The 56,556-nt window shown below is 70.8% G+C and carries 49 protein-coding genes (2 of these 49 only partly in view); 33 read left to right on the top strand and 16 right to left on the bottom strand.

What is annotated here, in order from left to right:
- Window positions 1–672 carry the 5' end (the start) of a vWA domain-containing protein gene (locus ACX9TP_RS27155; RefSeq protein WP_482973526.1) on the bottom strand. The gene continues 789 nt to the left of window position 1, outside the view, so the window shows 672 of its 1,461 coding nt (coding positions 1–672); the start codon lies at window positions 670–672; the stop codon falls past the left edge of the window.
- 724 nt (window positions 673–1,396) lie between these two features.
- Here ACX9TP_RS27155 and ACX9TP_RS27150 point away from each other — a divergent pair.
- Window positions 1,397–2,443 (top strand): hypothetical protein, encoded by a 1,047-nt coding sequence (locus tag ACX9TP_RS27150; RefSeq protein WP_482973525.1) that lies wholly within the window; start codon window positions 1,397–1,399, stop codon window positions 2,441–2,443.
- A gap of 154 nt (window positions 2,444–2,597) precedes the next feature.
- Entirely contained in the window at window positions 2,598–3,701 is a 1,104-nt protein-coding gene (locus ACX9TP_RS27145; RefSeq protein ID WP_482973524.1) for a hypothetical protein, read from the top strand.
- 229 nt (window positions 3,702–3,930) lie between these two features.
- Here ACX9TP_RS27145 and ACX9TP_RS27140 read toward each other — a convergent pair whose 3' ends face one another.
- A complete protein-coding gene (locus ACX9TP_RS27140; protein WP_482973523.1) occupies window positions 3,931–4,134 on the bottom strand; it encodes a hypothetical protein in 204 nt (67 codons plus the stop codon).
- Between the two features lie 264 nt (window positions 4,135–4,398).
- On the opposite strand from ACX9TP_RS27140, the gene ACX9TP_RS27135 reads away from it, so the two are divergent.
- The 3 genes from ACX9TP_RS27135 (at window position 4,399) to udk (ending at window position 7,667) form a co-directional block, all read left to right on the top strand.
- The gene (locus ACX9TP_RS27135) at window positions 4,399–5,058 is read left to right on the top strand and encodes a LysE family translocator (protein WP_482973522.1); all 660 of its coding nucleotides are present in this window, start codon (window positions 4,399–4,401) and stop codon (window positions 5,056–5,058) included.
- Between the two features lie 262 nt (window positions 5,059–5,320).
- Window positions 5,321–6,970: an MbnB/TglH/ChrH family RiPP precursor modification enzyme gene (locus tag ACX9TP_RS27130; protein WP_482982228.1), complete on the top strand. Its 1,650-nt coding sequence runs from the start codon at window positions 5,321–5,323 to the stop codon at window positions 6,968–6,970.
- A 61-nt stretch (window positions 6,971–7,031) separates the two neighbouring features.
- On the top strand, window positions 7,032–7,667 hold the full coding sequence (gene udk / locus ACX9TP_RS27125) for a uridine kinase (protein ID WP_482973521.1): 636 nt from the start codon (window positions 7,032–7,034) through the stop codon (window positions 7,665–7,667).
- Between the two features lie 84 nt (window positions 7,668–7,751).
- Here udk and ACX9TP_RS27120 read toward each other — a convergent pair whose 3' ends face one another.
- Entirely contained in the window at window positions 7,752–8,783 is a 1,032-nt protein-coding gene (locus ACX9TP_RS27120; RefSeq protein WP_482973520.1) for an alpha/beta fold hydrolase, read from the bottom strand.
- A gap of 51 nt (window positions 8,784–8,834) precedes the next feature.
- Here ACX9TP_RS27120 and ACX9TP_RS27115 point away from each other — a divergent pair, with 51 nt between their 5' ends.
- Window positions 8,835–9,749: a hypothetical protein gene (locus ACX9TP_RS27115; RefSeq protein ID WP_482973519.1), complete on the top strand. Its 915-nt coding sequence runs from the start codon at window positions 8,835–8,837 to the stop codon at window positions 9,747–9,749.
- A 37-nt stretch (window positions 9,750–9,786) separates the two neighbouring features.
- Here the strand turns inward: ACX9TP_RS27115 and ACX9TP_RS27110 are convergent, their stop codons facing one another.
- The gene (locus ACX9TP_RS27110; protein ID WP_482973518.1) at window positions 9,787–11,982 is read right to left on the bottom strand and encodes an outer membrane protein assembly factor BamB family protein; all 2,196 of its coding nucleotides are present in this window, start codon (window positions 11,980–11,982) and stop codon (window positions 9,787–9,789) included.
- Window positions 11,983–12,094: 112 nt separating this feature from the next.
- Here ACX9TP_RS27110 and ACX9TP_RS27105 point away from each other — a divergent pair, with 112 nt between their 5' ends.
- The 6 genes from ACX9TP_RS27105 (at window position 12,095) to ACX9TP_RS27080 (ending at window position 18,997) form a co-directional block, all read left to right on the top strand.
- Complete coding sequence (locus ACX9TP_RS27105) at window positions 12,095–14,305, top strand: HTH domain-containing protein (protein ID WP_482973517.1); 2,211 nt, start codon at window positions 12,095–12,097, stop codon at window positions 14,303–14,305.
- Between the two features lie 67 nt (window positions 14,306–14,372).
- Window positions 14,373–15,287, top strand: a complete 915-nt coding sequence (locus ACX9TP_RS27100; RefSeq protein WP_482973516.1) for a HEAT repeat domain-containing protein — start codon at window positions 14,373–14,375, stop codon at window positions 15,285–15,287.
- Window positions 15,265–15,924, top strand: coding sequence for a hypothetical protein (locus ACX9TP_RS27095; protein WP_482973515.1), 660 nt, complete (start codon window positions 15,265–15,267; stop codon window positions 15,922–15,924). Before ACX9TP_RS27100 ends, ACX9TP_RS27095 begins: the two co-directional genes overlap by 23 nt.
- A 100-nt stretch (window positions 15,925–16,024) precedes the next feature.
- Window positions 16,025–17,044 carry a biotin--[acetyl-CoA-carboxylase] ligase gene (locus tag ACX9TP_RS27090; protein ID WP_482973514.1) on the top strand — a complete coding sequence of 340 codons (1,020 nt, stop codon included), beginning with the start codon at window positions 16,025–16,027 and terminating at the stop codon, window positions 17,042–17,044.
- A 52-nt stretch (window positions 17,045–17,096) separates the two neighbouring features.
- Window positions 17,097–17,867 carry a type III pantothenate kinase gene (locus ACX9TP_RS27085; protein WP_482982227.1) on the top strand — a complete coding sequence of 257 codons (771 nt, stop codon included), beginning with the start codon at window positions 17,097–17,099 and terminating at the stop codon, window positions 17,865–17,867.
- The gene (locus ACX9TP_RS27080) at window positions 17,864–18,997 is read left to right on the top strand and encodes a hypothetical protein (RefSeq protein WP_482973513.1); all 1,134 of its coding nucleotides are present in this window, start codon (window positions 17,864–17,866) and stop codon (window positions 18,995–18,997) included. Before ACX9TP_RS27085 ends, ACX9TP_RS27080 begins: the two co-directional genes overlap by 4 nt.
- A gap of 61 nt (window positions 18,998–19,058) precedes the next feature.
- Here ACX9TP_RS27080 and ACX9TP_RS27075 read toward each other — a convergent pair whose 3' ends face one another.
- The 4 genes from ACX9TP_RS27075 to ald all read right to left on the bottom strand — a co-directional run bounded on the left by ACX9TP_RS27075 (window position 19,059) and on the right by ald (window position 23,935).
- Window positions 19,059–20,819 (bottom strand): response regulator transcription factor, encoded by a 1,761-nt coding sequence (locus ACX9TP_RS27075; RefSeq protein ID WP_482973512.1) that lies wholly within the window; start codon window positions 20,817–20,819, stop codon window positions 19,059–19,061.
- Window positions 20,820–21,016: 197 nt separating this feature from the next.
- The gene (locus ACX9TP_RS27070) at window positions 21,017–21,901 is read right to left on the bottom strand and encodes an anti-sigma factor family protein (RefSeq protein ID WP_482973511.1); all 885 of its coding nucleotides are present in this window, start codon (window positions 21,899–21,901) and stop codon (window positions 21,017–21,019) included.
- A gap of 23 nt (window positions 21,902–21,924) precedes the next feature.
- Complete coding sequence (locus tag ACX9TP_RS27065) at window positions 21,925–22,566, bottom strand: sigma-70 family RNA polymerase sigma factor (RefSeq protein ID WP_482973510.1); 642 nt, start codon at window positions 22,564–22,566, stop codon at window positions 21,925–21,927.
- Window positions 22,567–22,807: 241 nt separating this feature from the next.
- A complete protein-coding gene (gene ald, locus ACX9TP_RS27060; RefSeq protein WP_482973509.1) occupies window positions 22,808–23,935 on the bottom strand; it encodes an alanine dehydrogenase in 1,128 nt (375 codons plus the stop codon).
- Window positions 23,936–24,134: 199 nt separating this feature from the next.
- On the opposite strand from ald, the gene ACX9TP_RS27055 reads away from it, so the two are divergent.
- A complete protein-coding gene (locus ACX9TP_RS27055) occupies window positions 24,135–25,439 on the top strand; it encodes a radical SAM family protein (RefSeq protein WP_482973508.1) in 1,305 nt (434 codons plus the stop codon).
- Window positions 25,440–25,478: 39 nt separating this feature from the next.
- Here the strand turns inward: ACX9TP_RS27055 and ACX9TP_RS27050 are convergent, their stop codons facing one another.
- Window positions 25,479–26,339, bottom strand: coding sequence for a response regulator (locus tag ACX9TP_RS27050; RefSeq protein WP_482973507.1), 861 nt, complete (start codon window positions 26,337–26,339; stop codon window positions 25,479–25,481).
- 168 nt (window positions 26,340–26,507) lie between these two features.
- On the opposite strand from ACX9TP_RS27050, the gene ACX9TP_RS27045 reads away from it, so the two are divergent.
- Genes ACX9TP_RS27045 through ACX9TP_RS27020 form a run of 6 tightly spaced genes read left to right on the top strand, consistent with a single transcriptional unit; the run spans window position 26,508 to window position 33,750 of the window.
- Window positions 26,508–26,990: a chemotaxis protein CheW gene (locus tag ACX9TP_RS27045; RefSeq protein WP_482973506.1), complete on the top strand. Its 483-nt coding sequence runs from the start codon at window positions 26,508–26,510 to the stop codon at window positions 26,988–26,990.
- Entirely contained in the window at window positions 26,987–27,367 is a 381-nt protein-coding gene (locus tag ACX9TP_RS27040; protein WP_482973505.1) for a Frizzy aggregation protein FrzB, read from the top strand. The genes ACX9TP_RS27045 and ACX9TP_RS27040 overlap by 4 nt, the downstream gene beginning before the upstream one ends.
- Before the next feature lie 5 nt (window positions 27,368–27,372).
- Window positions 27,373–28,644, top strand: a complete 1,272-nt coding sequence (locus ACX9TP_RS27035; RefSeq protein WP_482973504.1) for a methyl-accepting chemotaxis protein — start codon at window positions 27,373–27,375, stop codon at window positions 28,642–28,644.
- 33 nt (window positions 28,645–28,677) lie between these two features.
- Window positions 28,678–30,969 carry a response regulator gene (locus ACX9TP_RS27030; protein ID WP_482973503.1) on the top strand — a complete coding sequence of 764 codons (2,292 nt, stop codon included), beginning with the start codon at window positions 28,678–28,680 and terminating at the stop codon, window positions 30,967–30,969.
- Between the two features lie 34 nt (window positions 30,970–31,003).
- Window positions 31,004–31,999 carry a chemotaxis protein CheB gene (locus ACX9TP_RS27025; RefSeq protein WP_482973502.1) on the top strand — a complete coding sequence of 332 codons (996 nt, stop codon included), beginning with the start codon at window positions 31,004–31,006 and terminating at the stop codon, window positions 31,997–31,999.
- Window positions 31,993–33,750, top strand: a complete 1,758-nt coding sequence (locus tag ACX9TP_RS27020) for a CheR family methyltransferase (protein WP_482973501.1) — start codon at window positions 31,993–31,995, stop codon at window positions 33,748–33,750. The genes ACX9TP_RS27025 and ACX9TP_RS27020 overlap by 7 nt, the downstream gene beginning before the upstream one ends.
- Before the next feature lie 43 nt (window positions 33,751–33,793).
- On the opposite strand, the gene ACX9TP_RS27015 is transcribed toward ACX9TP_RS27020, so the two are convergent.
- Both ACX9TP_RS27015 and ACX9TP_RS27010 read right to left on the bottom strand, forming a co-directional pair.
- Entirely contained in the window at window positions 33,794–34,114 is a 321-nt protein-coding gene (locus ACX9TP_RS27015) for a polyhydroxyalkanoic acid system family protein (protein WP_482973500.1), read from the bottom strand.
- 104 nt (window positions 34,115–34,218) lie between these two features.
- Window positions 34,219–35,682 carry a deoxyribodipyrimidine photo-lyase gene (locus ACX9TP_RS27010; protein ID WP_482973499.1) on the bottom strand — a complete coding sequence of 488 codons (1,464 nt, stop codon included), beginning with the start codon at window positions 35,680–35,682 and terminating at the stop codon, window positions 34,219–34,221.
- A 307-nt stretch (window positions 35,683–35,989) separates the two neighbouring features.
- Between ACX9TP_RS27010 and ACX9TP_RS27005 the strand changes: the two genes are divergently transcribed.
- The 3 genes from ACX9TP_RS27005 to ACX9TP_RS26995 all read left to right on the top strand — a co-directional run bounded on the left by ACX9TP_RS27005 (window position 35,990) and on the right by ACX9TP_RS26995 (window position 39,507).
- Window positions 35,990–37,489, top strand: coding sequence for a hypothetical protein (locus ACX9TP_RS27005; RefSeq protein WP_482973498.1), 1,500 nt, complete (start codon window positions 35,990–35,992; stop codon window positions 37,487–37,489).
- A 68-nt stretch (window positions 37,490–37,557) separates the two neighbouring features.
- Window positions 37,558–38,703, top strand: coding sequence for a DUF1015 family protein (locus ACX9TP_RS27000; protein WP_482973497.1), 1,146 nt, complete (start codon window positions 37,558–37,560; stop codon window positions 38,701–38,703).
- Between the two features lie 51 nt (window positions 38,704–38,754).
- Entirely contained in the window at window positions 38,755–39,507 is a 753-nt protein-coding gene (locus tag ACX9TP_RS26995; RefSeq protein WP_482973496.1) for a tRNA1(Val) (adenine(37)-N6)-methyltransferase, read from the top strand.
- A 14-nt stretch (window positions 39,508–39,521) separates the two neighbouring features.
- On the opposite strand, the gene ACX9TP_RS26990 is transcribed toward ACX9TP_RS26995, so the two are convergent.
- The gene (locus ACX9TP_RS26990; protein ID WP_482973495.1) at window positions 39,522–40,292 is read right to left on the bottom strand and encodes a hypothetical protein; all 771 of its coding nucleotides are present in this window, start codon (window positions 40,290–40,292) and stop codon (window positions 39,522–39,524) included.
- 220 nt (window positions 40,293–40,512) lie between these two features.
- On the opposite strand from ACX9TP_RS26990, the gene ACX9TP_RS26985 reads away from it, so the two are divergent.
- Both ACX9TP_RS26985 and ACX9TP_RS26980 read left to right on the top strand, forming a co-directional pair.
- Entirely contained in the window at window positions 40,513–41,862 is a 1,350-nt protein-coding gene (locus ACX9TP_RS26985) for a hypothetical protein (protein WP_482973494.1), read from the top strand.
- A 39-nt stretch (window positions 41,863–41,901) separates the two neighbouring features.
- Complete coding sequence (locus ACX9TP_RS26980) at window positions 41,902–43,221, top strand: glycoside hydrolase family 19 protein (RefSeq protein WP_482973493.1); 1,320 nt, start codon at window positions 41,902–41,904, stop codon at window positions 43,219–43,221.
- A 101-nt stretch (window positions 43,222–43,322) separates the two neighbouring features.
- Here ACX9TP_RS26980 and ACX9TP_RS26975 read toward each other — a convergent pair whose 3' ends face one another.
- Genes ACX9TP_RS26975 through ACX9TP_RS26965 form a run of 3 tightly spaced genes read right to left on the bottom strand, consistent with a single transcriptional unit; the run spans window position 43,323 to window position 46,187 of the window.
- Window positions 43,323–44,447, bottom strand: a complete 1,125-nt coding sequence (locus ACX9TP_RS26975; RefSeq protein ID WP_482973492.1) for a hypothetical protein — start codon at window positions 44,445–44,447, stop codon at window positions 43,323–43,325.
- 1 nt (window position 44,448) lies between these two features.
- The gene (locus tag ACX9TP_RS26970) at window positions 44,449–45,285 is read right to left on the bottom strand and encodes an ABC-2 transporter permease (protein WP_482973491.1); all 837 of its coding nucleotides are present in this window, start codon (window positions 45,283–45,285) and stop codon (window positions 44,449–44,451) included.
- Window positions 45,282–46,187 (bottom strand): ABC transporter ATP-binding protein, encoded by a 906-nt coding sequence (locus ACX9TP_RS26965; protein WP_482982226.1) that lies wholly within the window; start codon window positions 46,185–46,187, stop codon window positions 45,282–45,284. Before ACX9TP_RS26965 ends, ACX9TP_RS26970 begins: the two co-directional genes overlap by 4 nt.
- A gap of 290 nt (window positions 46,188–46,477) precedes the next feature.
- On the opposite strand from ACX9TP_RS26965, the gene ACX9TP_RS26960 reads away from it, so the two are divergent.
- The 7 genes from ACX9TP_RS26960 to ACX9TP_RS26930 all read left to right on the top strand — a co-directional run bounded on the left by ACX9TP_RS26960 (window position 46,478) and on the right by ACX9TP_RS26930 (window position 52,835).
- Window positions 46,478–46,678, top strand: a complete 201-nt coding sequence (locus ACX9TP_RS26960) for a hypothetical protein (protein ID WP_482973490.1) — start codon at window positions 46,478–46,480, stop codon at window positions 46,676–46,678.
- A 25-nt stretch (window positions 46,679–46,703) separates the two neighbouring features.
- Window positions 46,704–47,711, top strand: a complete 1,008-nt coding sequence (gene hemB / locus ACX9TP_RS26955; RefSeq protein WP_482973489.1) for a porphobilinogen synthase — start codon at window positions 46,704–46,706, stop codon at window positions 47,709–47,711.
- Window positions 47,712–47,918: 207 nt separating this feature from the next.
- Window positions 47,919–48,296, top strand: a complete 378-nt coding sequence (locus tag ACX9TP_RS26950; RefSeq protein WP_482973488.1) for a hypothetical protein — start codon at window positions 47,919–47,921, stop codon at window positions 48,294–48,296.
- Window positions 48,293–48,937, top strand: coding sequence for an RDD family protein (locus tag ACX9TP_RS26945; RefSeq protein WP_482973487.1), 645 nt, complete (start codon window positions 48,293–48,295; stop codon window positions 48,935–48,937). The genes ACX9TP_RS26950 and ACX9TP_RS26945 overlap by 4 nt, the downstream gene beginning before the upstream one ends.
- On the top strand, window positions 48,922–51,120 hold the full coding sequence (locus tag ACX9TP_RS26940; protein WP_482973486.1) for a D-alanine--D-alanine ligase family protein: 2,199 nt from the start codon (window positions 48,922–48,924) through the stop codon (window positions 51,118–51,120). Before ACX9TP_RS26945 ends, ACX9TP_RS26940 begins: the two co-directional genes overlap by 16 nt.
- A 181-nt stretch (window positions 51,121–51,301) precedes the next feature.
- Entirely contained in the window at window positions 51,302–52,675 is a 1,374-nt protein-coding gene (locus ACX9TP_RS26935) for a DmpA family aminopeptidase (RefSeq protein WP_482973485.1), read from the top strand.
- A 43-nt stretch (window positions 52,676–52,718) separates the two neighbouring features.
- On the top strand, window positions 52,719–52,835 hold the full coding sequence (locus ACX9TP_RS26930) for a hypothetical protein (RefSeq protein ID WP_015349395.1): 117 nt from the start codon (window positions 52,719–52,721) through the stop codon (window positions 52,833–52,835).
- A gap of 30 nt (window positions 52,836–52,865) precedes the next feature.
- On the opposite strand, the gene ACX9TP_RS26925 is transcribed toward ACX9TP_RS26930, so the two are convergent.
- Window positions 52,866–53,345, bottom strand: coding sequence for a hypothetical protein (locus ACX9TP_RS26925; RefSeq protein WP_482973484.1), 480 nt, complete (start codon window positions 53,343–53,345; stop codon window positions 52,866–52,868).
- Between the two features lie 106 nt (window positions 53,346–53,451).
- Here ACX9TP_RS26925 and ACX9TP_RS26920 point away from each other — a divergent pair, with 106 nt between their 5' ends.
- Both ACX9TP_RS26920 and ACX9TP_RS26915 read left to right on the top strand, forming a co-directional pair.
- Complete coding sequence (locus ACX9TP_RS26920; RefSeq protein WP_482973483.1) at window positions 53,452–54,615, top strand: AI-2E family transporter; 1,164 nt, start codon at window positions 53,452–53,454, stop codon at window positions 54,613–54,615.
- Window positions 54,616–54,696: 81 nt separating this feature from the next.
- Window positions 54,697–56,556: the 5' portion of a DNA polymerase III subunit gamma/tau domain-containing protein gene (locus tag ACX9TP_RS26915; RefSeq protein ID WP_482973482.1), read on the top strand. The gene runs 33 nt beyond the window's last position; only the first 1,860 of its 1,893 coding nucleotides appear in the window; the start codon lies at window positions 54,697–54,699; its stop codon lies off the right edge, out of view.

Below are 56,556 nucleotides of genomic sequence, written 5' to 3'. Positions count from 1 at the left end.
GTAGGCCAGCTCGATGCCGGACGCCATCGCGGTGGAGCCCCCCGCGGACAGGTCCTCGATGGCGGCGTGGATGAGGGCCTTCTTCTCCATGCCCGTCGGAGGCAGCACGCGGCGCACGTTGCCGGCGTACGTCACCAGCGCCACCGTGTCGCCGTCGCGCAGGTTGTCCACGAGCATCCGCAGCGCGCGCTTCGCCAGCGGTAGACGGTCTGGTGACTGCATCGAGCCGGACACGTCCACGAGGAAGGTGAGGTGCGCGGGCTTGCGCTCGGACACGCTCACGCGGCGGCCCTGCACGCCCACGCGCAGCAGGTGGCGTCCCGGCGTGTACGGCGACGGCGCGGCGTCCATGCGCACGGCGAGCGGGCCGTCATCCGCGGCGGGCTCCGGGTATGAGTAGCGGAAGTAGTTGAGGAACTCCTCCACGCGCACGGCTTCCTTCGGAGGCAGGGTGCCGTCCAGCAGCTTGCGCCGCGCGAGCGTGTACGAGGCCGTGTCCACGTCCACGGCGAAGGTGGACAGCCGGTCCTCGGACGCCGTCACGAAGGGATTCACCCCGTAGTCCTTGTAGCCCTCGCCGGAGGAGGCGGTGTCGGAGGGAGCCGACTTGCTCGCGAGCGAGCCTCCGATGCCCTTTCCCCCGAGCGAGATGGAGGCCTGTCCGTGCATCATGGCGCTCGGGCCGGGGGCGGCGCGGGCAGAGCCTGTCCCGTAGGCGGTAATTCCTAATCCGCGCCCCTTCGTGCCAATCGAGCCGATGCCACCGCCGCCAGAGCCCTTGCCGCTCAGGCCCAGGCCCATGCCCGTCCCACTCGGCGCCTTGTCGGCACCCCGAGCTCCGATGCCGCTGAGGCCGAGTCCACCGCCCATGCGGCCCTCTGGTGACTTCAATGCAGCACCGGACGGGGCGGGCGCTGCGGACTTCATCGCCGCTTCGAGGCGCGGATCCGCGCTCGGGGACAAAGACGTGTTCGCAGCTGGCGCAGTGCTCGGGGCGGCGGTGGCGCTCTGCACCTGCGCAGCGGAGGGGGCGGCCTTTTCAGCTTCGCTGCCATGCGCCTCCTGCTTCGCCTTGGCGGGGAGGGTGGAGTTGGACCGCTGTTGAGCAGTCCCTCCAGTGTCCTCCCCTGAACGGCAGCCCGACACCGTGCTCCCCAGGACGAGTGCGCACACGACTCCCATGACGGCCAGGTGCATCCGCCTCATTCACAGCCTCCGTTGTCGCTGATTCGCGAAGCCTTCCGACAGCGGCACGCGTGAAAAGGTTCCGGAGATGTCGCGGCGCGGTGTGGACGTCGCCCGCGTGGGCCCGCGTATCCTCCGCGCGGGTCACCTGTTCACGGCACGCGCCATGAGGCCGGCTCGCCGGGTGGACGCTCCGACCCGGGAGGGGCAGATGCGGGGTTCATGGCTGTGGGCCATTGCCGTGGGCAGTGTGGCGCTCACCGGATGCGGCGTGGACGACGAGGCACCGGAGGACGTGCTCGGCACGGCGAAGTCACGGCTCGTCGCGGGCTGTGCGTTGTCCTCGGTGGACGGCGACGCGGACGGCGTGGATGACGGGCTCGAGGACTGCCTCCTGCAGCGCCACGCGCCCGTGCTCCACCTGCCGGCGGACCTGGACTGGACGCGGCCGTCCAGCGTGGACTGGTACCTGGCCCGCGCGCAGATGCGCTTCCACCATGACGGCTGTCCGGACTGCTCCGTCCTCGCGCTGGGCAGCGTCACGCAGGCGGCGCTGCTGAACCGCTCACATGGGGAGAAGAACTGGATCTGCTCGCACACCAGCACGCTGCGCAATTCGTCCAGCGGCGAGTGGGTGGAGAACGAGACCTTCTTCCTCCAGCCGCCCAGCGATGCCACGCACAACGGCAGCGCCAACCCGGTCGACTGGAAGCTCTATGGCCACGTGTACAAGAACCGGTTCGGAGGGGTGAACCTCCAGTACTGGTACTTCTTTCCGTACAACGATGGTCCCTCGGGCTTCAATCACGAGGCGGACTGGGAGCACGTCAATGTGCGGCTCGCGGCGGACTACTCCGTGTCGGGCGTCCACTTCGCGCACCACGCCAATGTGACGTACTTCACTGCGGCGGATGTGCAGTGGCTGGACACCACACATCCACTGGTCTGGGTCGCGGATGGAAGTCACGCGAGCTACCGCAACGAGAGCACATGCGACAGCACGTATGAGGAGCTGGGCTGGGGGCTCGACAGCTGTCAGACGAGCGCGAGCTACCGCTGGTTCACCTGGGCGGGAGGGAAGGGGACGCGCTCGGGCTACCAGGGTGGCGGCGTCATCAACGTGGGTGAGAAGACACGCACGCTGAAGGGCCAGGAGTTCCTCAAGTACAACGCTCGCTGGGGCGAGGTGGGCAACAGCTCCAACACCTCCGGCGTGCGCGGCCCGGCGATGCAGGGCAACTGGACGCGCGACACCTGAGCCGTGGCAGTCAGGGGGCGGGTTCGTGCACCGCAATCGCGCCAACTGTTGCCAGGTGATTCGGTCCGGCCGCCGCCGTGACTCCGCCCGGCCCTTTGCTCGCGTTCATCTATGGCCTGTAACTTGGGATTATCCCCACGTGAGAGGCCCCTCCATGCCCGTCGATTTCGCTGCGAAGGTATTGGCCGTTCTTTCCGAGCACGGTGCTGTGAAAAGGATTCAACGGTTCGAGGACGCTCCAGAGAGCGGCTTCCACGTCTATGTTGTCTTCAACGGTCCCGAGGTGCTCCAGATCGGGTACGGCACCGCTACGAGGATGCAAAGCTGCATGCGCGGTGCTCTGGCGAAGCGCCACAGCAAGGCCTTCATCTGCGCCTTTGGAGAGCGCGTCCTCGGAAGGCCGAACGAATACGCGTACATCGATGTCAATTCTGAGCCAGAGGCGGAGCGGATCGAGAATCTCGTGCACGGGCACTTCGAGATCCGCACCAACAGGGTCGCGGCCTGCCTGATCTCTGGGCTTACGGATGCGGGACCGGTATCCGTCGCGCGCGTGAACTGCTGGCTTTGGGAGAGGGTGGTGCGCCTTGAGGTCTATCGCACCTTATCTCCCGGCGGGAGGGCGATGGCCGAGGAGCTGATGGACCTCGTGACCTGGGGCACGGTTCGCGAGCGAAAGCAGGGTATGGAGCGTCGGACCCAGCATGGGGATCTGCTCGAAGGTTACATGCTCGCGAAACTCGGCAAGGCCCATCTCATCCACGTCTTCCAGGCGCTCACGGAAGATTACCTGCGCTACGGAAGCCACAAGCTCACGGATGCGGAATTCCGGACCCGTGAGCGGGGCTATCAGTACGTTTCCAAAGGTGAGCGCTTCGAGATCATCCTCGACGGTGAGCGGCGTACGGACGTGGCGATGGAACGCGCAGTGCGTCGACCCATGCTCATCCCATCGCCCCCTGCCGCAGGGGGCATGACCGGAGCGCGGGTCCTTTCCCGAAAGCCCCGGCTTGAGTTTAGGGAGGCCGAACTTGAGGGGCTCGCGCCGGATGCATGGATCGAGTTCGCAGTCTTCAATGAAGGGACCCGGAGCGATCCCCGCCGCATCGACTTGGTGTTCCGTTGCCAGGTGCGTGACGTCCACGGTTTTTTCCCCATCAACCAAGACAAGGACTGGCTCGAAAACAAGAGGCACAGCTGGTCGAGGTTTCCCCTGTGGGCCATGCGCTGGGTCGTTCGGGGTGGCATCGTCGCTTAGCCTGTCGCGAGCGCACCGTCCTCCGCGGACAGCGTCAAGGGGCCTGAGTCACGAGGCGAGGCCCACCTGAGAGCCCAGGTTGGAAGATGCAGGGTTGCATGTGGCCGCACCATGGGCTTTTTGCCCGGATTTCGGCCGCATCCTGGCAAGGCGCGCGCTCTCTCTATTCGTTCGTCCCCGCCGGCCGAGACCTTCTCCGCGCAGGAGGCGGCTGGTGGGGTGAGGTGCGTCAGTACGGGGTGTTCAAGTCCTCTGAGAAGACGGTGAGCGCCACCGTGCCGCATGTTGCGCTCCGTCCTCCCGGGTACGTCACGAAGCGAGGCACCATCGGCTGCACGTCGCGGAGCCTCCGGTCCGCCCGCCGCGCCATGGCCTTCGCGGCGCAGCGGCGGGCGGACGCCTCCGTCGAGTGCTTGTGCTTCGTGCAGAGCATGGGTCTGTCAGGCGGCGTGAGGGCTACGTGCTGGGCGGCAACCCCACTGCGAAGACGTCCACGATGTTCAACGCGTAATGGTGGTGCACGGCTCCCATCACGACGCGATTGTGAGCGCGGTGGCGCAGGCCCTGTCACGGTAATCGTGCCACTTCCACCGAGGACCTGTCGACCCTGTCGGACACACGCACGACACTTGTGGGGCGCGTTCGCGCACCGTGGTTTGCACGGGATGTCGCCGGGTGTTTAGGTCCGGCCGCCGCCATGACCCCTCCCGGCCCCCTGCTCGCGTCCATCTTCGGTCTGTATCTGCTCGCAGTCATCACGCCAGGGCCGAACACGTTCATCGTCACGCGCCTGGCGCTGTCCGCCACGCGCCGGCATGCAGCCTGGGCGGTGCTGGGGATTGCCCTGGGGAACGCGGCGTGGCTCTGCGTCATCCTGGGCGGCGTCGCCGTGCTCCTGCAGCAGTTCCCGGGAGCGATGCGCGCCGTGCGCTATGTGGGCGGGCTGTACCTGCTCTACCTGGGCGTGAAGGGGCTGCTCGCCGTACGTGCGGCCTCGAAGGCTTCCGGAGAGGCTCCGGCCGCGTCGCCGGAAAAGGCCCTCGTGGAGCGGGCGCTGTCGGGGGAGGAGGCCCGGCCGTTTCGCAGCGGGCTGTTCGCCAGCCTGTCCAATCCGAACACCCTGCCTTTCTACCTGAGCATCCTCGCCCCCACGGCTGTGCCTGGCATTTCCCTGTGGGTGCGCGTGGTGGCGGCTGCTGGCATCGTGAGCATCGCCATGGGGTGGTACGGGACGCTGGCCTGGGGCCTGTCCACGGGACACGTCCGGCGGGCGTACTCGCGTAGGGAGCCGCTCATCCGCCAGGTGCTTGCGCTGGTGCTCGTGGTCTACGGAATCCGGCTGCTGGTGACGGGGTAGGGCGTCGGTTGACCCGAGCAGCCCGCCTCGGAGGGCCCGAGACGGGCCGTACCTTCGCCCCCACCACAACCCGCCAAGAGCAGTCCTGCCGCAAGCAACACGCCGCCGATGAATCCCTTCATCTGCATGCGCTTCTCCGATTGGACAGCCTTTCGATTCGAAAGGTTTTGACTGCGAAGAAGCGCGTGCCATCGCGCTGCAATCCGACAGGAGCGATGTGTCGGCCGTGGCAGCGAGCGCGGAGCGCGTCTACGTTCATGGGATGACGCACGTGGACCCCGACATGTGGACGCTGCCCTGGCGCGGGCTGGGGCTGAGCAGCAACCTGAGCACGGCGGACGTGCCTCAACCGTACCGGCTGCTGGACGCGTCCCCGGGCCTCTTCGACTACGTCGAGTACAGCGCGCCACTGTCGCTCGAAGAGGCGAAGGCCCACGCCTCGCTGTTCCCGGAGATGTGGCGCCGTCGCGCCGACGTGCCCGTGCTCTTCCACCCCGTGCACCTCAACCTCTGGGGCCCGGAGCTGGAGCCCGCGTCGGTGCTCTCGGAATTGGACGCGCACGCGCGCACGGTGGGCAGCCCGTGGGTGGGCAACGACGTGGGCTGGTGGCACGTGGGCGGCCAGCCCTTCCCGGGCTATCTCTACTTCACGCCGCCGTTCAACGAGGCGGGCCTCGCGGACTGCGCGGCGCATGCGCTCCACGTCCAGCGGCACCTCTCCATGCCCCTCGTGCTGGAGAACCCCGCCGTGCTCGCGCGGCGAGGCGAATGGCACGTGCTGGACTTCATGTCCCGGCTGCACGCGCGCACCGGGCTACCGCTGCTGCTGGACCTGGGGCACCTCTTCAGCCACCAGCTCTCCGCGGGCCTGCCCCTGGACGCGGGGCTCGACGGCTTCCCGCTCGACCAGGTCATCGAGTTCCACCTCGCCGGCGGCGTGGTGACGCGCCGGGGCTCGCGCCAATTCTACGTGGATGACCACACGCAGCCCGTGCGCGAGGAATTGTTCCAGCTGCTGGAGTCGCTCCTGCCGCGCTGTCCCTCGCTGCGCGCCATCACCTTCGAGGGAGATGGCCACCCGCCCGAGGTGGCCCTGGTGTCACTGCGCCGGCTGCGCAAGCTGGTGCCCGCGGGCGAGCGCCCCCCGCTGACGCTGCGCCCGCCCCGCGACGTCACCGCACCGCCGCTGACCGGCGAGAGCCGGCCGTGGGATTTGTTCGACGCGGGCCATGGCGCCACACCGGCATCGTCCGTGGAGGACGAGGAAGGGACGCTGGCGGACCGGGACTTCCGGCTCGCCGTGGTGGCGGAGGTGCTGGACCGCGAGTGGCCACTCACGCGCCTGCTCGTCGCGGGAACGGAAGACGCCCTCGCCGCCTTCACCAGCTCCCCCGAGTACCGCGGCCTCTTCGGCGGCACGGGCCGCTCTCTGGGACAGGTCTTCTCCAAGTGGGCCATGCGGCGTCTGCGTGAGTACCCCGACGACGGGGCCTCCGCGGCGCTGGCGCTGGAGATGCTCCTGCCCACGCTGTTCCTCCGCCCGGTGCCGCCGCCGGGGCCGGGGCAGGTGGGGCTGGCGGAGGACGTGCGCATGGGCGCCCTCCCGGCGGACCTGTCCGAGCTCGTCTTCGCTGCTCGCGCCGTGCGCCGTCACCTCACGGCGCGTGCGTGGGCCTGTGGCTCGCTGGAGCTGTCCGGCCTGGAGTCGCTGGCGCAGGTGGCTCGGCGGCCGGGCCAGGGTCCGTGGAGCTTCCTCGTCCGTCGGCGGGGCGGGGGACACGAGGTGCTGACGGTGGCGCCCGCTCTAGCGGAGTGGCTGCGCAGGCTCGCCTCGCGCCCGGTGCCGGTGGAGGAGGCGCCCCACGCATTGCTGGCCGAGGCCCAGGGGCGCGGGCTGATCCGCCGGGGTTGAATCGTCCGGAACAGGACTGAAGCCTTGCGCTGGCCCGTCCGGTGGGGTACGTGCCGCCGCCATGGCGTCCCCCCTCGTCGTTGGCATCGCGGGCGGCACCGCGTCCGGCAAGACCACCGTCGCCCGCAAGGTGCGCGAGGCGCTGGCCGATTGTCGCGTGGCCTTCATCGATCAGGACTCGTACTACCGGGACCTGAAGGACCTCCCGCTGGCGGACAGGCGCGAGGTGAACTTCGACCATCCGGACGCGTTCGACAGGGACCTGCTCGTGCAGCACCTGCGCGAGCTGAAGTCCGGCCGGCCCATCCAGAAGCCCGTCTACGACTTCGTCACCTCGTCGCGTCAGCCGCGCACCATGGGCGTGGACCCCGGCGACATCATCCTCATCGAGGGCATCCTCGTCCTGCACATGAAGGAGGTGCGCGACGAGATGGACGTGAAGATCTACGTCGACGCGGATGACGACCTGCGCATCCTTCGCCGCCTCACCCGCGACATCAAGGACCGCGGCCGCGACTTCGACCACGTGGTGGGCCAGTACCTGCGCCACGTGCGCCCCATGCACATGGGCTTCGTCGAGCCGTCCAAGCACTTCGCGGACATCATCATCCCGCACGGCGGCAACAACGAGATTGCCATCGGCATGCTGGTGGGCGCCCTGCGCGGGAAGCTCTCCGGCGCACCGCCGCGCGAGTAGTCCTCGGCCTGCCGAGAGCGGCCGTCCCGGAGCTGCTGCCACACCGAGGTGCCGCCAGACGCAGGCGGCTCTCCTTGAGAGCCATCAGCAGCGCCGCAGGAAGTCGCCCAGCGGGCCAATCAGCCGGTCCGCGTCCGCCAGGAGCGCGCCGTGGTCTCCCGGGCCCGGCAGCTCCAGCAGGCGCGCGCTCACGCCCGCCGCGGACAGCAGGTGGTACGTGTCCCGCACGCGATTCACCGGCGCCAGCACGTCCGAGGCCCCCGCCACCAGCAGCACCCGCGCGCGGATGTGCTGGAAGCAGTCCGCCACGTCGCCCCCCGCCCACGCCGAGCACAGCGTCGCCCAGGACACGGGGTCGAACGTGTCAGCGAATGCGTCGGCCTCCGCCTCCAGCGCCACGCGGGCGGACTCGGGGTCCGGCCAGCGTGAGGCGAGGTACTCGCGCCCGTACAGCAGCTTCTGGAAGTCCAGCCGCAGCCGGCGCATCGTCTTGCGCGGCAGCGTGTCCGGCCCGTAGAGGCCCTCGCGGAAGTCCGGGTCCGCGCGGAGCAGCTGCCAGGACAGGCCCAGCTTCTCGCGCACGCCCTCGGGCAGCGCGCGCGCCGTGCCCAGGGTGATGACTCCGGCGGCCAGGTCCGGGAACAGCGCCGCCAGTCGCAGCGCCACCTGGCCCCCCAGGCCCACGCCCACCAGCGCTCGCACCTGCTTCAAGCCCAGCGCGCGCAGCGACGCGGACACGCCGCGCGCCATGTCCAGCACGGTGAGGGGCGGGAGGTTGAGGCCCCAGCGCTCACCCGTCGCCGGGTCTTCCGAGGCCGGTGACGTGGTGCCGAAGGGGCTGCCCAGCAGGCCCGGCACCACCACCGGCGTGCTCTCCGGGTCCAACGCCAGCCCCGGGCCCACCAGCGCATGCGCCCAGCCAGACGGTTGGTAGGCCGAGTCCTCTAGTGGACCCAAGGCTCTGTGAGAATGGGAGAGGTCGTGCAGCAGCACCACCGCTTTGCCGTCGGACGGTTCCCCGTAGCACTCCCAGGCCACCTGGGGATTGCCCAGAAGCTCCCCCTCCTCCAAGGGGAGCGGCACGGAGAACAGGTGGGTGCCGGTGGCCTGGATCACGTTGGGGAATTTTCATATCACTGCCAGCTCCAACGCACAGGAGCCAGCCTCGTGAAGCGCTACTTCGGAGTCATCGTCATCATCGCGGGGGTGTTGCTGGCCGCCGTCATGAGCTACCGCAGCGCCAGTACCAAGGCACGGGAGGCCCAGCGGGACGCGGATGCCCAGCGCGTCCAGGCCGAGTACCTGGAGCGCGTCGGCTGGATGCGCACCAACCCGGACGGGGCCACCTACAAGGATGAGCTGCGGCCCTTCTTCAAGAACTACTTCGAGCAGGTGGACACGCACCTGACCCAGTACGGCGGCAACAAGAAGTTCGACGGCTACCTGGAGGAGCTGGAGAAGCGCTCCGAGAGCGGCAAGGAGGAGCGCGCCGCGGACAAGAAGGCCTTCTACGAGTACACGCGCAAGGTGTTCGACAGCCTGCGCGAGGGCAAGTACAGCCCCGTGTGGACGGCCTCGGACAAGGGCATGCGCCTGGACGTGGTGTCGTCGGACGTCGTCATGGTGATGGGCAAGCCGCAGATTCGCCTGCAGCTCGCGCTGTGGGGCGCCCAGCGCGCCCTCAAGGACGAGGGCAAGGTGAAGAAGATGGTGACCAGCGCCTCGTTCGACACGGTGTGGAAGCTCACCGACGCGAAGGGGAAGCTGCTGGGCGAGATGCGCGGCAGCGACCCGGCGATGAAGGTGGACTTCCCGGAGCGCTACATCCCCCAGTTCCCCCCGCAGATGGTGCTGGGCCACTACGACCTGGACCAGATGCCCAGCGAGGTGGCGAAGATGGAGATGACCATCAACGTCTCCTCGCACTCCGCCTCCGGCGGCAGCGCCACCGCCACCTACGTGTGGAAGCTGGACGTGCCCTCCGAGTGGAAGCTGGGCGCCGGCGAGACGTGGGAGGGCGCCACCCAGGAGGAGCGGCCGGAGGAGGAGATCGACCCGGCCAAGTCGGCGAAGAGCGAGTAGTCCCGGGCGGAGGGGCGCGGAGGGTGAAGCCCCGCGCCTACTCCACCACGGTGAAGTGCGATGCCAGCCGGTACGCGGACAGCGTGCCGGCGTCGTCGAGGAAGTAGAGGTTGAGGCGCACGTCCGCCTGGAGCGCGACGAGCCCCACGCCCACCCGGACCTCCGCGAGCACCTGACCGCCGCGAGGGTCCACCGCCCGCACCCGCTCGCCCGGCACCAGCGTCACGCCTCGCGCGGTGCGGGCCGGGAGCGCGCGGATGAGCGGCTCGCCCGCGGCGCCCACGCGCCAGTCCACCGTGCCATTGGCGGCCACGCGCGCGGCGGCTCCGGACGGGCTCGTCACCACCACCGCGCGCGGCAGCGGCGACAGCGCGTAGGGCCCCGGCCCCAGGTTCAAGGGCCGCTCCCAGACGCGCCTGCCCTTGGCGTCCAGGCACAGCAGGACGCCGTCGCGCTCGCGCTCCCCGGCGAGGAACACGCGGGGGCCCACCGGCAGCGGCAGGGAGGGGTGGGTGAGGTCCGGCTCGTGCGTCCACACCGTTTCGCCGGTGTGCGCGTCCGCGAGCAGCACCGCCCAGTGCGAGCCGCGCCCCAGCATGGACAGGAAGCGCCGGCCCCACGCCACCGGCGGGCAGTGGAAGGGCATGGGCGCGCGCATCCGGTAGCGCACCTGGCCGTCTTCCAAATCCAGCCCGTAGAGGTAGCCCGAGTCGGTGCCCACCAGCGCGCGGTGGCCCTGGGTGGACAGCCAGCTGCGCTGCGTGCGCGGAGGGGCCAGCCGCCACACCTCGCGGCCGGTGGCCTCGGCGAAGGCGACGACGGTGCGGTCCTCGGAGAGGGTGAGCAGGAGCCCGTCCTTGCGCAGGAGCAGCGGGCCCAGGGGGATGCCGTCGTGGTCATGCAGCCAGCGCGCGCCCGCGCCCCGGCCGGTGAAGCCGTACACGCGCGTCATGTCCGCCGCCACCGCGTGCCCGTCCGCGGAGGCCGCCACGCCCAGCGGCGCCGCGCGCTTCCACAGCAGGTTCCCGTCCTTGCGCGAGAAGGCCGACGCGAGCTGCGGCGCGCAGTACACCGGCCCGTGCCGGCCCAGCAGCAGCTTCGCCTCCTCGGCGTCCGACAGCCCGCGCTTCTCCCACAGCTTCTCGAAGCGCAGCCGGCGCAGGCGGCCGGGCACCTTCAGCGGCTTCGACGTGCCCCGGCCCGCGCGGGCCTTCTTCTCCCGGGCCGCGCCCTGCGCCTCGGGGGGCTGCACTGCGCCGCGCAGGTGGGACAGGCCCTCGCGGCAGCGCTCCGCCAGCTCCACCAGGTAGGGGTTGCCCACCTGCGTCCGGTCGGACTCCGCGAAGGTCGCGGCCAGCGACTCGCCCAGGTGGAAGAGGGCCCCGGCCAGCGCCTTGGCGTCGAGCGGGAAGGGCGTGCCGGTGCGCCCGGGCTTCGCCTTGCCGGCCTTCAAGTCCAGCACCAGCACCGGCCGCGCACCCGCGGGGGCCAGCTCGAAGCGCTCCTCGCCCAGCTCCACCGCGCGGGCCAGCTCCACCGCCTGCCGCGACAGCTCCAGCACCGCGAGGAAGGGCGGGCCCGGGACGCGCCACGCCTCGGGCCGGCCCGGCAGCGCCAGCCACACCTCGCCCCCGGCCAAAAGCGGCGCCAGGCTCCCCGCCGTGCCCCGCTCGCTCGCACGGCCGGCGGGCACGCCCACGTCGCGCAGCTCGAAGCCGAAGCCGGGCACGTCCTGGGGCTCCACCCGCTTCGTGGAGGGCTTCGCCCGCGCCTCCTCGGGAGGACGGGCGGGACGGCGCAGGGCCTTCAGCGGCTCCCCCAGCGCCTGGGAGAGCGACGTGGAGAGCGCCTTCGGGGCCACCCGGGTGACGTCCGCGAGGAATCGCTCGGCGCCCTCCCGGACGGCCACCGCCAGCTCGTCCACCTCCACGCGCACCGGCGGCCGCAAGAGCCGGGCGGGGCGGGCGAGGCTCGCCACGAGCAATTCCACCTCCGGCCCCACCCGGCGGAGCACCAGCTCCAGGTGGGCTTCCGGCAGCGAAACCTGGGCCAGCCGCTGTCGCCCCCCATAAATGGCCGCAACTGAGCGCACCAGCGCGGGCACCACTTCTGCTAGAGACTCCTCCACGGCCCCGGACAGCAGGTCCACCCCGTCCAATTCCAGTGCGATGGAATCGAGCGGGGAAGTCGCGGGTTCGCGTTTCCAACGCTGTCCGATGCGTATGCGGGTCATCTTCTGCGGGTCATCTTCCGTTCGTTGACAAGCCAGTTTAGCGATGGCTAGCATCCGCCACCCATACGGACCTACATTTTTGTAACCGTTCGGAATTCTTGGGGAATACTCGATGACATTCTACGAGGCCGCGCTCCGTGTCCTGGAGAGCGAAGGTCGTCCCCTCCATTTTCTCGAAATCACTGAGAAGTCCATCCAGCAGAGCCTGCTCTCCCACGTTGGCAAGACGCCTGAGGTGACGATGCTGTCGCGCCTCGCTGCCATGGCGCGCCGCACGCGGGATCGCAAGGTGATTGTCACGGCGAAGGACACCTTCGCGCTGGTGGACTGGTCGATTCCCGAGGATGCGGAGGCTTTGGCACAGACTGGCGTAATCGAGCCACATCCGGAAGAGGACCTGCCGCCGCTGCGTCCGGCGGAGCGCCATCCGGAACCTCGCGTGGACAACGTGAAGGTGGCGGGCCGTGGCAGCGACCGCAAGCGCCGTCGCGACGAGGAGGAGGAGCGGGGCGGGCGCCGCAAGCGCTTCCCGCCGCTGCCGGAGGTGGTGTTCGAAATCCTCAGCGAGGAGGGCATCGCGCTGCGCACCGAGCAGCTCATCGAGCGCGCCCGGAGCAAGGAGCTGTGCGCCGAGGAGACGACGGTGGAGGCGGTGCTCACCGCCCTGCTGGAGGACAACCAGCGCCGCATCGACGCCGGCCGCCGCCCGCAGTACTCCTTCAACAAGGAGACCGGCGAGGTGACGCTGGAGCGCGCGGGCGCGCCGAGCGAGGCCCCGCCGCTGGAGCTGCAGGCCGCCTTCGCGCAGGCGCTGGGCATCCCCCTGGAGGCCGGGCGCCCCCTGCTGGGCAAGCCCGCGGCCGCCGCGGCCGCCGCCGAGCCGCTGGCGGACGCCACGCTGCTCACCACGCTGCGCACCACGCTCAAGGACGCGCGCCGCGCCGTGGCGCGCGGGCTGCGCAAGCGCCTGGGCGAGCTGGACGTGGGGACGTTCGAGAAGTCCGTGGTGAAGATGATGCACGGGCTGGGCTTCCGCGAGCTGAAGGTGGCGAAGCGGTCCAAGGAAGGCCCGCTGCTCACCGCCCGCAAGCGCGAGGGCAGCGTGGAGCTGCGCTACGCGGTGCGCATGCTGAAGGGTGCGCCCGGCATCGACCGCAAGACGGTGCAGGAGCTGCGCAGGGACCTCGGCCACTACTCGGCGCAGGTGGGCCTGCTGGTGAGCGCCGGGGACGTGCGCGGCGACGCGCGCACCGAGGCGCAGGCCAGCGGCTCGCTGGTGATGCTCTGGTGCGGTGACGCGCTGGGCGAGAAGTTCCTCGAGGCGGAGACGGCCGTCACCGTCACCCGCGTGGAGCTGTACGAGGTCGACGAGAAGTTCTTCGAGGCCGCGAAGCTGGACGCCGAGGAGGCCCAGAAGCGCCGCGAGGAGCGCCAGCGCGAGAAGCAGGCCCGGGGCGAGGGCGAGGAGGCTTCCGCGGAGGCCACCCCCGGAGCGCCGGAGCGCGAGCGTCCCCGCGAGAAGCGCCGCCGCGAGCGCGAGGCCCGCGAGGCGCGCGAGGCGGGGGAGACCCCCGAGGTGTCCGAGGCCGCCGAGGCCACGTCCGCCGCCCCCGCCGCCGAGAGCGCTCCCCGCGCCGCGCCGCCCGCCGCGCCCATGCAGCAGGCGGGTGGTGAGGACGAGGAGGGTGACGACGACGAGGAGGGCGACGACGAGGACCTGGAGGCCGCCAGCGCCTTCGTCGGAGGTGCCCGTCCCGAGGGTGCCGCCGCCGAGGGGGGCGCCGAGGGCGCCCAGGGAGACCGCAAGCGCCGCCGCCGCCGCCGTCGCGGTCGCCGCGGCCGTGGCAACCGTGAGGGGGCCGCCCCGGGGGCGACGCCCACGGCCGAGGGTGGCGCCGCCGCTGCTCCGGCGGCAGAGGGCACCGCGCCTTCCGCCGAGGCCGGCGCCGCGCCTCCGGGTGAGCCCACCCCCGCTTCGACAGGGGAGGGCACCGCGCCTTCCGCCGAGGCCACCGCCGCCGCTCCTTCGGCGGAGGCCGCCACGGAGCCGAGCGGCACCGAGGCACCCACGTCCGCCGCACCCAGGACTGCCGACGAAGGCACCTCCGGAGAAGAGCGCGCGGCCACCGTCCCGCCTCCCGCCGAGGCCACCGCCGCTCCCGCGGCGGAGGCCGCCCCGGAGTCGCGCGGCGCCGAGGCGCCCACGTCTGTCGCATCCCGGACTTCCGACGAAGACACCGCCGGTGGTGTCGAGGAAGGACGAGAGGCGACCGAGCGTCGCGTCACGCCGCCTTCGGACCCGTCCGAGGGAGGTCAGGGCTGACGGGGGACCGCAGGCGGGCGGGGAATGGCCGGCGCCGTCGCGCCCCGGGTGTTAACCTGGGGGGGCGATGAAGCCGGCCCTGGTGCTCGCCTCCTGCGTCGTCCTTCTCGGTGCCTGCCGTTCGCAGGCGCCGCGCTACCCGGTGGCGCCGGTGGAGGTCTCCGGCACCACCGTGCGGGACAACGCCCTGCTGGGGCTCGCCCCCGAAGGGGTGGCGACGCTCCTCACGCAGGCGCTGAAGTCCTCCGGCCGCTTCGAGCCCCAGTCCGAGGACGCGCCCCGCGAGGTGCGCCCCTGGCGGCTGACGCTGGACGTGCCCTTCACCCGAGAGGTGCTGAAGGACGGAGACCCGCGCAGCTATGCCGAGGTGGGTGCCAGCCTCACGCTGGAGCGCTTCGGCGGGGACCTCCCGCAGCACTATGAAGTGGTGGGCCTGGGCGAGGCGCCCGTCATGAAGGACACGCCCGCCGGACGCCAGGAAGCCATGCGCGTGGCGCTGCAGAGCGTGCTGCGCCAGGTGACGGACTCCGCCGTGTTGCAGCTCGCCGCGCTGGAGCGCAGCGACGACGCGCTGGTGCAGGACCTGCGGGCGGAGGACTCGCGCCTGCGCGACGTCGCCCTGCACACGCTGGCGGAGCGCCAGCACCCGGCCGCCGCGCCGCTGCTCATCGAGCAGCTCAAGGACGCCGCCGACGCGGACGCGCTGCGGAAGACCATGGGCACGCTGGTGGAGATGAAGGCGCGCACCGCGGTGCCCGTGCTCATCGACCTGGCGCGGGGCCGGGAGCTGGGCTTCGTGCAGGAAATCGTCTTCGCGGTGGGCGAGATTGGTGGCCCCGAGGCGGAGGCCTACCTCTATACGGTGGCGCAGGGGCACGACGCGCCCTCCGTCCAGGCCGCGGCGCAGCAGGCGCTGGACACGCTCTACGCATCACGCAAGCACTCGACGGCGGAGGCGCGTGGCCCGGGCCACGCGGACTGACATCCTGATGAAGCGTTCATTCGTCGTGGGGGCGGTGGCCCTGCTGGCCACCCTGGTGCTGGGCAGCGGCTGCTCCAAGAAGGTGGAGGCCGCGCCGAGGGCGCCGTCCACCGACAACGTGGCCCAGTACTACCCGCTCGCGGTGGGCAACCGCTGGACGTACCGGCTCAATGGCATCGCCAACAAGCAGGTGACGGTGGAGATCCTCGGGCAGGAGGAGGGCTACTTCGTCGACAACCAGCGGGGCCAGCTCGCGGTGGACGCCTACGGGCTCCGGGACGCGAAGCGCTACCTGCTGCGCGGGCCGCTGGAGGTGGGCCACTCGTGGACGAACGTGGTGTCCGTGTCGTCCACGGAGCGCTACCGCATCATCGGCGTCGGCGTGACGTGCCAGGCCCCCGCCGGCACCTTCCAGGGCTGTGTCCAGGTGGAGGGGCGCAACCGGATGGATGCGAACGCCACCCTGGTGAACACCATGTCCTTCGCCCCCGGCGTGGGCATCGTCCGCCTGGACATCGCCGTGGAGGCGAAGGACGGCCAGCGCACGCCGCAAATCCTCATGGAGCTGACGAACTGGCAGCTCACCAATGGACAGGGCGGAGGTCAGCCCGCCGCCGAGCCCGCTCCAGCCGGCTGAGCGCCCGCCGCGAGCCGGGGCGGGGCTGGGGCGCCGGGGCGGGTTGAAAGCCCGGCCGCCCCTCCGTACCGTGGCGCTTCCTTCCAAAGAGGGTCCTTCCGTGCCCGCCGATTCGACCGAGCAGACGCAGGAGGAGCTCATCCTGGGCTTCCTCTCCGAGAGTGGAAGCGACTTCACCTCCGGAGAGGCGCTCTCCGGCAAGCTGGGGCTGTCGCGCACCGCCGTGTGGAAGCGCGTGGAGGCGCTGCGCACCCAGGGCTACCGGATTGAGGCCATCTCCGCCCGGGGCTACCGCCTGCTGGGGGTGCCGGACCGGCTCACCTCGCTGGAGCTGGCCCCGCTGCTGACCACCCGTGACATGGGCCGCACCGTGCACCACCACGCCTCGGTGGGCTCCACCAACGAGGTGGCCTTCCGGCTGGCGCAGGACGGGGCCGAGCACGGCGAGGTGGTGGTGGCCGAGCAGCAGACGGCCGGCAAGGGCCGCCGGGGCCGCGCGTGGGTGTCCCCGCCGGGGCTCAACCTCTACTTCTCCGCCATCCTCCGCCCGGAGCTGCCGCCGCAGCGCGCGCCGGAGCTGACGCTGGTGGCGGCCGTGGCGCTGGCGGAGACGCTGCGCGAGCAGGGGACGGAGGCCGCCATCAAGTGGCCCAACGACGTCCACCTGGACGGGCGCAAGGTGGCGGGCATCCTCACGGAGCTGTCCGCCGAGCCCGAGCGCGTGCACTTCGTGATTGTGGGCGTGGGCGTCAACCTCAACTCCCGGGAGGAGCACTTCCCGGAGGAGCTGCGCGAGACGGCCACCTCGCTGGCCCTGTCCACCGGCCAGCGCGTGCCCCGCGCCCGCTTCGCCGCCGCCCTCTGGGGCCGGATGGAGGCGTGGCTGGACAGGTACCTCGAGGAGGGCTTCGACCCGGTGCGCGCCCGCTGGAAGGCGCTGTCCTCCACCCTGGGCCAGGACGTGCTGGTGCGCACCGACAGGCAGGAGCTGCGCGGGCGGGCCGAGGACATCGACCCGTCCGGCGCGCTGCTGGTCCGGACGGAGGGGGGCTCGCTCGAGCGGGTGCTCGCGGGCGACGTGGAGCAGCTGCGGCCCCGGAAGCCGGCCCGCCCCAGGTAGGGCCGGGGAGGGCAGCCCGGGCGCCTGGCTTCGCGATAGAGTGCGGAGCGTGATGCTCCTGGCCATCGACGTTGGCAATACCAACACCGTCCTTGGGGTCTTCGAGGGTCGGCGACTGCTGGACCACTGGCGGGTGGAGACGAGCACCCGCCGCACCTCGGACGAGTACGGCATCCTCGTCCGCCAGCTCTTCACCCACAGCGGTGTCGACGCGACGAAGGTGTCCGCGGTGGTGGTGTCCAGCGTGGTGCCGCCGCTCCAGTTCAACCTGGAGAAGATGAGCGAGCGCTACTTCCGCACGCGCCCCATGTTCGTCGGGCCGGGCGTGAAGACGGGCATGCCCATCCTCTACGACAACCCGCGCGAGGTGGGCGCCGACCGCATCGTCAACGCGGTGTCCGCCTACGAGAAGCACCACTCGGGCGTCATCGTCGTCGACTTCGGCACCGCCACCACCTTCGACGCCGTGTCGCCGAAGGGCGAGTACCTGGGCGGCGCCATCTGCCCCGGCATCAACATCGCCATGGAGGCCCTGTTCCAGAATGCCTCCAAGCTGCCGCGCGTGGAGTTCGCGCGGCCCCCGCACGTCATCGGCCGCAACACCGTGCACTCCATCCAGTCCGGGCTCGTGTTCGGCTACGTGGGGCTGGTGGACGGCATCTGCGCGCGGATGCAGGCGGACCTGGGCTTCCCGGTGCGCGTCGTCGCCACCGGGGGCCTGGCCGCGCTGGTGGCGACCGAGTCCAAGGCCATCCACGAGGTGGACGAGTTCCTCACGCTCGAGGGCCTGCGCATCATCTACGGAAGGAATCACGCGTCATGACCACCGCAGTCCCCAACGCCGTCCCGGCGCCGCCCCCCGGCTGTCCCTTCAACGCGGAGTTCCTGCCGCCCAACCTGCGCAAGCACGTGGACCCGGCCGCGCCGGTGCCGCTGCGGATGATGGCGGCCAAGTCGCTGGTGCCGCTCAGCCCGTCGGACATGCTCGGCGCGCTCTACATGCTGACGTTCGACCCGGACGCCGGCGTGCGCGACACGGCGACGAAGACGGCCGCCACCCTGCCCGACAGGATTCTCGGTTCCGCGGTGCGCGACGAGGAGGTGCAGCCGCCCGTGCTGGGCTACTTCCTGGGCCTGCTCAAGGACAAGGAAGCCTACGCGGAGATGCTGGTCCTCAACGCCAGCACCCCGGACGACGCGGTGGCCGGCGTGGCGAAGGACTGCTCCGCGAAGCTGGCGGAAATCGTCAGCCAGAACCAACTGCGCCTGCTGCGCCACGAGGACATCCTCCGCAACCTGTGCGCCAACCCCAACGTCCCCGTGTCGCTCACCGACAGCGTGTGTGACTTCGCGGTGCGCAGCGGGCTGGTGCTCGTGGACGTGCCGCAGATGAAGACGGCGCGCATCCGCCTCTTCGGCCCCGAGGCCGCCGAGGCCCCGCCGGACCCGGGCCCCACCGCCGAGCAGGTCCTCCAGGAGTTCCAGGAGGTGGCGAAGGAGGACGCCGCGCCCATGGAGGAGGGCAAGAAGCTCACGCTCGCCCAGCGGGTGATGAAGATGTCCATCGCGGAGAAGATCAAGCTCGCCACGCTGGGCAACAAGGAGGCCCGCGGCACGCTCATCCGGGACACCAACAAGCTGGTGGCGGTGGCCGTCATCCGCAGCCCGCGCATCACCGACGGCGAGGTGCTCAGCTGCGCGGCCAACAAGGCGATGATGGATGACGTGCTGCGCGTCATCTACAACAACCGCGAGTGGACGAAGAACCAGAAGGTGAAGCTGGCGCTGGTGAAGAACCCCAAGGTGCCGCTCACCATCACCATGAAGTTCCTCAACTCGTTCCGCGACGCCGAGCTGAAGGACCTCGCCCGCGACAAGAACGTGCCCGCCGCCGTGCAGTCCTTCGCGAAGAAGCTCCACGAGAAGAAGACCACCCCGAAGAAGCAGGAGTAGGGCGGGGCGGGGAGCACGGCCCCGGGCTTCATTTGAAGGCCCGGGGCTCGACTTCAGGACTTCAGGCCGCGGCCTCGTCGGCGTCCGCCACGGCGGAGGCCGGCTCATCCAGCAGCTGCTGGGCGATGGCGAGCGCCTTCTTCGTCTTCTCGCGCAGCTTCTCGTCGTTCTTGATGCGCGCGTAGAGCTTCGTCACGCGCTCCTCGTCGCGCACCGCGGTGGCCTCCAGCTCGCTGATGCGCTTGCGCAGCGCCTCGGCCTCCTCGGCCGCGCGGGTGCCCTGCTCGGACAGCTGCGCGTTGGCCTCCTCGAGCTGCGCGCGCAGGGACTCGGCCTCGCGCTGGGCGGCGTCCACCTGGCCGCGCAGCCCTTCCGCCTCTTCCTGGGCGGCCTGGAGGTCCGCCTCGAGCTGGCCGGTGCGGCCGCGCAGCTCCTCCACCTCGGCGCCCAGCGACTGGGCCTGGGCCTGGTGCTGCTCCACCTCCGTCTGGAGCACCGTCACCTGCGCGGCGGCGCCGCGGGCCTCTTCCTTGGCGGCGGCGAGCTGCTGGTCCACGCGCTTGCGCTCGGTGGTCAGCGTCTCCACGCGCGTGGTGAGCGTCTTGAGCTGCGCGTCGCGGCGGGAAATCTCGGAGTCGGCCGTGCTGGCCTTCTGCTCCAGCTCCAGGTGCTGGTCCTTGAGCTCGACAATCTCCTGGTCCTTCTGGTTCAGCTCCGTCTTCAGGCGGAGGATTTCCTTGTCCCGCTTGTTGACGGCGTCGCGCAGCGCGAAGGTGTCCTTGTCGTTCTTCCCGGTGGCCGCGCGCGCCGTCTCCAGCTCGGTGGCCTTGCCCTCCAGCTCGGCCTCCAGCTCGCGCACGCGGTCCTCGGCCTGCGTGGCCTGGCCCTGGGCGTCGGTGAGCGCGCCCTGCAGCTCGGCCACCTTCGCGCGCAGGTTGCGCAGCTCCGCCGCGTCCGCCGCGGACGTGGCCGGGGCCGCCGCCGTCACGGCGGGCGTGGCGGGGCGCGCGGGCGGCAGCGACATGCGCGGGGTGGCGGCCGCGGGCGGCGGCGGCGCGGCGCGAGCGGGCTCCGGCGGGCGCACCGGCTCCGGCGGGCGCGCGGGCTCCGGGGGCATGAAGCCCACCACCGTCTTCTCCGAGTCATCCAGCGCGTCCAGCGCGTCGTCCGCGTCGCTGCCCAGCGCGTCCAGCGAGGCGAAGTCCTCTTCCACGCCCTCCACCACCGCCTCCGGCGGGGCGATGACGGGCTCCTCCTCGATGGAGGGCTCGCTCTCGGGCGCGGCCATGTCGCTGAAGGCGGCGTCGAGGTCCAGCTCCTCGCCCTGCACCGCGGCCTCCTCGCCGGTGTCGACGGAGATCTCCTCGCCGAAGTCCGCCGTCATCGGCTCGTCGCCGAGCGCGTCCAGCGTGAGGCTCTCGTCCACCACGTCCTCGGACGCCGGTAACTCCGGGAAGCCGATGAGCGCGCCCACGCGCTCCACCAGGAGGTTGGCGTCCACCGGCATGGCGACGTACTCGTCCGCGTGCGCCTTCAGCTTGCGGTGCTGCGCGAAGCCGTCCGGGTTGCCGACGATGACGATGGGGACGTTCTTGAGGTCGTCGTCCTTCTTCAGCTTGCCGCAGATGAGGTAGCCGTTCTGCCCCGCGGCCAGGTCCACGGCGATGACAGCGAGGTCCGGCCTGTCTCGGCGGATCTGCTCCACGCTGCCCTTGCCGTCGGCGGTGTCCTCCACCGTGAAGCCTCGGGCCTCCAGCGCGGGACGCAGCGTGGCGGCGAGGGCGGTGTCGCTCTTTTCGACGATCAGGATTTTCTTGGACATGGAGGGACGGCCCGTCCTGCGGTGCGGCGCGCGCGTGAGCACCCCGAGGGCGTCACCGCGCGAAATAGGAATACGCCGTCGAGGCTATCGGCCATGCAGGGGACCGTCAATGTTCCGCCCGGACGGAATCCCGGCCGCCCGGAGAGCGGGCAGGCGTCATGCAACGAACGTTTGGGAGGTGCGGCAGACGGCGCGACTCAGCGAGGGAACGTCACCGTTTCGAAGGGGACGGACGGACGCGAGTGCTGCGCGGGCGCGGGCGAGATGAGCGGCTCCTCGGACTGCTGCGGCTCCGACTTGCGGGCGATGACCTCACCGCTGTCACGCTCGGAGAGCATCCGGCGGATGTCGTCCTCGTCCATGTCGGTGACCATCTCGTAGACGATTTCGTCATCCCGCCAGGTGACGACGTTGTAGCCCTGCGCGGAGTCCACCTCCACCGCCTTCAGGGCCTGGACCTTGGGCGCCGCCGCTTCGTCGTCGGGGACGACGAAGACGCTCAGCCGGCGGCTCGGCTCGCCTTCCTTCTGCGGCAGCGTCTCGTAGCTGATGAACGCCACTTCCTTGCCGTTGAGGATGGAGATGCGGCCGCCCAGCGGCTTCGCCTTCGGGAGCTGCGGAAGGGTGACGCGCGAGTCCACCTTGTCCTTGAACCACGCCTCCATCTGCTCGGGTGAGGCGGAGGCGATTTCGAAGGGCAGCACCTTGTTGTGGCGCTGGATGGCCTCGCGGCGCGCCAGTTGCTGGCGCCGCTCGGACTGGTACGTCACCCAGCCTCCGCCCACCGTCACCACCACCAGGGCCATGGCCCCTGCGCGCAGCCACACGCCGTACTGGGCGCGGCGCTGCTCGCGCTTGAGCCCCACCTGGAGACCCGCGCGAAGGGACGCAGGGGCCTGCATCCCCTTCACGGAGTGGCGCGCGGCTCGCCGCAGCGCCAGCTTCATCTGCGTCTCCTCCTCCACGCGGCGCTGACAGGCGGCGCAGCCGGAGAGGTGCGTTTCGAGGTCCACCCGCTCCTCCGGCTGGAATTCGCCGTCGAGGTACGGATAGAGGAGCCGTTCGAGTTCCTGGCAGGTCATGGGCGCGCGGGAGGAACCTGTTTCTACCCTGTCTTCTTCCTGTTCCGGTATTCTTCCAGGTCCGCGGGGGCGTTCACCGGCTCACCCTCATGCCGGAATACACCCTGGCCCACCGCGTACTCGCGCAGATTCTTCTGCAGGAGCTTGCGCCCGCGGAACAGCCGGCTCATCACCGTGCCCACGGGGCACTCGAGAATCTCGGCGATCTCCTTGTAGGAGAACTCCTGCAGGTCCGCGAGGATGACCACCAGCCGGAAGTCGATGGGCAGCGCGTCGATGGCGCGCAGCACGTCGTCCGACAGGAGCCGGTCGAAGAAGTACTGCTCCGGGTTGGCCGCGAAGTCCGTCGCGTCCCGGCTCACGAAGCGCTCGTGCACCGCCTCGCGCTCCACGCCCTCCACCACCGTGCGCTCCTTCACCTTCCGGCGGTACCGGTTGATGAAGGTGTTGGTGAGGATCTTGAAGAGCCAGGCCTTGATGTTGGTGCCCCGCTCGAACTTGTCGAAGAAGCGGTAGGCCCGCATGCAGGTGTCCTGCACGAGGTCCTCCGCATCGCGCTCGTTCTTCGTCAGCCGCAGGGCAGCCGAGTAGAGCGGGTCCAGATGGGCCAGCGCCAGCTCTTCGAATTCCTGCTTCGTTCGGTTGGGTTGCCTGAAGTCCAACATGTCCCGCCTTCCAAGGGCCCGAAACAATTGGGGAATGAGTTGTCGCCTGCCCATCAATGTATGCACGGGAACAGACTGGGCAACAACGCCATCCCTGCTACACCCGGCCGCACGCCCGCTTCGGGAATGCTAGACGTCCGCCAGGAGAAGTTATTCCCCACCAGGAATAACGAACGGGGAGGCCGGATGTCGCCATCCGAACCTCCCCGCCGGGTCCTGCCTGACTGCCTGCCTGGTGGGCCTACTTGCGGCCGGCGAGCGCGTCCGCCAGGGGCACGTAGTCGTAGCCCATGTCCTTGGCGACGGCCTCGTAGGTGACGTGGCCGTTGTAGGTGTTCATCGCACGGGCCAGGGCGCGGTCGGACTTCACGGCCTCCACCAGGCCCATGTCGGCGATCTTCCGCGCGTAGGGACGGGTGGTGTTGGTGAGCGCGTACGTGGACGTCTGCGGCACCGCGCCGGGCATGTTGGCCACGCAGTAGTGGACCACGCCGTGGACGACGAAGGTGGGGTTGTCGTGGGTGGTGGGCTTGCACGTTTCAATGCAGCCGCCCTGGTCCACCGCGACGTCGACGACGACGGAGCCGGGGCTCATCTCGGCGATGAGGGCCTCGGAGACGAGCTTCGGGGCCTTGCCGCCGGGGATGAGCACGCCGCCGATGACGAGGTCGGACTCGCGCACGGACTTCGCGATGCTCTCCGTGTCCGAGGCCAGCACGCTGGTGCGGCCGAGGAACACGTCGTCCAGGTAGGTGAGGCGCTCCAGGTTGACGTCGAGGATGGTGACCTCGGCGCCCATGCCCACCGCCACCTTGGCGGCGCACAGGCCCACCACGCCACCACCGATGACGGTGACGCGGCCGCGGCGCACGCCGGGCACGCCGCCCAGCAGGATGCCCTTGCCCCCGTGCGCCTTCTCCAGGCACGCGGCGCCCACCTGGATGGCCATCTTCCCGGCCACCTCGGACATGGGCTTGAGCAGCGGCAGGCTGCCGTCATCCAGCTGCAGCGTCTCGTACGCGACGGCCGCCGCCTTCTTCTTGAGCAACGCCTTCGTCAGCTCCGGGTCCACGCCGGCCAGGTGGAAGTACGTGTAGATGATCTGGCCGGGCTGGATGCGCTCGTACTCGGGCGCAATCGGCTCCTTCACCTTGACGATCATCTCCGCGCGCTTCCAGACCTCGTCCGCGCTGGCGATGATCTGCGCGCCGACGCGCTGGTACTCCGAGTCGGGGATGCCGGAGCCGACGCCGGCGTTCGTCTCGACCAACACCGTGTGGCCCGCGCTCGTGAGCGCGCGCACGCCCGCCGGAACCATGCCGACGCGGTACTCACGGGTTTTGATCTCCTTGGGAACTCCGACGATCACGACTGCCTCCAGAGGGGGACTTGAAATCGCGCGGACCCTACCCAAAACCCGGGGGGAATCAAGGCGCGCCTGGAAGCCGGATGCATGCCTCCGGTGAGCCGGAGTAACCTCTCACGTATGACGCGCGGCGTTGAATGCGATGCGTCTGTCGTCGCTTGGACGTCGAAGAAACGCGGGGCCGGTGGTAGTTGAGGAAGGCATGACGTCCGCACCGAAGCTGCTGTTCGCCGACCCCAAGGGCCGGGTGATGGAGCATCCGTACCTGCTCGCCACGCTGCGCAGCGGGGAGGAGCTCGTCCCGCCGCAGGACAAGCCCATCCCCCTGCCGGAGGCCGGACGGCTCGTGCACCTGCCCGGCCGGCTGCCCGTGGGGCTGCACCCGGAGACGGGTGAATTGGAGCTGGTGCGGGAGATGAAGGTGGGTGGCAAGACGTTCGTCCCCAACGCGGTGGGCGCGCTCCTGCCGCCGGGCTACACGCGGACGTTCCTCCCCGGCGAGGTGAAGGGGAGCGGGCCGGTGCTGCCGCAGTGGGCGTACACCGCGGCGGCGTGGGTGGGCGAGGGCCCGGTGGCGTGGGCCATTCACACCGACCGCCGCTCGCATTGGGACCCCGAGCGCTACTCCACGCCGGAGATGAAGGCGCTGGTGGAGCAGCACATGAAGCGCTTCCCCGACAACCGGGTGCTCAAGCAGCTCAAGACGTGCGCGCTCATCTACCGGTGCTTCACGTCGCAGAACACCTTCTACGTGCGCGACGAGGCCGCCATCCCCGCGTCCGTCATGTGCAACGCGCGCTGCGTGGGCTGCATCTCCGACCAGCCCGCGGACGGGCCGCCCGCCTCGCACGAGCGCATGGACGACGGGCCCACCGGCGAGGAGATGGGGCAGATTGGCCTGTTCCACCTCCAGCACGCGCCGGGCCGCACCATGGTCAGCTTCGGCCAGGGCTGCGAGGGGGAGCCGCTCACGCGCTGGAAGCAGATTGCGGAAGCCATCCGCTACATGCGCGCGCACTCGCGCGAGGGCTCCATCAACATCAACACCAACGCCAGCCTCACGAAGGGACTGGAGGCGCTGTTCGACGCGGGGCTGGACGCCATCCGCGTGTCGCTCAACTCGGCGGTGAAGGACCTCTACGAGGCCTACTACAAGCCGGTGAAGTACGGCTGGGAGGACGTGGAGGCGTCCATTGCCCTCGCGCGCGAGCGCGGCGCGTACCTGGCGCTGAACCTGCTGCTCTTCCCCGGCGTCACCGACCGCGAGGGCGAGGTGAAGGCGCTGGAGCGGCTGGTGAAGAAGTACCGCGTGGACCAGGTGCAGACGCGCTCCTTGTGCATCGACCCGCTCCAGTACCTGGAGGTGGCGCGCGACAAGGGCGCGGGCGGCGAGCCCGTGGGCATCCGCACGCTGCTGCAGCGGCTGAAGGCGGCGCGGCCGGGGCTCGTCATCGGCAACTTCGCGCGCGGCCTGGACGAGCGGGAGAACGCGGCCGGGCGAGGGTAGGGCGAGACGCCGGGGGCCGGCACACGGCCCCGCGCGCGTCTACTCGTTGCCGGGGGGCAGCAGCTCCTTGGCCACCATGTTGCCCATCACCGCGTCCTTCGGGATGTAGCCGTCGGCGCCGGCCTCGCGGCAGATGCGCTGGAGCTCCTCGACATTCTCGCCGGAGCACAGCAGCACCTTGATGCCCTTGAAGAGGCTGTTGCTCTTGATGAAGCGGCAGAACTGCTCGCCATTCACGTTGGGCATCCGCACGTCCAGCAGCACCAGGTCCGGACGCGTCTGCTTCTTGAGGATGATCTTCGTGGCCTTGTCCGCGGTGTCGGCCACGTGCACCTCGAAGCCCTTGGACACGAGGTCCGCTTCGATGATGCGGGCCGTCATCTCGCTGTCATCCACGATGAGGATGCGCGGCTTGCGCCCGCCCGCGGCGGCCGGCTTGGCGGCGGGGATGCCACCGGTGGCCGCGGGAGCCGGGGGGGCGGCGGCGGCGGGGGGCGCGGCCGGAGCCGCCGGCACGGCGGTGGGGACGCCCAGGGCGGGAGGTCCAATCAACCCCATCACCCCGCCCAGCACGGCCTCCAGGCCGCCGCTCTTGAGGATGTAGCCGTCCGCGCCGGAGGCCTTCGTCTTGCCCTGCAGCTCCGCCTCGGGGATGTCGGAGTAAAGCACCAGCTTGGCGGTGACCTTCTTCTGCCTCCGGAGGTACTCGACGACGTCGTCGCCGAACATCTCCGGCATGTTCACGTCCATGAGGATGAGCGCGAACGGCCCCTCGGTGAGCTTCTGGTCGAGGCTGGCCAGGTCCTGCGCGCCGCTCGCCTGGTAGCCAGCGGCGGTGAGGGCCCGTACGGTGAGCTCCACCAGCATCGGGCTGTCGTCAATGACCAGTACGCGCGACATCGTCCTCCTCAAAGGAATCCCGCTAACCCTACACCTTTGAATCCGCGCGGACCATCGAAACGGCGACCGAGCAGTCGGGCTCTCAGGTCTACTTGACCGGTTTTCGTCCCCTCCGGATACTTTGCCGCCTTGACCACGACCCCGACACCCCTCCAGCGAGCCCTCCGGATGGCCCCGGACCGCGCTGTAGCCGCCCAGGCCCGTCCGGAGCAGGAGTTCTTCTGCTTCCGGGTGGGAGACCTGCGGCTCGGCGTGCCCAGCGAGAATGTGCTCGAGGTTCTCCGCGCGGGCCTGCTCACCCCCCTGCCGAGGACTCCGTCCTTCATCATGGGCGTCACCGGACACCGAGGAGAGGTGCTGCCGGTCGTCGACCTGCTGCGCTTCCTCTCCAAGGGAGAGGCCCGCATCGGCCCGCGCACCCGCCTGTTCGTCGGCATCACCGGCAGCTACGTGGCCGGCGTCGTCGCCGACACCGTGCTCGGCCTGCGCCGCATCCCGGTGGCCGAAATCCTCCCTCCGCCACTGGGCGGTGACGCCGCCGCCGAGCACCTGCTCGGTGTGGTGCAGGGCAGCGGCCCCCAGGACGGCATCAACCTCCTGAACTTCTCCAAGCTGCTGCAGACCGCGCGGCAGCGGGCGGTGGCTCGATGAACGACGAGCACGTCCAGGAGCAGGAGGTGGTGGACATCCTGTTCTTCGACATCGGCCACTCGCTGTACGGCACCGACGCGTCCTCGGTGCTGCGCATCGACCGCTCCCTGCCCGACGACATCACGCTCCCCGGGCTGGGCCAGCCCCACCGGGGCCACCGCGCCATCGTCTTCGACACGCCGGAAGGCGAGGGCCACCTGAAGGTGGACGCCGTCCACGCCGTGCGCTCCATCCCCCTCAACTCGCTCCGCCGGATGCCCCCCACGGCCGGAGCGGCCCCCTATGCCGTTGGCGTGTACCTCGAAGAGGCCCGCGCCGTGTTGCTCATCGATCTGGTGGAAACCGCCAGGACCCAAGGAACTCAAGGAAGGCACTGACCGCAATGTCCCTGGACACCCCCAACGACAAGTCCACGTCCAAGGCTCGCTCCGCCCGGAAGGCCCCCGCCTCCAAGGCGGCTGCGGGCTCCAAGGCCAGCGCCAACCCGGCGACGACCCAGGCCCAGTACAAGGCCTTCACCGACACGTTGCTGACGGTGCTCTCCGGCAACCTCCAGGCCCGCGTTCCCAAGGAGCTGGTGGGCGAGGGCGGCGCGGAGATGGCGCACCTGCTCAACCAGGTGCTCGACAACCTCGCCGCGTCCGAGCACCGCAAGCAGGTGTCGGCGCAGGAAATCGACCAGGCGCTCGACTCGCTCATCGGCCTGGTGCGCGAGGGTGATTTGTCCCGGTGGAACACCACCACCGAGGACCCCCAGCTCGGGCCCCTGCTCGAGGGCTTCGGCAAGGTCATCGAGACGCTGCGCACCTTCGTGCGGGAGATCAACGAGGCGGCGCTGCGCCTGTCCTCGTCCGCCAACCAGGTGCTCGCGGCCTCCACGCAGCACGAGACGTCCTCCACGGAGCAGGCGGCGGCCATCCACGAGACGACCGCCACCATGGAGGAGCTGAAGCACGCGTCCGCGCAGATCGCGGAGAACGCGGGCAGCGTGGCGCGCGTGGCGGAGGAGACGCTCGGTGCCGCTCGCGCGGGCCGCGGCGCCATTGGCGAGTTCATCCAGGCCATGCAGCAGATCCGCAGCGACGGCGTCGCGGTGGCGGACTCCATCGCCAAGCTGTCCAAGCGCGTGGAGCGCATCGGCACCGTGGTGGAGGTCATCGACGAGATTGCCGACCGCTCGGACCTCTTGGCGCTGAACGCGGCGCTCGAGGGCAGCCGCGCGGGTGAGGCCGGCAAGGGCTTCTCCATCGTCGCGGCGGAGATGCGGCGCCTGGCGGAGAACGTCCTGGACTCCACCAAGGAGATCAAGAACCTCATCACCGAGATTCGCGAGGCCACGGCCGCGGCGGCCGGTGCGGCGGAGGCTTCCAAGACGGCGACCGAGTCCGGCGAGAAGCTGGGCGCGGTGGCGGCGCAGGCGGTGGAAGGCATCCTCGCCGGTGTGCAGGAGACCAGCGACGCGGCCCGCGTCATCAACCTCGCCACGCAGCAGCAGCGCACGGCGACGGAGCAGGTGGTCGCGTCCATGGCGGAGATCGAGGACGTGACGCGCCAGACGACGCAGGCCTCCAAGCAGGCCACGGGTGCCGCCGCGGAGCTCACGCAGCTCGCGGGCCGGCTGGCAGAGCTCATCAAGCGTTTCAAGGCCGACTAGCGCTTCCTGGAACGGGAGGGGCGAACGCCGGCCATGGACACCGAGGCTCTCAAGAAGTCCCTCCTGAAGAAGTTCCAGGAGGTCACAGCGGACCGCCTCCAGAAGATTCAGCTGGGGGTATTGGACCTGGAGAAGGAAACCGCGGACCAGGCCGCGGAAGACGTCGCGCGCGAGCTGCACACGATGAAGGGGGAGGCCCGCATGCTGGGCCTGCCCGTCATCGGGCAGCTGGCGCACGCCGCCGAGGACGTCCTGCGCGCCGAGCGCGAGGGCAGGACGGCCACCGAGATTGCCACCGACGTCCTGCTCAGGGCGTGTGACGTTCTCTCGGACCTCAACGAGGACCTGGCGGGCGCCAACACCGGCACCCCCGCCAGCGAGGAGATGGTCAAGGCGCTCTCGGAGGTCTCCGGCCAGGAGCCGCCCTCCATCGGGCCCAAGCCGAAGCCGGCCGCTCCGCCGCCTGCGCCGCCCGTCGCGGCGCCGGTGGCCCCGAAGCTCGTGGCTCCCGCCCCGGCGCCGGTGGCGGCTCCGGCCGCGCCCGTGCAGCGTGCTCCCGAGCCTCCCGCCGCGGCGGCTCCGGCCGCTCACGAGGAGGCGCAGGGCGCGGCGAAGTCCGCCGCCGTGGCGGACCGGACCATCCGCGTCAACGTGGAGGTGCTGGACTCGCTGGGGCTGCTCGCGGGCGACCTGCTCGTGGAGAGCGCCCGCGGCCGGCTGCGCAGCTCGGAGACGGAGGCGCTGTTCGAGCGCTTCAGCCGCCTGGGCGACCGCTTCCTGCGGCTCGCGGAGCAGGTGGAGATCCCCACGCCGGTGCGCGCGCTGCTGGACCGTGTGGAGAGCGACCTGCACATGCTGCGCGACGATGCGTTCCGCTTCGTGCGGCGCAACGACGACGGCATCAACACGCTGCACGGCAACCTCGCGAAGATGGCGGACCACGTGGCCGAGGCCCGGCTGGTGCCGCTGTCCACCGTGTTCGACGCCTTCCCCCGCGCGGTTCGCGAGATGTCGCGCACGCAGGGCAAGGAGGTGGACCTGGTCATCGAGAACGCCGACATCGGCGTGGACCGGTCCATGCTGGGCGACGTGCGCGACGCGCTGGTGCACCTGCTGCGCAACTCGGTGGACCACGGCGTGGAGTCCCCGGACACGCGCCAGAGCCTGGGCAAGCCGCTCACCGGCCGCATCCGCATCCGGGTGCGCGTGGACGGCGACATGCTCCACATCGAGGTGGAGGACGACGGCCGCGGCATCGACCCGGAGCGGCTGCGCCAGGCCGCCGTCAACAAGCGCCTCATCACCCAGGTGCAGGCCAACGCGCTGTCCGAGCGCGAGGCGATCGAGCTCATCTTCCGCCCCGGCTTCTCCACCCGCGACCAGGTCAGCGAATTGTCCGGCCGTGGCGTGGGCATGGACGTGGTGAAGCGGAAGGTGGAGACGCTGGGCGGCTCGGTGGGCGTCAACAGCCGCATCGGCCGTGGCACCACGATTACGCTGCGCCTGCCGCAGTCGCTCGCCCTCATGAAGGTGCTGCTGGTGCGCCTGGGCGACGACGTCTACGGCATGCCCGCCGCGGACGTGGAAGCGGTGATGCGCGTCAAGCCGGAGGACCGGCTCGAAATCTTCGGCACCCTCGCCGTGCGGCACCGGGGCAAGCCCACCGCGCTGGTGGCGCTGGGGCCGCTGCTGGGCCTCAACGGCGGCAACCGCTTCGACAAGCCGCCCGCGGTGGTGGTGCGTCACGGCGAGGACCACGCGGCGCTCGTCGTGGACGGCTTCGTGGACGAGCGCGAGGTCGCCGTGAAGCCCTGCGGCGGCGAGTTCCTCAAGGGCGCGCCCTTCATCGCCGGCACCGCGGCGCTGGAGGACGGCCGCATCGCCGTGCTGCTGCACGTGCCGGACATCATGGCCGAGGTGCGCCGCATGGCGCGTCCCGTCACCCAGGCTCCGGCGGCCAGGCGCCTGCGGGTGCTGCTGGTGGACGACTCGCCCATCGCCCGCGCCACGGAAGGAGCGCTGGTCAAGGCGCTGGGCCACCAGCTGGAGGAGGCCCAGGACGGAGAGGAGGCGTACGCGAAGGTGCAGAACAACACGTACGACCTCATCCTCACCGACGTGCAGATGCCGAAGATGGACGGCTTCTCGCTGGCGCGGCGGCTCAAGTCGACGCCCGCGGTGGCCCGCATCCCCGTCATCATCCTGTCGTCGCTGGCCTCTCCGGAGGACAAGCGCCGCGGCCTGGACGCGGGGGCGGACGCCTACCTCGTCAAGGGGGAGCTTGGCGTGGAGGTCCTCGCGCAGGCCATCGACCGGCTGACCTGAGGAACCACGCTTGGGCGGCCCTCCGGCGGCAGGAATGGCATTCCGGGTGCTCATGGTGGGCAAGGGGCTGCGTGCGCTCGCCGCGCGCGGCCTCTTCGACGGGGAGTCGCTCGTCCCGGTGGGCCCGGCGGAGGTGGACTTCGCCGGCGCGCTGGTCGCCGTGCAGCGCCACTTCCCGGACGTGCTGCTGGTGGACCTCAGCGCCCGCGAGGCGCTGGAGGCGATTGAGCACGTCATGGTGGAGCGGCCCGTGCCCATCTTCGCGCTCCACCCGGGCGCGCTGTCCGGCCAGGACGCCTTCCAGGCCGTGGCCCTGGGGGCGCTGGACGTGGTGGAGCGCCCGGCGTCACCGGGGGCGGACTTCTGGGCCCATGTCTCGCGCAAGCTGGTGATGCTGGCGCAGGTGAAGGCGGTGCGGCAGGTGAGCACCCGGCCCCTGCCGCGCACGGACGCGCCCGCGCCGCCCTTCCCGCTGGTGGCCATCGCCGCGTCGCTGGGCGGCCCCAAGGCGGTGGCGCAGGTGCTGCGGATGATTCCGCGGGGCTTTCCGGCGCCCCTGGCCTACTGCCAGCACATCAGCGAGGGCTTCACCGAGGGGCTGGCCCACTGGCTGTCCATGGAAACGGCGCTGCGGGTGCAGGAGGCGGAAACCGGAGTGGTGATGGAGCCCGGCACGGTGTACATCGCTCCGTCTGGCAGTCACCTGTTGGTCCGACCGGAGGGCAGGTTGGAGCTGGACTCGGGGCCCGCGCTCCGTGGTTTCAGACCTTCGTGTGACATGCTGCTCACTTCCGCGGGCGAGGCCTTCGGCTCGCGCTGCATCGGGGTCATCCTGACGGGCATGGGGCGCGACGGCGCGCGAGGGTTGAAGGAGATTCGTGAGCGCGGTGGGAGGACCATCGCGCAGGACGAGGCCACGTCCACCGTCTGGGGCATGCCCCGCGAGGCCGTGCTGATGGGCGCCGCGCAGGAGGTGCTGCCGCTGGACCGGATTGGACCGATGCTGCTTCAGTGGGTGGACGCGTGCTGACCGCGAGCAACAAGGTGCTCCAGCAGCTGGCCGCGCTCCTGCTCGAGCGTGCGGGCCTCAAGATTACGCCGGACGGCTTCCACAGCCTCCGCCTGGCGCTGTCCACCCGCATGCCCGTGGTGGGCATGGAGGAGCCGGAGAAGTACCTCGCTCAGCTGTCGGGCCCGGGCGGTGAGGAGGAGCTGCGCTCGTTCCTTCCCCTGGTGACGGTGGGACACACGGAGTTCTTCCGCGACGCGAAGCAGTTCCGCGCGCTGGAGAAGAGCGTGCTGCCGGAGCTGGTGACGCGCGCGCGGCGCGAGCTGCGCAAGGTGTCCGTCTGGTCCGCCGGCTGCGCGACGGGCGAGGAGCCCTACAGCGTGGCCATGGTGCTGGCCGAGCTGGGCGCGCTGTCCATGGAGGTGGACCTGCTGGCCACCGACCTGAACCTGGCCGCGGTGGACGCCGCGCGACAGGGGCGCTTCACCTCGCGCCGCTGCATCAGCATCGGTCCGGAGCGGCTCAAGCGCTTCTTCCGGCCCGTGGACGAGGGCTACGAGGCGCTGCCCTCCCTGCGCGACTACATCCGCTTCGACGGGCAGAACCTGGCGGTCCCCGTGTTCGACAAGGTGGGGCTGTCCTCGCTGGACCTCATCCTCTGCCGCAACGTCATCATCTACTTCGACCTGCCCACCATCCGCGGGCTGATGGACCGCTTCCTCAGCGCGCTGCGGCCGGGCGGGCTGCTGTTCCTGGGCTACTCGGAGAGCCTCTTCAAGGTCTATGACCGCTTCGAGATGATCGAAGTGGACGGCGCCTTCGTGTACCGGCGCCCGCTGTCCGACAAGGGCGTCCGCCCGCCGCCGCTGCGCATCACCCCGTACCCCGGCGAGCCGGACGTGCCCGAGCGCAAGCAGACGCCGGAGACCTTCGCGGCCGACCTGCGCAAGCGCATCCAGGCGGAGTCCGCGTCCGGAGCCCTGACGCGGGGCACGCCGGCTCCGGCGTCCCCGCAGGGGCCGGCGGCCCCGGGCGCTCCCAGGGCCGTGAAGGGGGCCCCGCTGACTCCGGCCACGCCGCCGCCCGTGGGGCCGGCTCCGCGCTCCGGCGACCTGGCGCGCCCGCGCATCACCCAGGAGCTCCCGGCGGTGTCCGCTCCGGAGTCCGTGCGCCCGCGCATCACCCAGGAGATTCCCACGGTGACGCCCACGCGCAGCGCCACGGGCGAGGTGCCGGCGTGGCCCAAGCTGCTGCCGCCCGCGGAGCGCCTGGCCATGGCCGTGCGGAAGATGGCGCAGGGGGACTTCCCCGCCGCCATCGCCGGCGTCGAGCGCCTGCTCGTGGACGAGCCGAGCGACCTGGATGCCATCCTGACGCTGGGCAACCTCTACTCGCTGACGGGCCGCATCCCCGAGGCGCGCGACACCTTCGCGCAGGCGATTCAGCGCGAGCCGCTGTGCGTGGAGGCGCGCGTGTTCGGCGGGGTGGCGGCGCTGCAGGCCGGGAAGCTGGACGAGGCGCGCTCGGAGCTGAGCAAGGCGCTGTTCCTGGAGCCCACGCTGGCCATCGGCCACTACCTGCTGGCGCAGGTGTTCGAGCGCTCCCAGGAGCCGGACTCGGCACGGCGCAGCTATCGCAACGCCATTGCCCAGCTGCGCTTCCCGCAGCGGCCCCTGGCCGGGCACTACCCGGAGATGCCGGACTCGGCGGACGCCATCTCCCGCGCGGCGCGCTATGCGCTCGCCGCGCTGGAGGAGCAGCCCCTGCGCTGAAAAGCAGCGCGGGGGCCGCCGGGCCCGGAGGCCGGGGCTGCTGCTAGCCCAGGTTCGTCTTCACCTGGTCCAGCGTCTTCTTCGGGTCCAGCACGGAGGCGAACTTGTCCTGCAGGTAGGACTTGGCCTTGCCGCGCAGGAGCATGCCGGGGTCGGTGCCCTCGCCCTGGACCTGGTTGTCGGTGATGACGAAAGACGCATCCATCTGGATGCCCATCACCTTGCCGGCGATCTTCGCGCCGTCGCCCGCCCAGTCCGCCTTCACGCCGTATTTGCTGTTCCAGTACTTCAGCAGCTGCTCGACGCGCTGCTTCACCTCCTCCTTCGGGAGGGAGTGGGGGATATCGAACTTCATCATGCCCATGGCCCGGCTCCTGATGTCGGTGACCCGTCCGTGCGTTTAGTGGCGCGCGAGCGGGAAGGGAACCGCCGTCTCACTTTTGATGGCGCGGATGTCAACAGGCTTGCTCACCGGCCGGCCACGCGGCGGGGGCGCTTGAGCTTCACCGGCGGGTCCCCGGGGCGTCCCCAGTGGGCCAGGTACGGTGCCAGGTCGTACTTCTCCGCGGTGCGCGGCGAGCTCATGGGCCGCACCTTCCCCAGCACCTTCCGCTCCTGGAAGGGCCTGTCGTGCAGCCCCAGCACCCACATGAAGTTGGCCACGCTGGCCGGGTCCCTCCCGTCCACCGCGTACTTGTCGTTGAGCAGGGCGATGCGCCGGAGGCCCTCCTCGGGGGTGGCGCTCCACTCCAGCAGCTTCTTCCCCCAGAGCATGCGCAGGTAGTTGTGGATGCGGCCGCGCTCCAGCAGCTCGCGCTGGGACGCGTTCCACAGGCCGTCCCCGGTGCTCGCCGTCTCCAGCTGCTCCAGCGTGTAGAGGTGCTCGCGCGCGTCCTTCTGGTGCGTGGCCAGCGTCTCGCGCGCCCACGCGGGCAGCGACTCCAGGGAGAGCTGCCGGGGGCCGGGCGTGTGGAAGCAGTAGTTGAAGCCGAGCTCGCGCCGCACCAGCAGCTCTTCCAGGAAGGCGCGCACGGCGGGGTGGTCCGTGCCGCGCGAGCGGATGACGGCGCGCACCGCTTCGCCCGCGAAGAGGTTGCCCCAGTGGAAGAAGGGGGACAGGCCGGACTGGTGCGCGCGGCCCGGGTCGTTGCGCTCGGTGTCGTAGCCGTCCATGCGCTGGAGGAAGGCGTTGAGCGACTCGAGCCCCGCCTTGCGCCCGCCGCGCTCGGAGATGGGGGCCACCGCGTGGTCGATGTCGAAGGCGGCCAGCGCCACGCGGGCCTCGCGCGCGTCCGCGGTGTCGAAGCCCGGCTCCAGCTTGCGCCCCGCGGCCGCGGCCTTGACGGCGCGGGCGGGCAGGGTGCGGCCCAGGTACTCCGGCCATAGCTTCTGCAGCTTGGGGCGCAGGGTGTAGGCGCCGGCCTGCACCGTGGCGATGCGCTGCATGGGCACCACGCACGACGCGTCCACCGCGAACAGCGGCACGTCCAGCGCCTTCGCCGCGCCGCGCAGGTGGCCGGGGATGATGAACGTGGGGAACAGGTCCGACACCACGGCGGCGGCGCGGCGGCCCAGCTCCGCCAGCCGGGGACGGTGCTCCCGCTTGCGGCGCGGCAGCTCCAGCCAGCAGGGCAGGCCGCGCGAGGCACAGCCCGTGGCCATGTCGGCCATGCCCTCGAGCGCCCAGGCGTGGAGCCGGTCCGAGGCGTAGGGGTAGTCCGGGCGGAGGGCCTGGTACACGACCACGGGCAGGCCCAGGTGGTTGCCCAGGGCGATGGCCACGTCGAGCGCGTGGTTCTCCTCGGCCCGGTGGTTCACCATGCACCAGTAGAGGACGAAGTCCCGCGAGTCGGTGGGGAAGGGCAGGTCCTTCACGACCACGACGCGCGCGGAGTCCACGCCAAGCTCGGACCACGAAAACCCGGAGGGCATGTGTCTCCCGATGCTCGGACGGCGTCCGCGTCGCGGAAGAAAAATACATGTGTTTCAGATACATGTTTCGGGAGGGTGCGTCGGTGGGCGTCGGGCCGGATGGAGCCCATGCCCGGTGCGCTGCGAGTCGCCTCCCTCCTGAAGGTCGCCGGAAGCGCCGGGAGCAACCCCGCGCGCGCCGGCGCATGGGGCGGGATGCGGGCCCGGGCGGGCCTGGGGACCGGAAGTGGACGGAAGTGCCCAAAAACCGGCGCTCCGGTACGGGTTGTGGTCTTCTGCGCGGCCGGCTGACCCAAGGAGTCGTTGCGTGCCACATCCGAGATTCTGGAGCTGCCTGTCCGTCGCCGCCCTCACCCTGGCGCTCGCCGTGCCGGTGACCGCCGGCGCGCAGGCGTCCTCGTCCTACCCGTCCACGCCGCCCCCGTCCTCCGCGCAGCCGGGGTACGCGCAGCCGCAGGCGTATCCGCAGGAGCCCGCCGCCCCTCCGTCCCCCGCGCCCGCGTCGCCTCCGCAGGACTCGGCGCAGCCCGCGCCGGCCTATCCGCCGCCGCAGCAGGCGTACCCGCCGCCGCAGAACACCGCGCCGCCGCAGCAGGCCTCTCCGCCGTCGCAGAACGCGTATCCGCCCCCGCAGCAGCAGCCCGCGGACCCGGCGTATCCGCCGCCGTCGCAGAACGCGTATCCGCCCCCGCAGCAGCAGCCGGCGTACCCGCCGTCGCAGAACACGTATCCGGCGCCGCAGCAGCCCACGTACGCGCCGCCCACCACCGCGCAGCCGGACCCGGCGCCGCAGTCCCCCCAGGGCACGGACCCCTCGGCCTCGGATGCGCCCCGGGTGCCTCCGGAGCCGGGCTCGCTCGTCACGCAGCCGCAGGCGCCGCTGACGCCGGACGAGCAGACGGACCCGTCGAAGCCCTCCGCGGTGCCGTCGTCGGCCACCGCGTCCGCCGTGCCGCCGCCCGAGGACACCGGGGTGATGCTGGACGGCCGGCCCCGCCAGGGCCCCTTCCTGTCCGGCCCCGGCAGCCTCACCTTCATGTTGCACCACACGACACTTGGCGCGCTGGGCGGCTTCTTCACGCAGGCCTTCGCCAACGACTTCAACTTCAACCAGAGCTCGCGCGAGGCGATGCTGGCCGGCACGCTCATCGGCGCGGGCCTGGGCTTCGGCGCGTCCGCGTGGTGGCAGTTCAACAACTGGGTGGACAAGCCCATGGCCCACTTCGGCATCGGCAACTCGGTGGTGGGCGGCATGTTCATGGCCGGCTTCATGGACCTGTTCACCCAGGACCCGGGCGTGCTGACGTGGTCCGCCTTCCTCGGCGCGGAACTGGGCGCGTGGCTCACCGCGGGGCTCGGCGGTGGGCAACTGCCGCTCAACGACGGCCTGCTGATTTCGTCCGGCGCCGGCTGGGGCATGGCGTACGCCGCGCTGCTCCTGGCCATCATCCACTTCTCCGGCACGGACGTGTCCGGCAAGACGTGGCGCGACACGCTGCTGCTGGCCCCGGGCATCGGCGCGGGCGCGCTGGCGCTGGCCACCATGCGGTATGACCCCACACCCTCGCAAATCCTTCGCGCGGACATGTTCGGCGCCGGTGTGGGCGCGGCGGTGCTGCTCATCTCCGGCCTGGTGCTGGGCGGGTTCGACCAGTCCACGCCCTACGTGCTGTCCTTCCTCGGCTCGGCGGGCGCCATCACCACGGTGAGCCTCCTGTGGGAGGAGAGCGTGGACCGCTCGTCGCTGAAGATGGTCGGCGGCCCCTCGAAGGGCCGGGCCCGGCTGTACAAGAACGTCTGGTGGTAGACGGGCCGTAGGGCGGCCGGGCGGGCGCCATGGCACGGCGGGGCAGGAAGCACCACCTTCCCCCCGACATGGCGCGCGTTCATCCCTTTACGGCCCTGATGGCCTCGCTGGAGCAGCGGCTGGAGCCCAGCGACTATGTGCCGCGAAGCAACGCGGCGCCCCAGCCTTCCCATGTGCGCTCACTGCTGGGGGCGGCGAACCCCACGGCGGAATTGAGGCGCCTGCGCGAGTCGGGCGCCCTGCTTCGCGATGCGCGACCGGCGCTGTACCTGGTGGAGATTCACAGCCCCGCTGGCAAGCTGGGCGGCCCGCCGGTGCGCTTCCTGCTGTGCGCGCTGAACGCGGACGCGGGCCTTCCGCTGGAGCACGACCCGTACCGGCCCCGCGCCTGGGAGGCCGAGCCCGCCGTCACCCTCACCGCGGACGACCATGGCGTGCTGCGGGGGCTGTTGGCGGAGGCCTCGGAGCGCGCGATTACGGTGTGGCAGGGCCAGTTCGACGGCCACCCGATGTCGCTGCGGCGCATCGAGCCCTCGCCGGTGTCCAAGCGCATCCAGGCCGTGCTGGACGAAGCCCCCATGCGTCCGCTGGCGGCGCTGGACGAGGGGGGCCCCACGCTGGCGGCGGTGGTGCCCCTGTCGGACCCCGGCCTGGAGCTCCAGCCCATCCACCGTGCCCTGAAGGGCGTGGACACTTTCAAGGAAGAGACATTCCTCACGCTGGTGACGGCGTATGCGCGCGTCTACGAGCTGGATGAGCCGCTCGACACGCCGCGAGGGCTGGCCGCCGCGCGCGAGCGGCTGGCAACGCTCATCAGCGGACATCACGCGGTGCTGCTGGTGCTGCCGGGAGGGCGGGGGCGCATCCTGCGGTTCCGCCAGGGCCTGGACCTGGCGCACCTGAAGGGGGCGCCCCGGAATCCGACGTTGCGCAGCCTGGACCTGGCGCTGCTCAACGCGCTGGTGCTGCGGACGGTGCTGGGCATCAAGGACCCGGAGGCACCGGGGCATCCACAGGTGTTCCCGGTACAGGGGCTGGAGTCACTGGTGCGCGGCGTGGAGGAGGGCACCTTCCAGGCGGGCTTCGCCCTCAACCCTCCGCCGGTATGGGAGGTGCGAGCCGTGATGGAAGCACAGGCGACATTGCCGCCGAGGACACTCCGGGTGGAACCGCTTCCACCCGCGGGCCTTCTGTTCCTGGATCGCGAAGCCTAGCTTTCCAGCGTGAGGGTCCTGACACGAACCCTGCCGGACTGGCCCCGGCGCGTGCGGCTCGAGCTCCAACCGGGGCCCGGGGAGACCCTCGATTCGATTTGTGGTGGCGAGGTGCAGGTGCTCCAGCGCCGCCTGGGCTACCGCTTCACGTTGGACCCGCTGCTGCTGGCGCACTTCGCGGTGTACGAGGCGGGAGCGCTGCGGGGCCGGCTGATGGACCTGGGGACGGGCTGCGGAATCATCCCGCTGGTGCTCTCGCGCAGGCTGGGCCGCAAGGACATCACCGCGCTGGAGTTGCAGCCGAGGCTGTTCTCCCTCGCCGAGCGCAACGTGTACCTCAACCGCTGCGAGCGCGAGGTGACGCTGGTGCAGGGGGATTTGCGCCACGTGGAGGCGCAGTTCCCCGCGGGCAGCTTCGCGCACGTGCTCTGCAATCCGCCGTACCGCGCGCGCGCCTCGGGACGCACGAGCCTGTCGATTGAGAAGGCCATTGCCCGGCATGAATTGGCGTGTGAGTTGCCGGACGTGGCGCGCGCGGCGGCGCACCTGCTGGTGCCACGGGGCGCGCTGTGCATGGTGTATCCGGCCTCGCGCTTCAGCGACCTGGTGGACGTGCTGCGCGCGCACAGGGTGGAGCCGCGCACCGTGCGCTGGGTGCACCCGCGTGGAGACAGGCCCGCGAAGCTGGTGCTCCTCCATGCGGTCAAGGGGGGCAGGGCGGACCTGACGGTGCATCCTCCCCTCGTGGTGCATGCGGATGATGAGCACGCCTTCACGGAAGAAGTGCGGGCGATGATCGTCTGACGAAGCGGCGTGGTTCAGCCAGCCGTCAGCGCCAGCGCCAACGCGTTCTTGTGCCGACCGCGCAGCGCAATGCCCTGGGTGTAGAGCGTCCGCGTCGTCCAGCACGCCTCGTCGTCGGTGAGGCTGCCCATGCGCTGCAGGTTGTTCGCCAGCCGCTGCGCCTCCAGATTGCCCAGCTCCGCCCCCACCTGACCGAAGGCCTGCGTCACATCCGCCTGCCAGGGCTTCCGGGGCGGGTCCTGCCGCAGGTCGGCCGCCAGCGACTTCGCCACGATGGTGCTGAACTGACGGACGGACTCCTCGTCCATGCCGTTGAACATCCGGCCGAGCCCTTCCTCCTTGATGTCCCCACGCCCGAACGCGGCGCAGTCCTTCACCTCCGCGCCCTCCACCATGCGCGCGAGGATCTCCATGCGCTGCACCAGGTCCTCGTCGGAGAGCCGGCTCAGCCCGGAACGCGTCTTCATCATCGACGCCTGCTGCCGCTCCTCGCCCTTCATCCCCGGCGTGGCCTCGAACCACTGACGGATTTCGGGGTGGGCCTGCGTGGCCAGCGCCCAGTGCCGCAGGTACCGCTCCATGCCCGTGGTGGGCTCGCGCGCGACGAGCTCCGCCACCATGCCGTCGTAGTCCACCGGACGCCGCTGCTGGTACGCCCGCCAGCCCGCGCCCGAGCCCACCGCCGCCACCGTCACCAGCGCCACCGTGACGTTCTTCCCCGCCTTGAATGCATGTCCCAGGAAGCCCGCGACCCCTCCCGCGACACCTCCCACCAGACCGCTCATCAAAGCACTCGACCAATCCATTCTTCCGCCTCTGCAATAAAGAGTCGGCGTGAATGTAATTGATTGGGTAGGGCCGCGTGAATGCACGCGCCGTGGGGGCTCCTGGGTGGGCGTCCACCCGGTCTCCTTCGCGGCCTTGCGCTCGAGCAACTTTCCATCCGGCCGCATTCGAGGGAAGTCCAGGAACTGCGGCATCATCTCGCCCCGGAGACCCGACACCATGCTGCGACCCGCGCTGCTCCTGCTGCTCGCCGCCGCCCCCGTGGGCGACGCGAACCTCCGCGTCCAGGAGGGGCTGCCCGCGGGCTTCCAGGCCGACGGAAGCCTGGGGGAGTGGACGCAGCCGCCGTCGCTGACCCTGGGCTCAACACCCTCGGATGCGCGGTCCGCGAGGGTCTGGCTCGCCGTGGACTCCAGGGGGCTCGTCATCGCGGGCGAGCTTCGCGACGAACCGGCCCGGCTCGCCAGAGCGCAGGTCGAGGTATCGCTCTCGCTGCCCCCGCCGGAGCTGCCGCCGCTGGCCTTCGTCGACCAGTTCCAGGAGCACCTCGTCCCGACGGAAGGTGACTGCCCCCCGAGGCCCCCGAAGAGGGCGGCGGCCTGTCAGGCTTGGTGGAAGCAACAGTCCGAGCGGCGCCAACAGCTCCAGGACGCGCGGGTCGCACGGTACGTCCTGCGCCCCGAGGGCGTGGTGCGCTCCGGGCCGTCAGACAGCGTGGGCTCCGCGCGCTTCATGCCCATGCCGGGGGGGCTTCGCTTCGAGGCGCTCATTCCCGCCACGGCCTTCCCCCGCACGGCCGAGGCGCCCCTGGGCCACCTGGACCTCCGCGTGAGTGTGGCGGACGGCGACGCTGGTGCCAGCCCCCGGCCACCGCTGGCCTCGTCCACCGGCCTCCAGTCCGTCAGCCTGTCGAAGCCGCTGCGCTACGGCCGGTGGCCCGAGCTGTTGGAGCAGGCGCTGAAGTCGCAGCCGGGCGCTGCGTACCAGCCGGGGCCGGGCGCGGACTCGCTCGAGGTCTGGATGAATCCGGCACAGGCCTACCAGTACTCGCCCAAGGCCCCCAGCCCCGCCGTGGCCCGCGTGGACCTGACCGACGTGAAGCCCGTGGCCTCGGTGGGAGACGTGGAGCTCGTCTCGGTGCCAGCGGAGGTGAACCGCCGGGGTGGGGTGGACCGCTGGCTGGTGTCCCGCCGGGGGCTGGCCATCCTGGACACACGGAACATCGGCGATGACGCCCTCCGCTCGGCCCCGCGCGCGTCGGGAGTCCAGCTCCTCCAGGTGTACCAGGGCCCCTCGAGCCCCATGGGCACCGGCACGTGCGGAGAGTGCCCGCTGGTGTCCTTCCAGCACTTCACGATGGACGGGCAGGGGCGCTTCTCCACCCCCACGCGCCTGAGGGGGGCAGGCGGCCTGGCGCCGCGCCCCGTGACGTGGACCGCCAGCGCGGACCTGACGCGCATCGAGGCCTTCGAGGTGCTCCCCGCGCCGCAGGGCAAGCAGCTCGCGGTGCGGCACATCCTCGACCCGGCGACAGGGGCCTACACAACTTCCTCACCCGCTTCGCGATAATTCCAGGAAGTCGTAATTGCGTTGCGCGAGGGACTGCCCATGGCGAGCGTTGGAAGCAGTGGAGGAAGTAGCGGAGCCGACAGCGCCAGCAGGGCGGAATCCGCGAGGGCCGAGGCCGAGCGCGCCGATGCAGCCCGGCAGGCCGAGGCTTCCAGGAAGGCCTCCGAACAGGCCGCCCAGGCCCAGGCCGCGAAGAACGCAGCGGTCCGGAACCAGTTCGCGGTGGACAGCTTCACGCCCGCTGCCGCCGCGAAGGCCCCGGTGGACCTGAATCCATCTCCCGTGAGTTACACGGTGGCCCAGGCGCAGACGGTCGACGCGGCGCAGACCGTGGACGCCGCGCAGGAGGCCCAGGCCACGCAGGAAGCCGAAGCCGCCCAGGAGGCCGAGGCCGCCCAGGAAGCCCAGGCCACGGAGGAGGCCGCGGACGCGCAGGCGGCCGACGCCGCGCAGGACGCCCAGGCCACGGAGGAGGCCACGGACGCGCAGGCGGCCGACGCCGCCCAGACGCCCACGGTGACGGAGGCGGACATCGAGGCCGCGAAGGCGGAGCTGCCCGACGTCGAGCTGACCCGCAACCCCTCGGGAACGGACCCATCGGCCGAGGTGACGGCGCAGAACCAGCAGCTACAGACCGCGCTCCGGGAGCTGGACCTCGTGGCTCCCGCCCATGTCACCGGCTTCTACGGCTCCATCACCGAGGGGGCCATCAAGTCCTTCCAGTACGAGCAGGGCATGACGGTCACGGGCAACTACGACGCGGCGACCCGCGATGCCATGGCCGCGGAGATCGCGGAGCGGCGCGCCGCCGAGGCCCAGGGCATCACCGCGCCCGCCGCGGACCTGCCGGACACGTACACCGCCGTGACGGACCAGCAGCTCGCGGACATCATGCCCAACGCCACGGAAGCGCTGCGGGAGCAGTACCTGGGCCCGCTCAACGAGGCGATGGAGGAGTTCAACATCTCCACGCCCGAGCGCCAGGCGGCCTTCCTGTCCCAGATTGCCGCGGAGACGGCGGACCTGCAGTACATGTCCGAGATTTCTCCCAACCCGGAGCACGGGGACTACTACGGCCGCGGGATGCTGCAGCTCACCCACGAGGACAACTACGTCGAGGCGGGCAACGCGCTGGGCACGGACCTCACCCAGGACCCTGATCAGGTCGCCACCGACGCGGACCTCGCCGCGCGCACCGGCGCCTGGTACTTCAACGACCGCGGCCTCAACCAGCAGGCGGACCAGGGCCGCATCGGCGCCGTCACCCTGGGCGTGAACGGCGGCTACAACGGCGTCGACCGGCGCCTGGAGGCGTACGACACGGCGCTGGATGTGCTGCGCCAGCCGGCCGCCGAATAGCCCCGAAGTCCTGGCGGTGGCCACGCGTCGTGCGTGGCCGCCTCCTTGCGGGGCCCGGGGAGCCGCGTGGGATGCGCGGTCTCCGCCGCCAACGGCAGTGCCTACTTCGCCGTCGCCGCCTCTGCCGCCTGCCGCTCCTGCTTGCAGAACGCCAGGCGCTCCTTGATGGCCTCCAGCGGCACGGCCATCTCCACCTTGAACGTGTCGCCGTCCGGCTCCACGCGGGCGAAGTCCAGGAGCTGCGCGATTTCCTTCTCGCCCTCGGCCTGCGCCTTCATGCGCGCCAGGGACAGGGCGGCGCCCAGCGACTTGCCCAGGTCCGTCACCTTGGCCGCATCCGGGCCGCGCACCTCCGCCACCAGCGCCACGTCCGACGACGCGTCCACGTGCAGCTCCACGTTCTGCGCCACGTCGCGCAGCCGCTGCGCCAGCTCCGCCTGATCCGGCGGCAGCAGCTTCGCGATCTGCTCCACCGACAGCACCCCGTACATCTCGCCGTAGGTGCTGCCCTCGGGAATCAGGGACGGCTCGTCCGGCCCGCGTCCCTCCACCCGGTCGATGGCCGCCTTCACCTCGTCCGGCGTCTTGCCCACCATGAAGAGCTGGTTGTTCCAGACGCCCATCGCCGACTCCCGCCGCCGCGTCTCCGTGGTGCCATCCGGCCGCGTCACCGTCGACTCGCCCGGCTCGTAGACACGCGCGCCCTCGCCGTAGTCCGCCGACACCGCGTTGCCCATCATCTCCTGGAACTTCGCGTTGCTGAAGTTGCCCGACAGCATCATCCCCTCGTCGGTGATGACCAGCCGGTCCAGGTCCTGGAGCGGGTCCACGCCGCTCCTATTGCGGATCTCGTCCAGCTGCTTCCCGCCGTCGCGCATCATGCAGTCCAGCAGCAGCTCGCCAATGGGCGAGTGCCTCAGCGCGTTGGCCTCGATGACCACCGCCGTGCGGCCCGGGCCCCGGGGCAGCGCCGCGAGCAGCGGGTCTCTCGGGCGCGGGCGCTCCTGGGCCACCGTGCCCGCGTCCGCCACCACGGGCATCACCCACGTGCGGCGCTTCTCGGCGCGCTCGCGATCCTCACCCCGCATCCGCCGGGGGAACTCCACCTGGGGACCCTCGTCCTTCGGGAGCGAGTCCCCCTGACCGGTGAACATCAACACCCCGGCCAGCACGAACAGCAGTGCCGCCACCCCGAGCCACACCCGACGCCGTCGACGGTTGTCCACGTCAGTAGTCCTTTCCCTCGAAGCGCCAGAACCCCACGGCCAGCGCACCAAACCCGAACACCAGCACTCCCGTGAGCAGCGTCCCCAGGGAGTGGACCTCCAGCGGCGTCGACGCGGCGATGTCTCCCGCGGCCTCCGCCAGCGACGACAGCCGCGGCAGCGCCAGCGTCACGCCCTCGAAGATGCGCCGACTGAGGCCATCCTCGAACGCGGTGGCAATCTGCGTCCGGTAGCCCGCGATGATGCCGCCCACGAGGAACAGGATGCCGGCCGCCGCGCTCAGCGCCGCGCTGCGCACCAGCGTCGCCGACGTCAGCATCACCGCATAGACGGCCGCGAACCCCACGCACGCCATCAACCCGGCGATGAGCGGCCCCGCCGTCCAGTACCCCGCCTTCACGCCGAAGATGAGCACCAGCCCCGTGGTGCCATACAGCGTCCCGCCCAGCGCCAGCGCCATGACGCCCAGGAACGTCCCGGCCAGCAGGTGCCAGCGCTGGATTGGCAGCGCGAGCAGGTGCTCGATGCGCCCCGGCGACATCAGCGACGGCGCGAAGTCCGAGCACGCGACGATGCCGAACAGGATGCCTCCGTAGAACACGATGAACGCCGCCGCCGTGTACACGGGGCGCAGCGCCACGTCGACGGAGCGGATGCTTGCGCGAATGTCCTCGCCGAACAGCCGCGACGCCGCCAGCGCGCCGTCCACCACGTCCAGCCGCAGGCTCAGCGCCACCACCGACAGCACCAACGTGATTCCCACCACGAAGGCGAGGATGAACTTGCGCGCCATCGCCTCGCGCAGCACGTAGCCCGCGATTCCCAGGACCGGATTCAAGCCGCCACCCCCACCGTGTTCGCCGGGGCCACCGTCCCCAGCAGCACGGACTCCAGGTCTGCTCCATCCCGCCGCAACTCCACGAGCAGCGCCCCGGCCGCGCGAGCCCGGTCCACCGCCGCGTTGAGCGCCGCCGGGTCTTCCGCCTCCACGTGGTACACGCCGTCCGCGCTGCCCCGCGTGAAGCCCGCCGCGCCCAGCGCCGCCGCGTCCACGCCGGGCGCGAAGCGCACCATCCACCGCGCCCCGCCGCGCGCCAGGTCCTCCAGCCGTCCCTCGCGCAGCACGCGCCCGTCCGCGAGGATGGCCACGCGGTCACACACCCGCTCGGTCTCCGCCAGCAGGTGCGAGTTGAGGAAGAGGGTGGTGCCCTTCTGCACCTCCTCCAGGAGGATGCGGCGCACCTCCAGGCGGCCCATGGGGTCGATGCCGTCCGTGGGCTCGTCGAGAATCAGCAGGGCAGGGGAGCCCACCATCGCCGCCGCCAGCCCCAGCCGCTGCCGCATGCCCTTGGAGTAGCCGCCAATCTTCCGGCCCGCCGCGTCCGCCAGGCCCACGCGCTCCAGCAGGCGCGAATTCCCCTGCGCATCAGACTTCAGGCCCTTCAGACGTGTGACGGTGGACAGGAAGGCCGTCGCCGTCCACGAGCCCGGCAGGTGCAGCCGCTCCGGCAGGTAGCCGATGCGCGCGCGGATGCGCGGGTCCTCGGGCGAGCCCCCCAGCACCCGCACCGTGCCCGCCGTGGGCTGGACGATGCCGAGGATGCTCTTGATGAACGTCGTCTTCCCCGCGCCGTTGGGGCCGATGAGCCCGAAGGCGCTCCCCTCTGGCACGCTCAGGTCCATGCCCTTGAGGGCATCGTTCCCTGTCTTGCGGAAGGCACGGCGGTACGTCTTCCGCAGTCCCCTCACTTCGATGGCTGGCGCTCTGGCTGTCACGGTTGTGACTGTAGACGACCGGGGCGGGCGACGATTGCCTCGCCACTTTCAAGGGAGGGCGGCCGGACGGGGGAGCACCCGCGCCTTCCTCCGCGCGGTGCCCTTCGCGCACCTGGGAAACAGGTTTCGCACCCAATCCGTGTCTGCCGCGCCGCGACACTCCGTCCTTCCGCGAGCTTGCAGCCGTTGGAGCTCCATGGTCCGGGGTGTGCAAACCACGCTGGGCACCTTTCACACCCCAGGAGATGGAACCCATGGCGTATGTCGACGCGCAGCTTCAGGAGGCCCGGCGTGAGCTGGAGGCGGCCGAGCAGGGACTGAAGGCCGGCACCGAGGCGGCTCGCGTGCGCTACGCCCGGGCCCTGCACGAGGCCGACCTCGCCGAGCGCCGCGCGCAGCGCGCCGCCCGTGAGCACGCGCGGCATCAGCGCAGCTGGCGGCTCGCCGCAGGGTGAGCGGCCGGGCAGGGATGAGGAAACGATGAATGCCGGGCGCCGCCGGTTTATACCGGCGACCGTCATGGCCCATCCCGTCCATCGCCCCCGCCGCCTCCGTCGTAACCCCGTCCTGCGAGACATGGTGCGCGAGACGCGCCTGTCGCCGGGCGACTTCATCTATCCGCTCTTCGTCGTGGAAGGCCGGGACGTGCGCCGTCCCATCGCCTCCATGCCGGGCATCTTCAACCTGTCCGTCGAGCACGCCGTCGCGGAGGCCCGGCAGGCCAGGGCCCTGGGCATCCCCTCCGTCCTCCTGTTCGGAATCCCGAACCACAAGGACGCGCGCGGCTCCCAGGCCTACGCGCAGGACGGCATCGTCCAGCGCGCCATCCGCGAAATCAAAGCCGCCGAGCCGGACCTCCAGGTCATCGCCGACGTGTGCCTGTGCGAGTACACGGACCACGGCCACTGCGGCGTGCTGGAGGAGGGCCACGTCGTCAACGACGCCACGCTGCCGCTGCTCGCGCAGATGGCCGTCTCCTGCGCCCAGGCCGGCGCGGACATCATCGCCCCGTCGGACATGATGGACGGCCGCGTGGCCGCCATCCGCCGCTCGCTGGACGAGGTGCGCCTGAGCGAGGTGCCCATCCTCTCCTACGCGGCGAAGTACGCCTCCGGCTTCTACGGCCCCTTCCGCGAGGCCGCCCAGAGTGCGCCCAAGTCCGGCGACCGCCGCGGCTACCAGATGGACCCCGGCAACGTGCGCGAGGCCCTGAAGGAAGTCGCCCTGGACGTGGAGGAGGGCGCGGACATGATCATGGTGAAGCCCGCGCTCGCCTACCTGGACATCATCCGCGCCGTGCGCGAGCGCTTCGAATTGCCCGTGGTCAGCTACAACGTGTCCGGCGAGTACTCCATGCTCAAGGCCGCCGGGCAGAACGGGTGGATTGATTACGAGCGGGTGATGATGGAGACGCTCACGTCCATCAAGCGCGCGGGCTCGGACCTCATCATCACCTACCACGCCCTGGAAGCCGCGAAGCTCCTGTAGCCGACAACCGGACGCACGTGCGCGCGGCGAGGACTTGATCCGCGCGGCGCATTGCGTCCAAATGAACCGCGCACGATGCCCACCAAGAAGAAGCGGCCCGCACGCAAGTCCGAGAAGCCCCCGCCCCAACGTCGGCGGAGGGCCGGCCGGCGCCCCGGGAGCGGACGCTCCGCGGTGATTCGCGCACCCGGACCGTTGCAGTACAAAGTGGTGGAGCTTTCCACGGTGGACGAGGGCTCGCTGGAGCGGACCCTCAACGAGTGGACCGGGAAGGGCTGGAACCTGGACGGCGTGCAGTTCGCCATGCGCGAGGCCTCCAAGCGGCCGGCCATGGCCTTCGTCTTCTTCACCCGCGAGGGTGCCCCCGCCGCACATGACGAGGACGCCGCGCGCGAGCGGCTCTTGCGCATGTCCGACGCGGGCAGCCCCACCGCGGCGCTCGCCGCCGGCCGCGCGCGGGAGCAGGCCGAGTGGGCCGCGCCCATGGTGCACCCGCTGAGCGCGCATGAGCGCCTGGCCCGGCTGGCCGGCCTCGACGAGCCCGAGCCGCACGAGGAAGGACTCACCTTGGAGCCCGAGGAGTGAGCACGGACCGCGAACGCGTGTTCATGACGGACAGCCGCGGTGGCAGCCGGGTGCTGCGCATCGTCGCGGAAGACGCGGAGGAGACCGGCTCGCCGTACCCGAAGGCCTCGCTCTTCCTGCGCCTGGGCGCCCGCGTGGTGGACGTGGCGGTGGCCTGGGGCCTCTACGTGGTGTGCGGCGCGGCGGGCGCGGTGGTGGCGCTGCTCTTCCTGCTGCTGGCCGACGGGATGATTCAAGGCCAGAGCGTGGGCAAGCGCATCTTCGGCGTGAAGGTGATGCACCTGCCCACGCGCTCGGCGGCGCGCCACCGCGACAGCACGCTTCGCAACGCGCCGCTCGCGCTCGTCGTCCTGCTGGGGATGATGCCCGCGCCGCTGGGCTGGGTGGCGGGGCTCGCGGGGCTGGTCGTCATCGGCGGGGTGGAGGCGTGGCGCGTGGTGAGGGATCCGCTCGGCTGGCGGCTCGGTGACACCTGGGCGCAGACGCAGGTGGTGGACGGGAAGGTTGTCGCGGGCGCAACCGTTGCAGCCCGCACGCCGGTGGCTCATCAGCGAGCACCGGGAAGAATCATGTCCGCGGCGAAGGTGCGCCGCGGTCGCTCGCTCAAGAAGAGAAAGGGGCAACCGTGCGCATCGCGCTGACCCACAACCTCAGGCTGTCCGATTCGGAAGAAGAAGCGGAGTTCGACACCCAGGAGACGGTCAACGCGCTGGCCGCAGCCATCGAGCGGCTCGGGCACCGTCTGGAGCGCTTCGAGGTCAGCGGTCCCGCCTCGCGCACCGTGGCCCGGCTGGAGGCGTACAGCCCGGACCTCATCTTCAACACCGCCGAAGGCCGCCGCGGCCGCTTCCGCGAGGCCTTCTACCCGGCCCTCTTCGACGAGCTCGGCTTCCCGTACACGGGCTCGGACGCGTACGCGCTGGCGCTGACGCTGGACAAGCAGCTCACCAAGCTGGTCCTCACCAAGCAGGGCATCCGCACTCCGGGCTGGCAGTACGTGGAGAAGCTCAGCGAGCTGACCGCGGAGAACCTGCGCTTCCCCGTCATCGTGAAGCCCAACTTCGAGGGCTCCTCCAAGGGCATCACCCAGGACTCCATCGCGGAGACGCTGGACGAGGTGCGCACCAAGGTGGCCGCCGCGCTGGAGAAGTACCCCGCCGGCGTGCTGGTGGAGGAGTACATCACCGGGCGGGACCTCACAGTGCCGTTCCTGGCCGCGCTGGACAACGACTACGACGGCGTGCTCACGCCGGTGGAGTACGTCGTGGACCCGGCCGTCACGGCGGGGCGCAAGTACGCCATCTACGACTACGAGCTGAAGACGAAGAAGGAGAGCGCCGTCAGCGTGCGCGCGCCCGCGCAGATTCCGGCCCGCACCGCGGAGGACGTGCGGAAGATGGCGCAGAAGATCTTCCAGGCGCTCGACACGCGGGATCTGGGCCGCATCGACTTCCGTCTGAGCGACGCGGGCGTGCCGTACTTCCTGGAGATCAACGCGCTGCCCAGCCTGGAGCCGGGCGCGGGCATCTATGCCTCCGCGGAGCTGGACGGGCTGCACTTCGACGGAGTCATCAACTCCATCATCCAGAGCGCGGCGAAGCGCAACAAGATCAAGGACTCCGCGCGGCGCCAGGGCAAGCCGGCGCGCAAGACGGGCCCGCTGCGCGTGGGCTTCACCTACAACGTGAAGCGCGTGAAGCCCATGGCCACCTCCGAGTCGGTGGAGGACAGCGAGGCCGAGTACGACTCGCCCAACACGCTGCAGGCCATCCGCGAGGCCATTGCCTCCTGGGGCCACGAGGTCATCGACCTGGAGGCCACCGCGGAGCTGCCCACCGTGCTGTCCAGCACGCCGCTCGACATCGTCTTCAACATCGCCGAGGGCTTCAAGGGCCGCAACCGCGAGAGCCAGGTCCCGGCCATGCTGGAGCTGCTCGACATCCCGTACACCGGCTCCGACCCGGCGACGCTGTCCATTGCGTTGGACAAGGCGCTGGCGAAGAAGATCGTCCGGCAGGCCGGCATCCTCACGCCCAACTTCCAGCTGATGGCCACGGGCAAGGAGCGCCTCAACAAGGAGTTCACCTCCTTCCCGCTCATCGTGAAGCCGGTGGCGGAGGGCAGCTCCAAGGGCGTCGTCACCAAGAGCGTCTGCTACAGCGAGGCGGAGCTGCGCGAGGTGGTGCGCGAGATTGCCAGCAAGTACCAGCAGCCCGCGCTCATCGAGGAGTACATCGGCGGGCGTGAGTTCACCGTGGGCCTGTTGGGCGAGCGCCGCCCGCGCGTGCTGCCGCCGATGGAGATCGTCTTCCTCGACAAGGCGGAGAAGAACCCCGTCTACAGCTTCCAGCACAAGCTCGACTGGACGGACCGCATCCGCTACGACGCGCCGGCGAAGCTCGAGCCCGCGCTGCTGGAGAAGCTGCGGACGGCGGCGCGCAGCTCGTTCATGGCGCTGGGGTGCCGCGACGTGGCGCGCATCGACTTCCGCATGGATGACAAGGGCCGCATCTACTTCATCGAGTGCAACCCGCTGCCCGGCCTGACGCCGGGCTGGAGCGACCTGGTGCTCATCGCCGCGGGCGCCGGCATGGACTACCGGGGCCTCATCGGCGAAATCATGGCCCCCGCCATCCGCCGCTACAAGGAGCGCGAGGCGCGCCGCGCGGCCACCGAGACGCCCTCGGTGCTGCGCAAGGGCCCGTCGCTGGAAGAGCAGGGCGCTGCCCCGGCCGCTGCGCCGGCCCCGTCGTCGGGCAGCAGCGGTGGCTCCAGCTCCGGTGGCGGCGGCGAGCCGCCCACGCGCATGGAAGCCAAGGCCTGACGTCCGGCCGCTCCGGCTGAAGCCCACGCCCCGCCCCGTGTCTGCCTTCCTGGCGGCGGGACGGGGCGTCGTCTTGTCCGCTGCCGGGCCGGCTTCCCGCGGGCGTGCCAGTGGAGGCTCCCTGGCGGTGCATGCGCGGAGTGGTTGACGGTGGGAGATGGTCGGTTAGTGTCCGCCGCCTATGGTGCACATCCCCGAGGAATCCGGGCCCCGCGTCCGCGCCCGTGAGCTGGGTCTTCCGCTGGGACGCTTCAAGCCCGGGAAGTTCAACGCCATCACCGACGTGGATGGGGTGCTCGTCGGGCACAGCACCATCATCAAGGGTGAGGGGCCGCTGCGGCCCGGCCACGGCCCGGTGCGCACGGGCGTGACGGCGATTCTTCCCAACAACGGCAACATCTTCATGGAGCGCATGAATGGAGGCGGCTTCGTGCTCAACGGCGCGGGCGAGGTCTCCGGCATGACGCAGCTCATGGAGTGGGGCCTCATCGAAACGCCCATCCTCCTCACCAACACCATGGCAGTGGGCGCGGTGTCGGACGGCGTCGCGCGCCACCAGGTGGAGCGCTACCCCGGCATCGGCGACGAGCACGACGTCATCATCCCCGTGGTGGGCGAGTGCGACGACTCGTGGCTCAACGACATCTCCGGCCGGCACGTGCGCGAGGAGCACGTCTACGAGGCCATCCGCAACGCGAAGACGGGCCCCGTGGCCGAGGGCAACGTGGGCGGCGGCACCGGCATGGTGACGTGCGACTTCAAGGGCGGCATCGGCACGTCCTCCCGGAAGCTGCCGGAGGTGCTCGGCGGCTACACCCTGGGCGTGCTGGTGATGTCCAACTTCGGGAAGATGCACAACCTGCGGGTGGGCGGCCTGCCGGTGGGCGAGGTGCTGGCGGAGAAGTTCAAGGACACGCCCAAGCGCGGCCACACCTACGGCTCCATCATCGCCGTGGTGGCCACGGACGCGCCGCTGCTGAGCCATCAGATCAACCGCCTCTGCAAGCGCGTGGCGCTGGGCATCGGCCGGGTGGGCAGCTACGCGGCGCACGGCTCGGGCGAAATCGTCGTCGGCTTCTCCACCGCCAACATCATCCCCAGGCGCACGCAGAAGATGGTCTACAAGCTGAAGATCCTCCTGGATCAGCGGCTGGACCCCCTCTACGAGGCGGTGATGGAAGCCACCGAGGAGGCCATCCTCAACGCCATGTGCATGGCCACGTCCATGACGGGCGTGAATGGCAACCACAGCCCGGCGCTGCCCCTGGACGAGGTCCGGCGCGCCCTGGACGCCTTCAAGCCGATTTTCGCCTCGGTGAAGAAGCGTCCCCAGCAGAGCAGCGCCCCCGTGTCCCGCGAGCGGCCGAGCGACGAGGACCGGGAGGGGGAGGTGACGGTGTCCTCCGCCAGACCTACCCAGGTCCGGGGGGCGGAGGGGATTCCGTTCCCCACCCGGCCGGCCCCGGAAGAGTCCCCGGAGGAGGCCCTGGAAAAGGCTCCGGAACCCCCTTCAGAGGGTTCCTCTTCCGGGAGCCCATCCGGTTCTGATACGTAGGCCCTTCTTTTCACGTCTCCGTTCCGGAGCGCAGGAGTCAACGATGGCCCGCAGCAAGAGCAAGCACCGTCGCGTGCAGATGAAGATCAAGCAGGCCTGGAAGAAGCGGGCCAAGAAGCAGAAGGCCGAGGCGAAGGCCGCCGAGGCGAAGAAGAAGTAGTCCGCCCCCGAGCTCGAGCGGCCCGAGGCGCTATTCCCGGGTCGCCGAGAACGGGGTGACGACGTTGCAGCGCTGGGACCCGTTCGGCCCGGCGCGCGTGAAGTTGCCGGTGTAGGTCCCCGCCAGCCGTGCCGTTCCGCCATCCGTCACCGGGGGCGTGAAGCTGCCAGCCAGGCTCAGGTTCTGGGTGAGGCCCCCGTCCGGGGTGCCCCCGGCGTTCCCCGACAGGCTGAAGGTCCCCTGGCCGGAGACGGAGCCCCTCAGGGACACCCCCTCCAGCGAGCCCGTGAGGGCAGCCCCCGTGCGGGAGATGGCCAGCGGGCGGCCCCGGGGCAGGTCCACGGCAATCTGGCCGCACTCGGCCGGCACGCCCCCATCCGCGAAGTCCATCCGGTAGCGGCCTTCCAGCGCCGGGCAGTCCGTGCAGGGGGCAGCCTCGTCCCCACACGCGGTAGCGGCGAGGGACAACAGGGCGGTGAGCACCACGGGCGTGAAACGTCCAGAAGTCATGGTTGATCCTCGGCAGGGGGTGAACCCGGACTTCCCGGTGGGAAGCGGGGTTCCTAGCTTGGGGTGGCGTCGTGGGCCCGCGGGGCGGGCGGGGTGGGGTGGGGCGGTGGGTGAAACTCGGCGGTGGTCGAACTACGTATTCGCGGGGCTCTTTGCGCTCGCGTTGATTCTTTTCTCCAGGATTCTTCTTCCGTTCCTCATGCCGGTGCTGCTGGGCGGCTTCCTGGTCGTCCTCTTCATGCCGGTCCAGGACTACCTGGGCCAGAAGCTGCGGGGCCGCAAGTCGCTCGCGGCCGGGTTGTCCACCCTCACGGTGTTCCTGCTCATCCTGGCCCCGCTGGCGCTGGTGGGGTGGATGGTGGCGAAGGAGCTCCTCCAGTTCGTGGGCCAGGCGCAGGACCTGCTGGAGCAGGTGGACCTGCGTCACCAGTTCGCCTCTTCGCTGCCCCGAGGTCTCAGCCGGTACATCCGGTTCGACCCGGAGAGCGCGGAGACGGAGCGGGCGCTGATGACGGCGGTGACGGGCGGGGCGGCGCTGCTGGGTGACGTGGTGACCGCCGGCGCGGAGCTGGTCATCAACATGTTCCTGATGACCGTGGCCATGTACTACTTCTTCCTCGACGGCCGCCGGCTGGTGGCCGAGGTGATGCGCCTCATCCCCCTGGACAAGCGCTACTTCGAGGCCTTCTCGCGCGAGTTCACCGATGTGGCGTACGCGATTGTCTACGGCAACACGGTGACGGCGCTCATCCAGGGCGCGGTGGGCTTCGTGGGGCTGCTCATCGCCGGGGTGCCGCATGCGGGCGTGTGGGGCGCGGCCATGGTGCTGGTGGCGCTGGTGCCGGTGGGCGGTACGGCGCTGGTGTGGGGGCCCATCGGCGTGGTGCTCATCGCCGCGAACAATGTGACGGAGGGCGTGTTCCTCCTGGCCTGGGGCACCTTCCTGGTGGGCAGCATCGACAATGTCATCCGCCCGAAGCTGTGCGGGGCGCGCATGGCGCTGCACCCGCTGCTCGTCTTCCTGTCCATGTTCGGCGGGCTGGCGGTGTTCGGGATGATGGGGCTGCTGGTGGGGCCGCTCATCGCCTCCATCTTCATGGCCATGGTGCGCATCTACCGGCGTGACTTCCTCGGCATTGGCCGCGCGGAGCACCTGGCGGCGACGCAGGCGGCGGCGGACTCGTCGCCGTCCCTGGCGCCGGACATGGAGCCGACGACGATGCCCGTGGGCGGCACGGGTCTGGGCGCTCCGGCGACGATGAACGCCTGAGCGTGCGGCGGGGCTCCAGGCACCGGGCTCCGGGCTTGGAGCCTGGACATCGCCTGCGGGGTGGGTGAACCTCCCCCGGGAATGATGAACACCGGACACGCGATGGTTCGCTGGGGCATGGTGTTCGCCCTGGCGGTGGTGCTGGCCTCCCCGTCGGCACAGGCCGCCGTCGTCAAGCGGAAGAAGGCGGCGCCCGTGGCCGCGCGGCAGCGCGTGGAGGGGACCGCTCCGGCGGCGGTGAAGCGGAAGAAGTCGGCGTCCGTGGCTCAGCGGCAGCGCGTGGTGGTGCTGGCTCTGGAGGGTGACTCCCGGGGCCGGGTGCGCGCCCAGCTGGACGCGGCGCTGCGCCGCACGCGCCAGGTGTCGGTGGTGTCGCTGAAGCAGTACGCCGCCACCGCGAAGAAGTCGGGCCTGCGCGGCGCCGAGGCTTCGTCGGAGGACGCGCTCGTCAAGGTGGCCCCGCGCCTGAAGCTCGACTCGGCGGTGGGCGGCGCGGTGGGCTCCTCGCTGCACGTGCGCGTGCTGGATGCCGACGGGCGCGTGCTGTCCGAGCAGGAGGTGGCGCTCACGCGCGGGAAGCTCACGGCCGCGGACGCGAAGAAGGCGGCACTCTTCATCGCCGCCGCGGTGCGCGCGCCTCGCACGGCGCCGGAGCCGTCCCAGGGTGTCACTCCCGCCGAGCCGCTGAAGCCCGTCGAGCCGGTGGCGCCCGTGCCTCCTCCCGCAGTGGCGGAGGCTCCGGCCGTGACGGGGGCTCCTGTGCCTGCGAGTCCGAACGCTCCGGTCGTGTCGGGAGCTCCTGCCCCCGTGAGTCCGAACGCTCCGGCCGTTTCGGGAGCTCCTGCCCCCGTGAGCCCGAACGCTCCGACCGTAGCGGAACGTCCCTCCGATGCGTCTCCGGGCGCTGCGTCGCATCCGGAGGCTCCGACCGTGGCGGAGCGGCCGACTGAAGCGCCTCCCGCCGTCGCGACGCGTCCGGATGCTCCGAAGAAGCCGGTGATCCGCCCGGACGCGGTGGTCGTGGCTTCGCGTGACGCCGACAGCGTGGACCCGGTGGCCGTGGACCCCGAGTCGCACACGACGACGGACCCGTTCCTGGAGGTGGCGCTGGACACGGGCTCTGGGGGCACGGTGGGGGACGAGCCGGTGCGTCCGCCGCTGGCTCGGCTGTTCCTCGGCGGCACGACGACGTGGCGAAAGTACTGCGCGCGTCCCGGGGTGAAGTCGTGCAGCGAGTTCGACCGGAAGGCGGCGGAGGACCAGCTGGGAGACCGGGTGGACTACTCGTCGTCGGTGCCGTACCTCGGCGTCTCCGCGGAGCTGGAGCTGCTGCCGCTGGCGCGCAAGCCGTCGGCGGTGCGCGGGCTGGGCGCGGTGCTGGGCTACCGGCGCGGGTACTCGTCCACGAACGTGACCCTGCAGAATGACGCGGGCCAGTCGGTGACGCGCGAGGTGGTGGCCACCGACTCGGTGCTCACCGCGCAGGCGCTGTACCGCTACTACTTCGGCCTCGGTGAGGCGCGGCAGCTGCTCGGCTACGCGGGGCTGCGCGCGGGCCTGCTCACGCGCGCGTTCGACGTGGACGAGTCCGCGGAGAGCCCGCTCACGGGCACGCACCGCATGTTCCCCGCGGTGGGCCTGGAGGTGTCCGTGCCGTTGCTGCGCTCGGTGCGGCTGGAGGGCGCGGGGCAGGTCTTCATCGGCCCGAAGCCGGGCGAGGGCTTCGACGACGAGGGCGGTGCGTTGGGCCTGGAGGTCAGCGACTACGGCACCTCGGTGTCCAGCTTCGGCTGGGAAGCGGAGCTGGGTGTGGCCGGCGAGCTCTGGGGCCCGTTCGGCTATTCGGTGCGCTTCAACCTGTCGCGCTACCAGGACACCTTCTCCGGCGCGGGCACCCGTACGGGTTGGCAGGCCGGCGGTGTGGCGGAGGAGACCTACTCC

The organism is Pyxidicoccus sp. M15, from assembly GCF_056858435.1.
The sequence above is the reverse complement of the archived record's forward strand: the minus strand, read 5'-3'. Positions and strand labels throughout refer to the sequence as shown.

Excerpts from the sequence above, each read along its gene's own strand:
- ACX9TP_RS27065 (WP_482973510.1), bottom strand. The coding sequence starts at position 22,566 with ATGTTGGACTTCAGGCAACCCAACCGAACGAAGCAGGAATTCGAAGAG.
- ACX9TP_RS27030 (WP_482973503.1), top strand. The coding sequence starts at position 28,678 with ATGGACACCGAGGCTCTCAAGAAGTCCCTCCTGAAGAAGTTCCAGGAG.
- ACX9TP_RS27055 (WP_482973508.1), top strand. The coding sequence starts at position 24,135 with ATGACGTCCGCACCGAAGCTGCTGTTCGCCGACCCCAAGGGCCGGGTG.
- ACX9TP_RS27050 (WP_482973507.1), bottom strand. The coding sequence starts at position 26,339 with ATGTCGCGCGTACTGGTCATTGACGACAGCCCGATGCTGGTGGAGCTC.
- ACX9TP_RS27045 (WP_482973506.1), top strand. The coding sequence starts at position 26,508 with ATGGCCCCGGACCGCGCTGTAGCCGCCCAGGCCCGTCCGGAGCAGGAG.
- ACX9TP_RS27150 (WP_482973525.1), top strand. The coding sequence starts at position 1,397 with ATGCGGGGTTCATGGCTGTGGGCCATTGCCGTGGGCAGTGTGGCGCTC.
- ACX9TP_RS27075 (WP_482973512.1), bottom strand. The coding sequence starts at position 20,819 with ATGTCCAAGAAAATCCTGATCGTCGAAAAGAGCGACACCGCCCTCGCC.
- ACX9TP_RS27010 (WP_482973499.1), bottom strand. The coding sequence starts at position 35,682 with ATGCCCTCCGGGTTTTCGTGGTCCGAGCTTGGCGTGGACTCCGCGCGC.
- ACX9TP_RS27145 (WP_482973524.1), top strand. The coding sequence starts at position 2,598 with ATGCCCGTCGATTTCGCTGCGAAGGTATTGGCCGTTCTTTCCGAGCAC.
- ACX9TP_RS27085 (WP_482982227.1), top strand. The coding sequence starts at position 17,097 with ATGCTCCTGGCCATCGACGTTGGCAATACCAACACCGTCCTTGGGGTC.
- ACX9TP_RS26925 (WP_482973484.1), bottom strand. The coding sequence starts at position 53,345 with ATGACTTCTGGACGTTTCACGCCCGTGGTGCTCACCGCCCTGTTGTCC.
- ACX9TP_RS26935 (WP_482973485.1), top strand. The coding sequence starts at position 51,302 with ATGGTGCACATCCCCGAGGAATCCGGGCCCCGCGTCCGCGCCCGTGAG.
- ACX9TP_RS26985 (WP_482973494.1), top strand. The coding sequence starts at position 40,513 with ATGCTGCGACCCGCGCTGCTCCTGCTGCTCGCCGCCGCCCCCGTGGGC.
- ACX9TP_RS27105 (WP_482973517.1), top strand. The coding sequence starts at position 12,095 with ATGACATTCTACGAGGCCGCGCTCCGTGTCCTGGAGAGCGAAGGTCGT.
- ACX9TP_RS26980 (WP_482973493.1), top strand. The coding sequence starts at position 41,902 with ATGGCGAGCGTTGGAAGCAGTGGAGGAAGTAGCGGAGCCGACAGCGCC.
- ACX9TP_RS27100 (WP_482973516.1), top strand. The coding sequence starts at position 14,373 with ATGAAGCCGGCCCTGGTGCTCGCCTCCTGCGTCGTCCTTCTCGGTGCC.
- ACX9TP_RS26990 (WP_482973495.1), bottom strand. The coding sequence starts at position 40,292 with ATGAGCGGTCTGGTGGGAGGTGTCGCGGGAGGGGTCGCGGGCTTCCTG.
- ACX9TP_RS27025 (WP_482973502.1), top strand. The coding sequence starts at position 31,004 with ATGGCATTCCGGGTGCTCATGGTGGGCAAGGGGCTGCGTGCGCTCGCC.
- hemB (WP_482973489.1), top strand. The coding sequence starts at position 46,704 with ATGAATGCCGGGCGCCGCCGGTTTATACCGGCGACCGTCATGGCCCAT.
- ACX9TP_RS27080 (WP_482973513.1), top strand. The coding sequence starts at position 17,864 with ATGACCACCGCAGTCCCCAACGCCGTCCCGGCGCCGCCCCCCGGCTGT.
- udk (WP_482973521.1), top strand. The coding sequence starts at position 7,032 with ATGGCGTCCCCCCTCGTCGTTGGCATCGCGGGCGGCACCGCGTCCGGC.
- ACX9TP_RS27015 (WP_482973500.1), bottom strand. The coding sequence starts at position 34,114 with ATGGGCATGATGAAGTTCGATATCCCCCACTCCCTCCCGAAGGAGGAG.
- ACX9TP_RS27070 (WP_482973511.1), bottom strand. The coding sequence starts at position 21,901 with ATGACCTGCCAGGAACTCGAACGGCTCCTCTATCCGTACCTCGACGGC.
- ACX9TP_RS27140 (WP_482973523.1), bottom strand. The coding sequence starts at position 4,134 with ATGCTCTGCACGAAGCACAAGCACTCGACGGAGGCGTCCGCCCGCCGC.
- ACX9TP_RS27130 (WP_482982228.1), top strand. The coding sequence starts at position 5,321 with ATGACGCACGTGGACCCCGACATGTGGACGCTGCCCTGGCGCGGGCTG.
- ACX9TP_RS27110 (WP_482973518.1), bottom strand. The coding sequence starts at position 11,982 with ATGACCCGCATACGCATCGGACAGCGTTGGAAACGCGAACCCGCGACT.
- ACX9TP_RS27035 (WP_482973504.1), top strand. The coding sequence starts at position 27,373 with ATGTCCCTGGACACCCCCAACGACAAGTCCACGTCCAAGGCTCGCTCC.
- ACX9TP_RS27040 (WP_482973505.1), top strand. The coding sequence starts at position 26,987 with ATGAACGACGAGCACGTCCAGGAGCAGGAGGTGGTGGACATCCTGTTC.
- ACX9TP_RS27135 (WP_482973522.1), top strand. The coding sequence starts at position 4,399 with ATGACCCCTCCCGGCCCCCTGCTCGCGTCCATCTTCGGTCTGTATCTG.
- ACX9TP_RS27000 (WP_482973497.1), top strand. The coding sequence starts at position 37,558 with ATGGCGCGCGTTCATCCCTTTACGGCCCTGATGGCCTCGCTGGAGCAG.
- ACX9TP_RS26960 (WP_482973490.1), top strand. The coding sequence starts at position 46,478 with ATGGCGTATGTCGACGCGCAGCTTCAGGAGGCCCGGCGTGAGCTGGAG.
- ACX9TP_RS26930 (WP_015349395.1), top strand. The coding sequence starts at position 52,719 with ATGGCCCGCAGCAAGAGCAAGCACCGTCGCGTGCAGATGAAGATCAAG.